The 41957-nt window shown below is 45.6% G+C and carries 34 protein-coding genes and 2 pseudogenes; 3 read left to right on the forward strand and 33 right to left on the reverse strand.

The window, feature by feature from the left end:
* Positions 1 to 185: 185 nt before the first annotated feature.
* The 5 genes from lepA to hrcA form a co-directional block, all read right to left on the reverse strand.
* Positions 186 to 2021, reverse strand: coding sequence for a translation elongation factor 4 (lepA, locus tag QOS07_RS05345; RefSeq protein ID WP_283587985.1), 1836 nt, complete (start codon positions 2019 to 2021; stop codon positions 186 to 188).
* Between the two features lie 141 nt (positions 2022 to 2162).
* Positions 2163 to 3329: a molecular chaperone DnaJ gene (gene dnaJ / locus QOS07_RS05350; protein ID WP_283587952.1), complete on the reverse strand. Its 1167-nt coding sequence runs from the start codon at positions 3327 to 3329 to the stop codon at positions 2163 to 2165.
* A gap of 114 nt (positions 3330 to 3443) precedes the next feature.
* A complete protein-coding gene (gene dnaK / locus QOS07_RS05355) occupies positions 3444 to 5309 on the reverse strand; it encodes a molecular chaperone DnaK (protein ID WP_283587953.1) in 1866 nt (621 codons plus the stop codon).
* 23 nt (positions 5310 to 5332) lie between these two features.
* A complete protein-coding gene (gene grpE / locus QOS07_RS05360; protein ID WP_283587954.1) occupies positions 5333 to 5902 on the reverse strand; it encodes a nucleotide exchange factor GrpE in 570 nt (189 codons plus the stop codon).
* 12 nt (positions 5903 to 5914) lie between these two features.
* Positions 5915 to 6967, reverse strand: coding sequence for a heat-inducible transcriptional repressor HrcA (gene hrcA / locus QOS07_RS05365; RefSeq protein ID WP_283587955.1), 1053 nt, complete (start codon positions 6965 to 6967; stop codon positions 5915 to 5917).
* Between the two features lie 118 nt (positions 6968 to 7085).
* Here hrcA and QOS07_RS05370 point away from each other — a divergent pair, with 118 nt between their 5' ends.
* Entirely contained in the window at positions 7086 to 7454 is a 369-nt protein-coding gene (locus QOS07_RS05370) for a hypothetical protein (protein ID WP_408613327.1), read from the forward strand.
* 58 nt (positions 7455 to 7512) lie between these two features.
* Here QOS07_RS05370 and ribF read toward each other — a convergent pair whose 3' ends face one another.
* The 23 genes and pseudogenes from ribF to QOS07_RS05480 all read right to left on the reverse strand — a co-directional run bounded on the left by ribF (position 7513) and on the right by QOS07_RS05480 (position 33725).
* The gene (ribF, locus tag QOS07_RS05375) at positions 7513 to 8469 is read right to left on the reverse strand and encodes a riboflavin biosynthesis protein RibF (protein ID WP_283587956.1); all 957 of its coding nucleotides are present in this window, start codon (positions 8467 to 8469) and stop codon (positions 7513 to 7515) included.
* A gap of 11 nt (positions 8470 to 8480) precedes the next feature.
* On the reverse strand, positions 8481 to 9383 hold the full coding sequence (truB, locus tag QOS07_RS05380; RefSeq protein ID WP_283587957.1) for a tRNA pseudouridine(55) synthase TruB: 903 nt from the start codon (positions 9381 to 9383) through the stop codon (positions 8481 to 8483).
* A 64-nt stretch (positions 9384 to 9447) separates the two neighbouring features.
* Entirely contained in the window at positions 9448 to 9807 is a 360-nt protein-coding gene (rbfA, locus tag QOS07_RS05385) for a 30S ribosome-binding factor RbfA (RefSeq protein WP_283587958.1), read from the reverse strand.
* Positions 9808 to 9821: 14 nt separating this feature from the next.
* A pseudogene (gene infB / locus QOS07_RS05390) lies at positions 9822 to 11744 on the reverse strand (translation initiation factor IF-2); the annotation flags it as partial.
* 203 nt (positions 11745 to 11947) lie between these two features.
* A pseudogene (locus QOS07_RS09610) lies at positions 11948 to 12116 on the reverse strand (translation initiation factor IF-2 N-terminal domain-containing protein); the annotation flags it as partial.
* A 13-nt stretch (positions 12117 to 12129) separates the two neighbouring features.
* The gene (locus QOS07_RS05395) at positions 12130 to 12444 is read right to left on the reverse strand and encodes a L7Ae/L30e/S12e/Gadd45 family ribosomal protein (protein WP_283587960.1); all 315 of its coding nucleotides are present in this window, start codon (positions 12442 to 12444) and stop codon (positions 12130 to 12132) included.
* Positions 12434 to 12736: an RNase P modulator RnpM gene (rnpM, locus tag QOS07_RS05400; protein WP_283587961.1), complete on the reverse strand. Its 303-nt coding sequence runs from the start codon at positions 12734 to 12736 to the stop codon at positions 12434 to 12436. The genes QOS07_RS05395 and rnpM overlap by 11 nt, the downstream gene beginning before the upstream one ends.
* A 21-nt stretch (positions 12737 to 12757) precedes the next feature.
* Positions 12758 to 13951, reverse strand: a complete 1194-nt coding sequence (gene nusA, locus QOS07_RS05405) for a transcription termination factor NusA (RefSeq protein ID WP_283587962.1) — start codon at positions 13949 to 13951, stop codon at positions 12758 to 12760.
* Between the two features lie 17 nt (positions 13952 to 13968).
* The gene (rimP, locus tag QOS07_RS05410) at positions 13969 to 14442 is read right to left on the reverse strand and encodes a ribosome maturation factor RimP (RefSeq protein ID WP_283587963.1); all 474 of its coding nucleotides are present in this window, start codon (positions 14440 to 14442) and stop codon (positions 13969 to 13971) included.
* A 115-nt stretch (positions 14443 to 14557) separates the two neighbouring features.
* Positions 14558 to 17197, reverse strand: coding sequence for a serine hydrolase (locus tag QOS07_RS05415; protein WP_283587964.1), 2640 nt, complete (start codon positions 17195 to 17197; stop codon positions 14558 to 14560).
* 30 nt (positions 17198 to 17227) lie between these two features.
* On the reverse strand, positions 17228 to 19540 hold the full coding sequence (locus tag QOS07_RS05420) for a peptidoglycan amidohydrolase family protein (RefSeq protein ID WP_283587965.1): 2313 nt from the start codon (positions 19538 to 19540) through the stop codon (positions 17228 to 17230).
* A gap of 65 nt (positions 19541 to 19605) precedes the next feature.
* Positions 19606 to 19812: a hypothetical protein gene (locus tag QOS07_RS05425; RefSeq protein WP_283587966.1), complete on the reverse strand. Its 207-nt coding sequence runs from the start codon at positions 19810 to 19812 to the stop codon at positions 19606 to 19608.
* Between the two features lie 219 nt (positions 19813 to 20031).
* On the reverse strand, positions 20032 to 24357 hold the full coding sequence (locus tag QOS07_RS05430; RefSeq protein ID WP_283587967.1) for a PolC-type DNA polymerase III: 4326 nt from the start codon (positions 24355 to 24357) through the stop codon (positions 20032 to 20034).
* 70 nt (positions 24358 to 24427) lie between these two features.
* Positions 24428 to 26167, reverse strand: coding sequence for a proline--tRNA ligase (locus QOS07_RS05435; protein WP_283587968.1), 1740 nt, complete (start codon positions 26165 to 26167; stop codon positions 24428 to 24430).
* A 23-nt stretch (positions 26168 to 26190) separates the two neighbouring features.
* Complete coding sequence (gene rseP / locus QOS07_RS05440) at positions 26191 to 27465, reverse strand: RIP metalloprotease RseP (protein ID WP_283587969.1); 1275 nt, start codon at positions 27463 to 27465, stop codon at positions 26191 to 26193.
* Between the two features lie 20 nt (positions 27466 to 27485).
* Complete coding sequence (locus tag QOS07_RS05445) at positions 27486 to 28271, reverse strand: phosphatidate cytidylyltransferase (protein ID WP_283587970.1); 786 nt, start codon at positions 28269 to 28271, stop codon at positions 27486 to 27488.
* A gap of 14 nt (positions 28272 to 28285) precedes the next feature.
* Positions 28286 to 29065, reverse strand: coding sequence for an isoprenyl transferase (locus tag QOS07_RS05450; RefSeq protein ID WP_283587971.1), 780 nt, complete (start codon positions 29063 to 29065; stop codon positions 28286 to 28288).
* A 299-nt stretch (positions 29066 to 29364) separates the two neighbouring features.
* The gene (gene frr / locus QOS07_RS05455; RefSeq protein WP_283587972.1) at positions 29365 to 29925 is read right to left on the reverse strand and encodes a ribosome recycling factor; all 561 of its coding nucleotides are present in this window, start codon (positions 29923 to 29925) and stop codon (positions 29365 to 29367) included.
* A 3-nt stretch (positions 29926 to 29928) separates the two neighbouring features.
* Positions 29929 to 30651: a UMP kinase gene (gene pyrH / locus QOS07_RS05460; protein WP_283587973.1), complete on the reverse strand. Its 723-nt coding sequence runs from the start codon at positions 30649 to 30651 to the stop codon at positions 29929 to 29931.
* A 72-nt stretch (positions 30652 to 30723) separates the two neighbouring features.
* The gene (tsf, locus tag QOS07_RS05465; RefSeq protein WP_283587974.1) at positions 30724 to 31599 is read right to left on the reverse strand and encodes a translation elongation factor Ts; all 876 of its coding nucleotides are present in this window, start codon (positions 31597 to 31599) and stop codon (positions 30724 to 30726) included.
* A 115-nt stretch (positions 31600 to 31714) separates the two neighbouring features.
* On the reverse strand, positions 31715 to 32503 hold the full coding sequence (gene rpsB / locus QOS07_RS05470; RefSeq protein ID WP_283587975.1) for a 30S ribosomal protein S2: 789 nt from the start codon (positions 32501 to 32503) through the stop codon (positions 31715 to 31717).
* Between the two features lie 159 nt (positions 32504 to 32662).
* Positions 32663 to 32977 carry a GIY-YIG nuclease family protein gene (locus QOS07_RS05475; RefSeq protein ID WP_283587976.1) on the reverse strand — a complete coding sequence of 105 codons (315 nt, stop codon included), beginning with the start codon at positions 32975 to 32977 and terminating at the stop codon, positions 32663 to 32665.
* Positions 32958 to 33725 (reverse strand): tRNA1(Val) (adenine(37)-N6)-methyltransferase, encoded by a 768-nt coding sequence (locus tag QOS07_RS05480; RefSeq protein WP_283587977.1) that lies wholly within the window; start codon positions 33723 to 33725, stop codon positions 32958 to 32960. Before QOS07_RS05480 ends, QOS07_RS05475 begins: the two co-directional genes overlap by 20 nt.
* A gap of 87 nt (positions 33726 to 33812) precedes the next feature.
* Between QOS07_RS05480 and QOS07_RS05485 the strand changes: the two genes are divergently transcribed.
* The gene (locus QOS07_RS05485) at positions 33813 to 34451 is read left to right on the forward strand and encodes a lysophospholipid acyltransferase family protein (RefSeq protein WP_283587978.1); all 639 of its coding nucleotides are present in this window, start codon (positions 33813 to 33815) and stop codon (positions 34449 to 34451) included.
* A 79-nt stretch (positions 34452 to 34530) separates the two neighbouring features.
* Here QOS07_RS05485 and QOS07_RS05490 read toward each other — a convergent pair whose 3' ends face one another.
* Positions 34531 to 34755 carry a YneF family protein gene (locus QOS07_RS05490; protein ID WP_283587987.1) on the reverse strand — a complete coding sequence of 75 codons (225 nt, stop codon included), beginning with the start codon at positions 34753 to 34755 and terminating at the stop codon, positions 34531 to 34533.
* A gap of 80 nt (positions 34756 to 34835) precedes the next feature.
* A complete protein-coding gene (locus QOS07_RS05495) occupies positions 34836 to 35087 on the reverse strand; it encodes a DUF896 domain-containing protein (protein WP_283587979.1) in 252 nt (83 codons plus the stop codon).
* Between the two features lie 136 nt (positions 35088 to 35223).
* On the opposite strand from QOS07_RS05495, the gene lexA reads away from it, so the two are divergent.
* Complete coding sequence (lexA, locus tag QOS07_RS05500; protein ID WP_283587980.1) at positions 35224 to 35850, forward strand: transcriptional repressor LexA; 627 nt, start codon at positions 35224 to 35226, stop codon at positions 35848 to 35850.
* Positions 35851 to 35927: 77 nt separating this feature from the next.
* On the opposite strand, the gene QOS07_RS05505 is transcribed toward lexA, so the two are convergent.
* The 3 genes from QOS07_RS05505 to QOS07_RS05515 form a co-directional block, all read right to left on the reverse strand.
* Positions 35928 to 37091: a hydroxymethylglutaryl-CoA synthase gene (locus QOS07_RS05505; protein WP_283587981.1), complete on the reverse strand. Its 1164-nt coding sequence runs from the start codon at positions 37089 to 37091 to the stop codon at positions 35928 to 35930.
* A 4-nt stretch (positions 37092 to 37095) separates the two neighbouring features.
* Positions 37096 to 37815, reverse strand: a complete 720-nt coding sequence (locus tag QOS07_RS05510) for a ribonuclease H family protein (protein WP_283587982.1) — start codon at positions 37813 to 37815, stop codon at positions 37096 to 37098.
* Positions 37816 to 38069: 254 nt separating this feature from the next.
* Complete coding sequence (locus tag QOS07_RS05515; protein ID WP_283587983.1) at positions 38070 to 40988, reverse strand: Rib/alpha-like domain-containing protein; 2919 nt, start codon at positions 40986 to 40988, stop codon at positions 38070 to 38072.
* Positions 40989 to 41957: the final 969 nt, after the last annotated feature.

Here is a 41957-nt window from a genome sequence, read left to right on the forward strand (position 1 = left end):
AATTATCAAACACCTTTGGAAGTATTCATGAAGTATATTACAGATGACCAATTTCTAATTTAAATTGACATTCCGGGACATAAAAAAATGAGGCCAATGATTGGTCCCATTCTTTAATTTGTGGATAATTAAGATTTAAAATAGGTCTAATTATCGACCAACAGCAAAATAAAAACTGTTATTAATTACTTCCCATCAACTTCTTCATCGGTCTTCAAAACAGCCATGAAGGCTTCCTGAGGGATATCAACCTTACCAACGGCCTTCATCCGCTTCTTGCCTCGCTTCTGCTTTTCTAGCAGCTTAGCACGACGGTCAGGGTCACCGGTGTGAATCCGAGCAGTAACATCCTTCCGGTAAGCCTTAATGTTCGTCCGCGCAATGATCTTAGAACCAATTGCCGCCTGAATCGGAATTTCAAAGTTTTGCCGCGGGATAATCTTCTTCAGCTTCGACGTAATCTCACGCCCCCGCTCCGCAGCAAAGTCCTTGTGGGCAATAAAGCTCAGTGCATCGACCTTATCACCGTTTAACAGGATATCGATCTTCACCAGACTGCTTGGCTTGTACTCATCAATTTCATAATCCATTGATGCATAGCCACGGGTCGAACTCTTCAACTTATCAAAGAAGTCAAAGATAATTTCTGACAACGGAACATGATAAATCACGTTTACCCGGGTATCACTCAGGTATTCCATCGTCTCGAAAATTCCCCGCTTCCGTTGGCACAGCTCCATTACCGGGCCGACATAGTCATTTGGCACCATGATCGAAGCCTTTACATATGGTTCCTTAATCGCCTTAATCGATGAAGCATCCGGCATTTCAGCAGGGTTCTCCACCTCAACCGTACTACCATCAGCCAGGTCAACATGATAGGTAACAGAAGGGGCCGTCGTAATCAGGTCAAGGTTAAACTCCCGTTCTAGCCGTTCCTGAACCACGTCCATGTGTAGCAAGCCCAAAAAACCACACCGGAAACCAAAGCCAAGTGCTTGGGAACTTTCTGGTTCAAACACCAGCGCCGCATCATTTAATTGCAATTTTTCCAATGCTTCCCGCAAGTCATTGAACTTTGCATTATCAGTTGGGTACAAACCGGCGTACACCATCGGCGTCATTTGCCGGTAACCGGCCAGTGGCTTGTCCGTTGGATTATTAGCATCCGTAACAGTATCACCAACCCGGGTATCCTTGATGTCCTTAATTGCCGCGGTAATGTAACCAACATCCCCCGCCATCAAGACATCACGAGCGAGTGGCTTTGGTGAGTTAATCCCCACCTCAGCTACTTCATACTCGGTTCCGCTGTTCATCAGCCGAATCTTATCACCCTTCTTGACCGTTCCTTCAAATACCCGTACGGAGAGAACGACGCCGCGGTAATCATCGTATTTTGAATCAAAGATCAGTGCCTTTAGTGGCGCCGTTAAGTCTCCAGTTGGCGCAGGAACATCCTTAACAATCTTCTCAAGGACCTTGTCAACGTTTAATCCAGTTTTTGCACTAACATTTACAGCCTCATCAGTCTCCAAGCCAATTTCGTCCTCAATCTGCTTCTTCGTTCCCTCTGGGTCGGCAGATGGTAAGTCAACCTTATTAATCACTGGCAGGATTTCAAGGTCATTGTCAAGTGCCAGGTAAACATTGGCCAGGGTTTGTGCTTCCACCCCCTGGGTAGCGTCAACAACCAAGATTGCACCTTCACAAGCCGCCAGCGACCGTGAAACTTCGTAAGAGAAGTCGACGTGTCCTGGAGTGTCAATTAAGTGGAAAATATAGTCCTGCCCATCCTTTGCATGGTACGTTAAGGCCACGGCATTCAACTTGATTGTAATTCCCCGTTCACGCTCAAGGGGCATATCATCAAGTATTTGATCTTTCATTTCACGTTTGCTAATGGAATCCGTCATTTCCAAAATCCGGTCCGCAAGGGTAGACTTCCCATGGTCAATATGGGCCACAATTGAGAAGTTCCGGATATGCTTTTGACGCTCCTTCATTTCATCGAGACTCATCGTCATATTAATTCACTACTTTCTACGAAAATACTACTTAATAGTATAACAGAGAATTGGCAAAGACACGAAAAAGAGACTGGGAATTAAACTCAGTCTCTTTGCTGTCTTAAAGATAAATCCTAGCTTTAGATTTCAATTCTAACGATCTTCAAAGGCATCCTTAAGCTTATCTAAAACGGACTTTTTAACGCCCTTAACATCCTCACCACTAGCAGCAGCGAAGGCCAGCATTGCCTCCCGTTGCCGCTTATTCAGGTTCTTAGGCGTCTTTACATGGACAGTAACGTGTTCATCGCCAGTCCCCTTGCCATTCAAGTAAGGAACTCCCTTGCCACGAAGGCGGAAATTGGTTTCCGACTGAGTACCAGCAGGAACCTTTAAGTCAACGTCACCGTGGACGGTTTTAACCTTAATTTCATCACCAAGGGCTGCTTGAGCAAAGGTGATGTCGCGATCCACGTAAATGGTCGTACCGTCACGCCGGAACTCACGGCTCGGCGTTACCCGGAAGATAATGTACAAATCACCAGCGGGGCCACCATTTTCACCAGCATCCCCTTGGCCTTGTAACCGCATCTGTTGACCGTCATCAACCCCGGCAGGAACCTTAACTTCTAGTTCGTGTTTTTCGTGAACGTGACCCGAACCGTGGCAGGTTTCACAACGGTCCTCTGGCTTTAATACCTTACCGGAACCATTACATTCTGGACAGGTTGTCTGCGTCTGCATATTGCCCAGTGGCGTCTGACGGACAGTAACGATTACCCCGCTACCGCCACAACGTTTACAAGTTGTTGCCGACTTGCCAGGCTTAGCACCAGTCCCGTGACAGGTCTTACATTGGGCATCACGGTCATACTTAATGGTGGTCGTCTCACCAAAGATCGCATCCATAAACTTCAACGTCATGGCATACTGCAAATCACGTCCAGGACGTGGTGCACTTGGGTCCCGCCGTGCACGACCGCCGCCACCGAAGAATTGACTAAAGATGTCATCAAAGCCACCAGCACCGGCACCACCAAAGCCCTGGCCAAATCCTTGACCAAAGCCGCCAGCGCCACCACCGAAGCCTTGGCCAGCTTGTGGGCCGGCGGAACCGAACTGGTCGTATTGGGCCCGCTTCTGAGAATCGCTGAGGACATCATAAGCTTCGTTAATTTGCTTAAACTTTTCTTCCGCACCGGGTTCATGGTTAACATCCGGGTGGTACTTAGCGGCGAGGCGCCGGTAAGCATGCTTGATATCCGCTTCGGATGCATCCTTAGAAACACCCAAAATATCATAATAGTTCTTTTCTGCCATTTATATCCCTCACAACTTAATTGCTTGTTTAGTTATACCACAAGTGGGAAAGGAAAGTAAAAGCCAAAGTCCCCATTTTGGCCTTTAGCTTTTACATCTCTTAGCAATTATTGATTACTTCTTGTCGTCTGGGGTAACGTCCTTGAAGTCACCATCAACGGTGTTACCGTCATTACCATTAGCGTTACCATTACCACTGCCAGCATTGCCACCATTTGGTTGAGCACCGCCTTGTTGGCCTTGTGCCTTTTGGTAAAGCTTGACGGAAAGGTCTTGGATAACCTTGTTCAAGGCGTCCTTCTTAGCCTTCATGTCGTCAAGGTTGCCGCTTTCCTTTGCCTTCTTCAGGTCGTCACGGGCACTTTCAGCCTTCTTGATGTCATCTTCAGGAACCTTGCCCTTAACTTCCTTCAACGTCTTGTCAACTTGGAAGAGTTCTTGGTCAACTTCATTCTTTAAGTCAACTTCTTCCTTCTTCTTCTTGTCGGCTTCGGCGTGTTCCTCGGCATCCTTCTTCATCTTTTCAATTTCTTCATCGCTCAGGCCAGAGTTGGACTTAATAACAATCTTTTGTTCCTTACCAGTCCCCATGTCCTTAGCAGAAACATTAACAATCCCGTTCTTGTCAATGTCGAAGGTAACCTTGATTTGAGGAACACCACGTGGGGCAGCAGGAATGTCTGTCAGTTGGAAGTTCCCTAAGGTCTTGTTATCAGCGGCCATTGGACGTTCACCTTGAAGAACGTGGATATCAACGGCTGATTGGTTATCAGCAGCAGTAGAGAAGATTTGACTCTTAGAAGTTGGGATAGTAGTGTTCCGGTCAATCAACTTGGTGAAGACACCACCCATGGTTTCAATCCCCAGTGACAGTGGCGTAACATCAAGCAGAACAACGTCCTTAACATCACCAGTCAGGACCCCACCTTGGATAGCAGCACCAAGGGCAACGGCTTCATCAGGGTTGATGGAGTGGTTAGGTTCCTTACCAGTCAATTCCTTAACCATTTCTTGAACAGCTGGGATACGGGTTGAACCACCATTAAGAATAACTTCATCAATGTCATCAAATGACAGGTCGGCATCCTTTAAGGCGTTCAGAACTGGTTGCTTCGTCCGTTCAACTAAGTCGTTGGTCAGTTGGTTGAATTGGGCACGAGTCAAACTCTTTTCAAGGTGAAGTGGACCATTTTCACCAGATGAAATGAATGGCAGGCTAATTTGAGCTTCTTGAACACCAGAAAGGTCCTTCTTAGCCTTTTCAGCAGCATCCTTCAACCGTTGCAAAGCCATCTTGTCTTGAGAAAGGTCAACACCATGTTCTTCCTTGAAGCCATCGATTAACCAGTCCATGATCTTTTGGTCAAAGTCATCCCCACCAAGGTGTGTATCACCGTTAGTTGAGAGAACTTGGAAGACACCGTCACCTAATTCCAGGATGGAAACATCGAAGGTCCCACCACCAAGATCATAAACCAGGATCTTTTCATCCTTGTCCTTCTTGTCCAGGCCATAAGCCAGAGAAGAAGCAGTTGGTTCGTTGATGATCCGCTTTACATCCAGACCAGCAATCTTACCAGCATCCTTAGTTGCTTGACGTTGAGCATCGTTGAAGTATGCAGGAACAGTAATAACGGCCTTGTCAACCGTGTCACCAATGTAATCTTCGGCGTACTTCTTCAAGTATTGAAGAATCATTGCTGAAATTTCTTGTGGAGTGTACTTCTTACCGTCAACTTCAACGGTGTATCCTGCTTCACCCATGTGACTCTTAATTGATACAATCGTGTTTGGATTAGTAATTGCTTGCCGCTTAGCTACTTCACCAACTTGGGTTTCACCATTCTTAAATGAAACGACAGATGGAGTCGTCCGACTACCTTCTGGGTTTGTAATAATCTTTGGCTCGTTACCTTCCATAACGGCAACGGCGGAGTTAGTAGTACCTAAATCAATACCAATAATCTTGTTACTTGCCATTGTTTATTCCCTCTCTTAATTTATTATTGTGCTACAACAACCATTGCTGGGCGTAAAACACGGTCCTTTAACTGATAACCAGCTTGGAGAACTTTAACCACCGTGTCGGCCTTTTGACCATCTTCCACCGGAACAGTTTGTACTGCCTGGTGCATCGTTGGGTCAAAGGGTTTGCCCTCTGCCGGGATCTCGGTAATACCGTGATCCGTCAGTGCAGCCATTAAATGGTCGTGAACCATTTGGATCCCCTTCTTCAGTTGCTTACCATTTTCATCAGTAACTTCGATGGTCAGCGCCCGCTTCAGGTTATCCAAGACTGGCAAAACGCTCTTCGCAAGGTCTTGCCCGTCATATTTAAGTATTTGCGCCCGTTCTTTATTAAAGCGGTTAGTCATATTCTGAATTTCCGCTTCCGCACGCAGATATTTATCATCTTTATCCGCTAACTGCTTTTTAAGGTCCGCAACTTCCTTCTTCAATTCAGCTGTCGGATCCTTCTTCTCACTTGCAGTTTGCTTCGTTTGTTTAGCTGATTCTTTCTTATCAGCTGCCGCTTGCTTTGCGGTTTGTTGGTCTTTTTCCTTCTCTGCCAAATGACTCGCCTCCTATGAATCGTAGTAATGTCGGTAGAAATCAAGCAGCCGTTTTGCCAACTCCTGGCGAAAGGCGTTAACAATTCCAATCGTCCGGGAATATGGCATCCGCGTTGGTCCCAGTACCGCAATAATGCCTTTACCATACTGGTCGACATTGTACTTCGCGGTGATTAAACTATAATCATTTAAGACCTGGTCCTTTGAAATTTCGGAACCAATCTTAACGTTAATCGTATCATCATCGGAAGAACCAGTCTCAAGGAGGTTCGACAGTTCATCGTTTTGGTCAAGCAGGCTGTATAACGCTTGCAGTGTCCGGGGATCCTGGTTATTAGAGAAGCCCAGGATATTCAACCGTCCACCAACGAAGAACCGCTCCCGCGAGGCCCTTGATACCACGTTATCAAACAAGTCTAAGAAACCATCGGCGCCGTGCATGTAATGCATAATCCGCATCGGAATATCATCATTCAGGCGCTTGACAACCTCAACTAGTGGAAGGCCAACCAACTGGTCGTTAATCATCCGTACCACTGCCTCTAGTGCTTCCGTATCAAAGTTACGCGGTAACGTAAATGGCTGACTCTCAACATCGCCGCTGTCAGTAACCAGGATTGCAATTACCTTTTGGTTACCGAGTGGAACAACCCGGAAGCCACTTAGGTGAACATCGGACTGCTCTGGCTTTAACGTGAATGCAGTGTAAGAAGTCAGTTCTGATAAGATATCTGCCGAGTGCGACACAATCTCATCAATCTTCTGGAAGCTGGTCCCTAGCGAGTTCTGGATAACTACTAGGTCGTTATCGGTGACTGCTCCAGGATCAAGCAGGTGGTCAACGTAGAACCGGTAACCCTTCTTTGAAGGCACCCGTCCGGATGAGGAGTGCTCCTTAGCAACGAGGCCTTGGTCTTCAAGGACCGCCATCTCGTTTCTAATGGTGGCTGAACTAACCTTAAACGGTAACTGTTCAGCCAGGTGCTTTGACCCGACCGGTTGACCTGTCGACGTGTATTGACGTACAATCGCTTGCAGGATCTTCTTTTGACGTTGTGTTAGCATTTTGATCACATCCCTTTTTAGCACTCTTTAGGGCTAAGTGCTAAACACACTGTATAATATACCAATCACCCGTCTAAAAGTCAAGGAATGTCAAACTTTTTTCAAAGGAGTTTTGATTTTGAACAAACAAGAACGATATATCAAGCCAAAGAACGCACGAGAAGCAATGGAGTTGATCCAAAAGCTCTTTAATAGCTACCGCAGTGCTCCCCTCACCCAGGAACTGCTTAATTACCATAATAATCTTGTCTTTCGCCTCGGCAGCGACATCCACGATGCTGCAGTTCAAGAAGGCGACCAAGAATTATTAAAGGATCTAAGTACAATGAGTGACGCGATGCGGCGATGGACCGCCATTCGCCTCTCGGGACGGCCATTTAATTTTAAGCTCCGGCATTTCAAGCCCGTGAGCGAAAACGGAACTAAGTTTAAACGGCAAGTTCATAAGATTCACCAATCTGGTGGTTACCGCGCAAGTCGTCATTAGTACTAGATAGTTAAAGAGACTGGAAAGGAAGGTTCAACCTTTTCTTCCAGTCTCTTTTTTAATCTTTTATTCCCGCCAAAAAGTCTCGTGACCGTTGTTCATCCTTTTTCATCTGGGTGACTAACTCATCGGCACCGGCAAACTTAACTTCGCCGCGAAGATACTGGTGCCAGCGAACCTTGACTTCTTCACCGTAAATCATCCGGTTGAAATCAAAGAGATAAATTTCAACTGTCCGCTTCGGGGCCTTGCCAAAGGTTATGTTATAACCAACACTGGCCATCCCACCATACCACTGACCATTAACTTCTACTTCAGTGGTATAGACCCCAACTCCGGGAATCAGTTCTGGCGTTGGTGCCTCAATATTAGCAGTTGGGAAGCCCAGTGTCCGGCCACGTGCTAGTCCGTGCACCACAATTCCCGTCGTGGTATAGACATAGCCTAGTTCCTTGTTTGCTTCTGCCAGTTCCTGACCACCCGCAATCTGTTGTCGGATTGCTCGTGAACCGACTTTAGCCGCTGGATCTCCTGCTAGCGTAAATTTGGGTACCGTCACAACCTCAAACCGTCCCTGTGCATATCCTGGTAACCGGTCCATGGTGGCAACCTCTTTCTGACCATACGTATGGTCAAAACCGGCTACCACAACCTGGCTATGAAAGCCCAGCAGGTACTGTTCAACAAATTCTTCCGGAGTTTGACTCGCGTATGCTGATGTAAAGCTGACCAGGTAAACAATGTTGACACCCAATTTTTCTAACAGTTCCAACTTCCGCTCAGTTATTGACAGGTATTTAAACCCGTCCTTGTATTGGTGATAGACAATCCCTGGCGCATGACTGTAGGTCAAAACCGCTAATGGTAACTTTTTTTCATCCGCAATTTTTCGTGCAGTCTTGATTACGGCTTGGTGCCCACGGTGAACACCATCAAAGAAGCCCATTGCTAAAACAACCGGTCCTGCAGGAATTAAACGGTGGTCAAGCGGGTGCTGAATCTTGATTACTTGCAAACTAAAGCCTCCTACTTTACAGAAAACATTTTGGTTGGCTTGAAGTGGTGGTCTGGTGTCCGGTGGTAAAGTGCTTTAACCGCTCCATCGTATTTCAGCACCACCGCCTCATCAGCTGGCTTAACTTCATCCTCACGTAGCCAACCGCCATTTTGGACCGCCTTCCACTGCTTATCTGACAGCTCGAATGTTGGATAATCCTTTAGCGCGTAGTCAAGTGGGTAAAGGTAGCGGTTGATTGTTTGACTAGCAACCGCGTCTTGCACATCAGTAAGGCTTAATGTCTGGTCAATCGAAAAGCCACCACTTTCCAATCGCGTCAACCATTTCATTGCCCCAGGATAACCGAGCAGGCGGGCTAAGTCAACAACCAGTGTCCGGACATATGTCCCCTTCGTACAAGCAACCTTGAAGAAAACATGTTGTTCTTTATTTTCGGCATCATACTGGTTACGGAGCAGGTCAAATTGCTTGATCGTTACCTGGCGCCGTGGCCGTTCTACCTTTTCACCGGCGCGGGCATATTCATATAGACGCTTTCCTTTCACCTTTACCGCTGAATACATCGGTGGGATCTGCGTGATTTCCCCGGTCAATTTCGCCATGGCAGCTTTAACCTGGTCATCAGTAACCGCTTGATCAACTGCCGCCCGCTCGATAACCTCGCCATCAAAATCTTCCGTTTCGGTAGCCCGGCCAATTACCAGTTCTCCTTGGTATACTTTTCCCGACTGCATCAGGTATTCAACCACCTTAGTAGCACTGCCGACACAGATTGGTAAAACACCATCCACTGATGGGTCAAGAGTCCCCGAATGACCTATTTTCTTGGTCTTTAAAATTCGACGTAAGCGGCTAACACAGTCAAAACTGGTCATTCCCCGCTCTTTATATAAAGGAATTATTCCATCCATTTTTCTTGATCCTCCGTATATAAAAAAGGGAGCGGTTAGCTATGCCATCCCGCTCCCTTTGTAATTACTTTTCTTGTTGGTGAAGCTTATTGATCAGTTGGTCAATCCGACTACCGTAAGCTACGGATGGGTCCCGTTCAAACTTAATTTCTGGTGTCTTGAAAATATTCAAGCGAGCACCAAGTTCGGACCGGATAAGGCCAGTTGCCTTATCGAGCCCTTCCTGGGTCTTTTCACCTGCTGATGCCTTGTCAGACAAGATACTGTAATAGATTGTTGCCTGCTGTAAGTCACCAGTTACATCAACGCCAGTAATGGTTACCCCTTGAACCCGTGGGTCACGGACCCGCTTCAAGAGGATATCATCAACTTCTCGTTGAATTTGCTGTGCCAGTCGATCAACACGAAATTGTCTATTTGGCATGTTGAGCGTCCTCCTTACTTAACCGGAACTTCCTTCATTTGGTAAGCTTCGATTACATCGTTTTCCTTAATGTCGTTGTAGTTTTCAATGGTCAAACCACATTCAAAGCCAGCCTTAACTTCCTTAACGTCATCCTTAAACCGCTTTAAGGAACCAAGTTCACCTTCGTAAACAACCACTCCGTCACGGACTAAGCGAACCTTCGAGTCACGGGTAATCTTACCAGAAGTGACCATTCCACCGGCGATCGTACCGACCTTTGAAGCCTTGTACAATTGACGAACTTCAACTTCACCAATTGTTTCTTCCTTGTAGACTGGTTCCAGCATCCCCTTCATGGCATCTTCAACTTCTTCGATTGCGTTGTAGATAACCCGGTGAAGACGAATATCAATGTTGCTTGAGTCAGCTAGCGACTTTGCAACTGGTGTTGGGCGAACATTGAACCCAATGATAACGGCATTAGAAGCTTCCGCCAGGGTAACATCGGATTGGCTAATTGCCCCTACGGCCTGGTGAATAATGTCGACCCGGACCCCATCAACCTTAATCTTTTGCAGACTTTGGCTCAGGGCCTCAACGGACCCTTGAACATCGGCCTTAATGATGATTGGCAGGGTCTTCATTTCACCCTTCTTCATCGTTGCAAAGAGGTTATCAAGGGTAACATGGGAGGTCTTCTGCCGTTCCTTATCTTGTGCCCGCTTTGCACGTTCTTCACCAGCAGCACGTGCCGTCTTTTCATCATCAAAGACAACGAACCGGTCCCCGGCTTCTGGTACCTCGTTTAAACCAGTAATTTCTACTGGGGTGGAAGGGGTTGCCGACTTAATCCGCCGACCATTTTCATTTGTCATCGTCCGAACACGGCCAAAGGTATTACCAACAACAATTGGGTCCCCCACGTGAAGGGTACCTTGTTGAACGAGGACGGTTGCAACAGACCCTTTACCTTGGTCCAGCCGAGCTTCGACAACGGAACCAGCGGCGTTCTGGTCTGGGTTGGCCTTTAATTCCATCATTTCTGCTTGGAGCAAGATCATGTCCAGCAATTCATCAAGGTTCTTGCCAAACTTAGCAGAAATCTTAACGAAGATGGTGTCACCACCCCAGTCTTCTGGGATCAGGTTGTACTTGGCCAATTCTTCTGTGACCCGGTCAGGGTTGGCACCTGGCTTATCAATCTTGTTAACAGCAACAATGATTGGGGTCTTAGCAGCCTGTGCGTGGTGAATAGCTTCAACAGTCTGTGGCATAACACCATCGTCAGCGGCAACCACTAGGACCGTAATATCAGTAATGTTAGCACCACGAGCCCGCATTTCAGTAAAGGCCGCGTGTCCTGGAGTATCCAAGAAGGTAATCAGATTGTCATTGTAGTGAACTTGGTAGGCACCAATTTCCTGGGTAATCCCACCAGCTTCATGTTCAGTAATGTGGGAATGACGCAATTTATCAAGCAAGGTCGTCTTACCGTGGTCAACGTGACCCATAACGGTAACAACTGGTGGACGCTTAACAAGGTGTTCGGTGTTGTTTTGTTCATCCTCAAACATCTTGTCGATATCAGAAACATCAACTTCCACTTTTTCCTTGGCATCGATTCCATAATCAGTGGCGAGGAGTTCAATCGTATCCTTGTCCAAGGACTGGTTTTGGTTGATCATAACCCCCAACATAAAGAGCTTCTTGATAATTTCCGCTGGCGAACGGTGAAGTAACTTACCTAATTCTTGGGCATTCATTCCTTCAGTATATTCCAGTACTTCTGGTAATGGCTTGTCCTTCCGCTGGGTTGGTTGCTTATGCGCAACCTCACGCAGCCGGTTATTACCCTTATTACGCTTGTTACGTTTCTTGTTCTTCTTGTTAAAACGCTTGCCGTGACGGTCATTATTTAAGCTACCGCCAAACCGGCCACCATTATTTTGGTTCCGGCGGTTGTTGTCATTGTGCTTCTTTTCATGCTGACGGTTTTGGTGTTCTTCCCGTGGCCGTTCTTCTTCATGCTTACGTCGTGGTTGTTCGCTAGCAACCCGTTTATCATCATGGTGGTGCTTATTTTGACCATTCTTTTGGTGGTCATTGTGCTTCTTCTGCTGGTTAGCATTGTTAGCCGGTTTAGCACTAGTAGCCTTCTTAGTATTGTTGCCGCCCTTTACGACATCGCGTAACTCACTTGCTTGTTCAGGGGTCACCGAAGACATGTGGCTTTTAACGCCCATCCCTTGTTGGTTTGCGACTTCAACAAGCTTCTTACTTGGCATTTTGAGCTCTTTAGCTAGTTCATAAATACGTTCCTTGGCCATACGCTCACTCTCCTTAATCCATTGTCAATAATTCCTCAAACTTTCTTGCAAAACCTGGTTGTACCACACCAATAATGGTCCGTGATTGACCCGTGGCCTGGCTGAGTTGGCTTTTAGTAAATGCCCGTGAACAAGGGATACCGTACGAATTGCACTTATCAGTGAACTTCTTCGTGGTCGCCTGCCCCGCATCACTTGCTAAAAACACAAACTTTGCCTTCTTAGTTTGAATAATTTTTAATACGATTGCTTCTCCACTTACCAGTTGCCGCGCTGCTCGCGCCAGCCCTAGTAGGTTAAGCACTTGCTGATCTTGATTATTTGCCATCGTTACCAAATAATTCTTGCCGTGCTTGCAAGTGATCAGTATATTTGATTAGTTCATCATAAAACGAATCGTCCAACTTAACGTGAAAGGCCTTTTCAAAGGTTTTTTCTGCCTTTGCCCGCTTGGCGATGTCAACATCAACCGCGATGTAGGCACCACGACCGGCCTTCTTCCCGGTCGGGTCAAGTGAAACTTCATCCTGCTTGTTTTTTACAACCCGGATTAGTTGCCGCTTGGGCATCATTTCACCAGTGACGATGTCTTTGCGCATTGGTACTTTTCTCTTTTTCATTATTTTCACCCCATTGCTCAATTAATCTTCATCAGTTGGTTGGTCATTATCGACTGTTGTTGCGTCATCAGTTGCTGGCGTTTCATCGTCATCAGCTTCTTGAGCTTGAATCTCTTCCATTTCAGAAGCAGACTTGATATCAATCTTGTACTTCGTTAACCGGGCAGCTAACCGAGCATTTTGACCCCGCTTACCAATGGCCAGTGATAATTGGTCATCGGGAACAACAACGGTGCAGGAACGTTCTTGTTCTTCTTCGCCGTCCTCACGTTCAATGGTAATTGGGTCATTGAAGATTACATCCAGGACTTCTGCCGGGTTGAGGGCGTTAGCAATAAATTTGGCCGGGTCCTTAACGTATTCAACAATGTCCATGTTTTCACCATCAAGCTCGTTTACAATTGCTTGAACCCGTGAACCCCGTGGGCCGACACAGGTACCAACCGGATCAATATTGTCATCGTTTGAGTATACCGCAACCTTCGCCCGGTCACCGGCTTCACGTGCGATGTTTTCAATCAGGACCGTGCCATCCTTAATTTCAGGGACTTCACGTTCAAAGAGCCGCTTCAACAATTCTGGTGCCGTCCGGCTAACGTAAATTTGTGGGCCACGACGGTCATCATTAACTTTTGAAACATAAACTTGGATCCGGTCGTGAACGTGGTAGTGTTCATTTGGCATCTTGTCCCGGTAACCCATGGCACCTTCAACACCGTCGCCCAAGTCAACATAGGTAAAGCGCTTGTCTTCACGTGAAACTTCACCAGTGATAATTTCGTTTTCGTAGGTCTTATACTTATCGTAAATGATCTTCCGCTCTTCTTCACGGAGACGTTGCATTACCACTTGTTTTGCAGTTTGTGCAGCAATCCGCCCGAAGTTCCGTGGTGTAACCTCTTCTCTGATTTGGTCACCAACATCGTAACCCTGCCCATGAGGGAGCTTCCGCGCATCAGCTAAGCTCATGTATTCATTGCTGTCATCTGCAACTAACTCGTCATCATCAGTAATTGTCTTAACGGCATATACCGTAATGTTACCAGTAGTAGCATTGAACTCAACTTCAACGTTTTTATCACCGTAGTTTTGCTTGTAAGCAGACTCGAGTGCTTGTTCCAGCGCTTCGATAACCACTTCTTTTTTTATTCCCTTTTCTTTTTCTAGGTAGTCCAGGGCGCCAATCATTTCAGTATTGACTTTTGACTTGCTCACTATGAACACTCCTTTAATTAAAACTTAATTGCTAACCGTGCTTTGGCAACCTTGCTGCGGTCAATTACCACTTGCCGGTGACGGGTCTTATCCAAGTAATCCAGCGTTAATTCCTTATCAGTCAGCTTTGTTAACGTTCCTTCGTAAACCTTCCGTCCATCAATTTGTTGGTAAAGGGAAACATGGATGTAGTCGTTAACTGCCCGCTGATAGTCTGCTTCATTCTTTAATGGCCGTTCTGCACCAGGAGATGAAACTTCTAAGAAATATGCCTGTGGAATTGGGTCCGGTTCAACATTATCTAATGCTTCACTCAGCTGGTCGCTTACGGTTGCACAGTCTTCGAGGGTGATCCCCCCATCCTTGTCAATATATACCCGCAGGTACCAACTTTTCCCCTCCTTGACAAATTCAATGTCATATAGGTAGAAATTATGTTCGTCGAGAATTGGATTGACCAAATCTGTGACGGTCTCAGTAACAGTACTCACATTGTCACCTCCATTATTTGCAATAAAAAGAGCGAGCATCTCTGCTCACTCCCACGAGTTATTTACCATTAGTAATTGTAGCATGTTAGCTGGCGAAACACAAGCTCGATCGCTCTTAACCGACGATTTGGCGCGTCGCTAATGCTAGTTGCTGGATTAAGTTCCTGCAAGTATCAAACGAAGGATTCTTCGTATAAACTGCAATTGTGTACTTACCCGGAATGTAGCCAATACTGCTTACATTCCATGCATCGGTTTCGTTCCAACCATCCTTAATATAAAATTTATTGCTACCAGCAGAGATTCCCCAGTTTTGGCTTGGCGTGACACGAGCCATTAAGTACTGAACCGTCTGCTGTCCCTGCTTATTAAGATAAGTTGAAGCTGGATTTAAGAAAACTTCATGCAAAATTCTAAGTTGGTCAGCAGCCGTCGTCGTAGTAAGGCCCCACCGTCCTGAACAGTAAGTTGAGGTCAAACCCAGTTCGTTATACAGCTGGTTTAGGCCATTCATTCCACCAATCTCATTGAAAAGTTCAGCTGCCGCATTGTTATCACTAACTTCAATCATCCTTGTTGCAGTTGCCATCTGGGCAGGGTTTAAATTGCCACCTTGATTGTGAAGAAGCTTTGTTAGTGTCCCCACTTTAGCTGTTGATGCCATAACAAAGGTTTGTCCCGGAACATTAGTAAAGTTAACAACCTCACCAGTATTAGCCATTTGGACTGCGATAGAAACCGGCGTAGCGTAACTATTAGCGATTTGTTGCCAACGGTTGATCAATCGTTGTGAATAGGCATTGATATCAACAGGATTCGACCAGAAATCAACGTAGTTACCATTGCCATCCTGCCCATCAGTAATCCGATGAATAATCCGGACTACCTGGTGCTGAAGCTGATTTGGGATATTAAAGCCAAGTTTAAAACCTGCTTGGCCAGCATTTAAAATATATGCACGATTATTTGCCAGGTCTGGCCGGGAATTATTGATATCAAGCACCTGCTGACGGTATAGCTCATGGCCATCCTGGCCGATAAAAATCAGCCACTGGTATGGCTTATTAGCTGATTGATCGCTGGCGTGCCAACCACTAACGTAAATCGAATTAGAACTAACATTAATTTGGTCAAAAGCCCCATCATTTGAACCGTATTGCTCGTTGAGGAGGTCAACATAATTAGTATTGCCATCTTGACTAGCGGCAAAGCGAAGAATTACGCTCATCGTTCCGTTAATCGCACTCGGATTAAATTTAACTAGCTGTGAAAAGCCACTATTTTGACTGTTGTAAATTTGTGCAGATTGTTTAGCAACATCTGGCCGCGCAAACAGGCTCAGTTTAGACCGCCTAATTTCCCGACCATTATTAAGCACAATCACAAACGCATTGGGTTTATTGATTGCCTGGTCGCTTGCCATCCAGCCGGCCACCTGAAGTCCGTTAGCCGTCATCTTAACTGAATCAAGCCAAGTTCCCTGTTGGTTAAACGTAAATGGCCGCATCCAGTAATCGACACACTGACCGTTTGAACCATTTCCCTGACTACTGGTGGAATAACGACTGACAACTGCATAAGTATGACCAGCCACCAACTGTACTTTGCTCAAGTCAAAGTGGCCAGTAAAACCGGATTGGCCAGCAGTTTTAATTGCCGGAAAGGCTTTGGCAACATCAGGACGATTAACCTTACTTGCCAGAATTTGACCAACTTGGCGGTTGCTAGTCTGGTCATAGAGAATTAAGAAGTGATGATTTGCTAACTGGGAAAGGTCAGTTGCATGCCAGCCATTAACTATTAATTCTTGACCACCAGCTAGATTATAGCTGTCAAGGTTCCCCTGGTTAGCCTCGTTACCACTAGTAATGGGATTAAACCAGTAATCAATGTAATTGCTATTACCATCCGCCGCGGCAGAATAACGGCTAATGACTTGAAGTTGGTGTGACAAGTTAAGGTTGGCAAGTGAGAAATTAGCCTTAAATCCCGTTTCACCAGCACCATCAATACCAGGAAAAGTCCTTGCAACATCGGGGCGCGAAACTTGATTTTGAATTAGGTAGCGACCAACTTCACGACCATTTGCCGTCCGGTCAATTACGATTACGTAGTGGTAAGGCTTATTTGCCGCCAGGTTAGTTGCGTGCCAGCCAGAAATCACCAATTGGTTATTTGCAACCGTTACATCGTCAATGTTTGCCCGGTTACTGCGGTCAACCGTAATTGGTGCAAACCAGTAATCAATAGCATTCCCGTTACCATGTGCATCATCAGTATAGCGACTAATAATTTGTACTTGGTTAAGGTTAGCAATTTGCTGGCCTAAGTTAAATTTGGTTTTAAAGCCGGATTGGTCAGCACCGTAAACGTTGTGGGCCCTTTGAACATCCGGCCGGCTTACTGGAGTTGCGGTAACATCAGCACGACTAATTTCCCGGCTATTTGTTTTATCATAAGCAATGATGTAGTGGTACCGCCGAGCTTGTGAAGCATTGGTTGCGTGCCAACCGCTAACACTCAGGTTTCCTTTGCCATCAACCTGTGCACTATCAAGATTAGCATAGTTCCCCTGGTCGTTTTGATTATAAGTAGGAGCCTGCTGTAGTCGGTCGCTAGACTGAACTAATGCAACTGGTGCATTAGTCGTGGCGGCCTGACCATTAACCTGGCTTAACCATAGCACAAAACCACAGCTGGTCATTGCTAAACAACTCGCAGCGACTCTCTTCGCCTTATCAAAATTAATAACCATTTTATTTCCCCCAAAAGTTAACTTTACTGACTAGTTTCGTGCCTGGTCCGCGAGCCGGTAGACTACCGTATGATCGCGACCATGAATTTGCCAGTATTGACCATAGTTAAGTTCTTGAATAGCCGTCCCCGGTTGTCCCTTCGTGAGGTAGCTAGTTGAAATAACCATTGGATTATCAGAAGTCCCGCTGGCAACCACTACATGGTTATAATCACGACCATACCAAAAAATAATATCCCCATATTGTGGCGTAATTAGATCATACCCATTGTAAACTTGCCGGTAGCCATTCGCTAAAAGGTAGCCCGGCAAGGTATTGGTGTTATAAACTGCCTGCGGGTATGAACCACCAGCACTATAGACTGCTGCCGTCATTGAACCAGAGCAATCAGCAGTACCAGCACTACCATTTCGTGAACCACTTTGCGAATAAGTTAATTTTCCTTCTCGACTGACAAACCAGTTGATAATCCGGGTTGAGAAGTTGCCATTTACCAAGCGACCATTACCATCAAAGTAGACCCCATCAACGGATGCATTCTTGGTCATTTGATGTGAATGAGCGTCAAAATGGTAGGTATTTCCGTTAAGGCGAACAACCCCCACTGCCAGTTGACCATTAGGTTGTAAATAATAGGTACTTGAATAGTCAGAATACTGGCCATTTCCGTTCGGATCATTACTGAAGCGGTGAATTAATGTAAACATATGCCCATTCATCCCACTTGGAATCGTCAAAGTAGCAGAAAAGCCGGCCTTCCCGCTATTGTAAATATAAGATCGATTTTGAGCCAAGTCGGACCGTGACTGATTGCCAGTTACCTTCCAGCGACCAAGTTCATGCCTATTTTGATCAACCACAATTAAGTATTGGTAAGGCATCGTAAGACTCTGGTCGCTAGCGTGCCAACCACTAACCGTTAATTGCCGGCCATTCGACTGAACGGTGTCAAAGAATCCGTCGTTAGTTGCGTAATTACTACTTATTTGATCAATTGTGTTCTGGTTTCCAGCATCATCACTAGCGAGCCGGAGCAGTACCTGAACATTACCCGTTAACCGTGTTGGATCTAGCCGGACTAACGTGCTAAAGCCACTATTTGCACTGTTATATATTTGTGGGTAAACCCGTGCAACATCTGGCCGATTAACCCACTTAATTGGGCAGCGACTTACCTCTTTGCCGTTATCCAAAATAATCACAAACGGGTGTTGGTGGTTAAGTAAGTAGTCACTGGCAAGCCAGCCAGTAACCTGAACACCATCTTTAGTCGTTGTAACACTATCAATGTTATTGGCCTGCTGGTTAAGAGTGAACGGTGCCAGCCAGCAATCAGTTAACTGTCCTTGGCTACCATTTCCATTACTACTGGTCGAATAACGACTTACAACAGCCAGCCGATGACCAGGAACCAGGTTTAGTGTAGCTAGATCAAATTGACCACTAAAGCCCGCGTTCTGGGAGCCATTCACGTTTGGAAGGGCTTTAGCAACATCTGGCCTGATCACTGGTGTCGCCATTGTGACACCCACTTGTCTCCCCGCAGTTTCATCATAAAGAATCAAAAAGTGGTTATTTTCAAAATTACTTATGTTAGTCGCGTGCCAACCAGTAACCGTCAAATAATGACCATCAGCAATACTATAGCCATCAAAGTTCCCCTGGTTAACAGTACTGCCACTGGTAAGCGGATTGAACCAGTAGTCTACATAGTTGCTATTGCCATCTGCAGAGGCTGAATAACGACTAAGAACCTGGAGCTGGTGACTAAAGTTTAGCCCGGCAATCGGTAAGTCGACGTTAAAACCGGATTGGCCAGCACCATCAATTCCATCAAAGGCTCTCGCAACATCTGGACGGGCAACCTCATTTTTAACAAGTACCCGGCAAACCTCGTGACCATTAGCAGTCCGGTCAACAACAATAATGTAGTGGTATGGTTTATTAGCAGCTAAATTAGTGGCATGCCAGCCCGTAAGTTCCAGCTGGTTGTCTTTAACCACTGCTCCGTCTAAATTAGCACGATTGGACCGGTTAACCGTAAACGGTGCGAACCAGTAATCAATGCTATTTCCGTTACCAGCCTGGTCATCTGTGTAGCGGCTAATAATCCGTACTTGGTTGAGGTTGGCTAGTTGTTTTTCTAAATGAAAACTAGTCTTAAAGCCCGAGTTTGCTGCCCCATAAACAGGGTGAACTTTAGCAACATCGGGTCGACTAACTTCATTATTAGTAATATCTTTGCGAGCGATTTCACAGTTATTACTTACATCGTAGGCAATAATGTAATGGTATTGACGTCCCTGAGAAGCGTTAGTGGCGTGCCAGCCAGCGACATTCAAATTTCCATTATCATCTACCTGCTCTTGGTCAAGGCAGGCATAGTTACCATGATCTTGTGAATCAACTAGGGATTGGTCCGTACCCCCCCCCCTATAGGATTTTTAACAGCTTGACTAGCTACAAACTGCGTGGTAGTTGAGCTTTCAGGCTGTCTTGCATTTAATTGGTCAGCTTGAATTCCGGATTGGTTTACCCACAAGAAAAAGGCACAGCTACTCATTGCCAAGCAACCCGCAGCGATCATTTTAGCGTGATTAAAATCAATAATCATCGTTACACTCCCCCAGAAAAAATTTATACATTACAATTTTAATACCTTTTCCGCTATCAAAACGGTATTTTCTGCCAACGAACTTTTTTTCATTTAAGAGAACGACATAACGAACGTTTCCAGGAAGATAGTTAACACTATTCCCTATTTTATTTAAAAAGGAAAAGGCTGAGCCTGTTGCTCAGCCTTTTTAGTATTGATATAAAGATTAGTTAGTTATTAAAACAAACTCAACTGGTTCTCGTCAGGCAGCTGATCGATCACATGATTTTCGGTCATGAAGTCAATCAGTGTCTGTGAAACCTTGCCCCGTTCAGCTAAGTCTTCCTTGGAAAGGAATGGCCGTTCTTCACGAGCTGCCACGATCTGCTTGGCCACACTCAAGCCAAGTCCAGGGATCGCCCGGAATGGTGCAATTAATGAATCGCCATCAATCAGCCAGTTAGAGGCATCGGACCGTTCAAGGTCAACCATCTTAAACTTAAAGCCCCGCTCCAGCATTTCATTTGCCAACTCAAGGATCGTTAACAAGCTCTTTTCCTTCGCACTGGCGTCGTTACCCTTATCGTTGATTTCCTTCATCCGCGCCTTCACGGCTTCCTTCCCGTGTGCCATGGCAACAACATCGAAATCGTCTGCCCGCACGGAGAAGAATGCACAGTAGTAAACCAATGGGAAGTAAACCTTAAAGTAAGCAATCCGGAGAGCCATTAAAACATAGGCCGCCGCGTGTGCTCGTGGGAACATGTACTTGATCTTTAAACAGGAATCCATGTACCACTGCGGCACATTAGCCTCCCGCATCTTCTTTTGCCAGTCATCCGGAATTCCCCGGCCATGCCGGACAGATTCCATTACCTGGAAAGAGGTTTCCGAATCAAGCCCATAGTGGATCAAGTCGGTCATGATGTTATCACGACAACCGATCACATTGGCAATCGTCGCCGTTCCTTCCTTAATCAGCTCCTGGGCATTATCCAACCACACACCAGTCCCGTGGGAAAGTCCTGAAATTTGAAGCAGCTGTGAATAATTCTTCGGGTGGGTATCATTTAACATCCCCCGCACAAAACGGGTACCGAACTCCGGCAAGCCAAGAGTACCAGTCTTACTCTGGATCTGCTCCTCTGTTACGCCTAATACCTTAGGACTTGAGAAGAGCGCCATCACACCTGGATCATTCATTGGGATCGTCTTTGGGTTGATCCCAGAAAGGTCCTGAAGGGCACGAATCATCGTTGGGTCATCATGTCCCAGAATATCCATCTTCAGGATATTATCGTGGATGGAGTGGAAATCAAAGTGGGTGGTTTCCCAGGCAGCATTTTGGTCATCTGCCGGATACTGAACCGGTGTAAAGTCATAAATGTCCATGTCATCCGGCACAATGATAATTCCGGCCGGGTGCTGACCAGTCGTCCGCTTAACTCCAGTCGCTCCTTTCGATAAGCGGTCTTCCTCGGCACCACGGAACTGGACGTCATTATCTCGTTCATAGGCTTTCACGTAACCATAAGCAGTCTTATCGGCAACCGTACCAATCGTGCCGGCACGGAATACGTTCTTTTCACCGAACAAAACCTTCATGTAGTTATGAGCAATCGGCTGGTAGTCACCAGAGAAGTTCAAATCAATATCTGGAACCTTGTTCCCCTTAAACCCTAAGAAGGTTTGGAACGGGATATCGTGACCATCTTTAACCAAGAGGGTTCCGCACTTTGGACACTTCTTTTCTGGCAAATCAAAGCCCGAACTGTATTCACCCTTAGTATAGAAGTGAGTGTATTGACACTTTGGACACCGGTAATGTGGTGGTAAGGGGTTAACTTCCGTAATCCCTGAAAGGGTAGCTACCACACTTGAGCCAACCGAACCACGGGACCCAACCAGGTACCCATCCTTGTTTGACTTTGCTACCAGTCGTTGGGCAATCAGGTAGATAACTGAGAACCCGTTCTTAACGATACTGTTAAGCTCCAGTTCAACCCGGTCCTTAACCAGCTTCGGCAATGGGTCACCGTACCAGGCCTTGGCAGTATGCCATGTCCGGTCCTGGATTTCCTGCTCTGCTCCCTTCATGTGGGGAGTATACAACTTATCCTTAACTGGCCGGATGCCATCATCGACCATGTCCGCAATCTGGTGAGTATTATCAACCACAATCTTTTTGGCAACATCTTCGCCAAGCAAGTCGGTAAACTCCGCCATCATCTCATCAGTCGTCCGGAAATGAACGTCAGGGCGCTTTGTCCGGTTCAGCGGGTTGGCTCCCCCCTGGGAATTAATCAGAATTTGCCGGTAAATCCCATCATGTGACTCCAAGTAGTGAACATCTCCCGTTGCCACAACGGGTTTCCTCAGCTCATCACCCAGCTTGACCATGTTCTTTAAAATATCATCAAGGTGAGCCCGATCCGCAATCACGTGAGTCTCCAATAACGGTGCATAATTGGCCCGTGGTTGAACCTCAATAAAGTCATAATAGCGTGCCTTCCGCAGAGCTTCGGGGTAACCCTTTTCCATCATTGCGGTAAAGACTTCGCCAGATGAGCAGGCAGTTCCCAGCAGTATTCCTTCTCGATACTTCGTCAAAACCGTCCGTGGGATCCGCGGTACCCGGTGGAAGTATTTAACATTGGAGAAAGAAACCAGCTTGAACAGGTTCTTTAACCCCGCCTGAGTTTGCGCAATCAACGTGACGTGGAACGGCCGGGCATGCTTATACGCATCATTTTCGGCCATGTGCTTATTTAGGTCATCAACATAGCGCACATCATACCGCTTTTCGGCGTCCTTCAAAAACTTATAAAGGAGGTGGCCGGTTGCTTCAGCATCATAATTTGCCCGGTGGTGGTGTTCAAGGGCCACCTTGAACTTCTTACTCAGCGTATTAAGCCGGTAACCACGCATGTCAGGATAAAGGAAACGAGCCAATGGTAAGTTATCAATCACTGGTTCAGTAATTTCTTCCATGTGGTGACGACGGTAACCAGTATTCATGAACCCCATATCAAAGGAAACGTTGTGCCCCGCAATGATTGTCCCCTGGCAGAATTCCTTAAACATCTTAAATACTTCTTCCTCGGTCTTTGAACCTCGGACCATGTCATCAGTAATCGACGTCAGGTTCGTCGTCTGCTCCGACAGCGGGAAGCCAGGATCAATAAACTCATCAAACCGTTCTAAGACGTTACCGTCTTTCATCTTTACCGCTGACAGCTCGATCACCTTATCATAAATGGCTGACAACCCGGTTGTTTCCACGTCAAAGACCACGTATGTATTGTCCATTAATACATCGTGGTTTTCGTTGTAAACCAGTGGGATTCCGTCATCAACCACGTTTGCTTCCATTCCGTAGAGCATCTTAATGCCAAACTTCTTGCTAGCCTTAAATGCTTCCGGGAAGGCCTGCACATTGCCATGGTCTGTGACCGCAATCGCCGGTTGACCCCACTTGCTGGCCTGGCCAGCTAATTCGGTAATTGAGTTAGTGGCATCCATCTGGCTCATCTCTGTATGGGTGTGTAGTTCAATCCGCTTTTCGCCTTCTGGAGCCTTATCCTGGCGTTCCTGGTGAGAAACCTGGTTAATATCGTAGGCGTTGATTACCAGGTCGTGCATCCACGTATCTTCTTGGACCGGGCCACGAACCTTCAGCCAAATTCCCGGCTTGATATTAGCAAATTGAGCTTCATCATCGGTGTTGCGGGAAAACTTCTTAACAGCAAATGACGAAGTATAATCAGTGATTTCAAACGTAAGTAGTTGCCGACCAGACCGCAGTTCACGGACTTCCGCATTAAATACGTAGCCTTCAACCACTACGTTCCGTTCTTCGCCTTGAATATCCTTCATTTGGGTAACTTCTTGTTTTTCGTTAATTACTCGTCCTAATTGAGCTGGTCCATCTGCTGCCGCAACTGGTGCCGACTTTTTCTTTGTTGAATTTTTCTTCTTAATCTGTGCCATTGCTTTAGCTGCTAGCGCTGCATCAGCGGCCTCATGCTTCTCCCGTAATTCCTTGATCTTAGCCTGCGAGGCAGACTGGTCAACAAAAGGATGGATTTTGAACCGCGGAAAGCCCAGCAATTGATATTCATTTTCAATCACTGCTAGTGCCTTTTTCGTGAGCAGGTCCTTCAAGATATCATTTTCAACCACTACCGTTACCCGGCCGTCATGGACCTCCGGAGTGGTATTTAAGCATGCCTGCTGTAACATCGGTGAATCGACCGCACTCCGCTTAATAATGTATTCCCAGTAGTCGGCTACCAGGTCCGGATCAACTTCCGTCGTCGGGCTGCTAATCTGCACACTGACACCAGCAATATCCTTAAACCCTACCTGGATTGCCTGGTAAAATTCCTTAAACAATTGAAGCGGGAGTGGCCGCCGTAGTATTAAGTGAAACTCCCACTGGCGGCTTTCCTTATGGACAACCACCGACTGGATAGCTGCCCCCTTAAAGGCCGGGTTGCCCTTTTCTGGGAAATGAACTTGTTCAAGCAATTTCTCAAATAGCTCTTGTCGATTTAAAGCCACTTTTAATCGGTCCTCCTACTTAAAAAATGTGACGCCCCGATTTTAAATGTTCTTCGCGTCACATTTTATATTATTCATTATCGTCAGTTGAATTACTTAATTGCTTCAGCAAGATACCAACCGTGTTAACAAGTTCTTCTTGCTTAACTTCGATGGTTTCACCGGTCTTCCGGATCTTAACTTCAACAATTCCGTCAGCGGCCTTCTTACCAATCGTTACCCGCAGTGGAATCCCAATCAGGTCAGAATCCGCAAACTTGACACCAGCCCGCTCTTTCCGGTCATCAACCAGAACTTCGTAGCCAGCATCGGTCAACTTTTGTTCAAGCTCATCGGCCATCTTCATCTGGTCTTCCTTCTTGGCATTAACCGGAATGACGTGGACATCAAACGGTGCAATACTATCTGGCCAAACCAGACCATTTTCATCAGCGTTTTGTTCCGCAACCGCTGACAGCAGCCGGGTAACACCGATACCGTAGCATCCCATAATCATGTCTACCAGACGGCCATTCTTATCAAGTACCTTTGCACCCAGCTTTTCTGAGTAACCAGTACCCAGCTTAAAGATGTGACCGATTTCGATTCCGTTAGTAAACTTGATTGGGTTACCATCAGGCGCAATTTCGCCTTCTTGGACATTCCGGAAGTCGCCAAACTGGTCAACCCGGAAGTCACGGTCAATATTAGCGTTGATGTAGTGGTAACCATCATCATTGGCACCACATGCCATGTTAACCAGAACCTTAACGTAGTTATCAGCTAAGATCTTAACATCTTCACCGACACCAACTGGTCCTAGTGAACCAGGGTGGGCACCAAGGTACTTCATCGTATCTTCTTCAGATGCTAATTCGAGTTCTTCACAGTCGATTGCGTTAGTAACCTTTGTTTCATTAACTTCGTCATTACCACGCATCAGAACCATTACTGGTTGATAATTGTCCTCGCCCATCTTGGCCATGAAGAACATCGACTTGATCACTTGGCTCGGGTCCATCTTAAGGCATTCAGCTGCTTCATCAACCGTATGTTTACCAGCAGTAGAAACCTTTTCCAGCTTTGCAGGTTCGGCGGTTTGTTGAACACCAGTAAACTTAGATGAAGCCTTTTCGATGTTGGCTGCGTAACCACCATCGGTATAAACAATTACGTCTTCACCAACTTCAGCCGGTGCTGAGAATTCCTGTGAATTATCACCACCAATGGTACCGGAGTCTGCCAGGATAATCTTGTAGTCTAATCCAATCCGGTCAAAGATATTCCGGTAAGCCTTTGCTTGATCGTTATATGCCTCGTCAAGACCTTCTTGGTCAGCCGAGAAGGAATAGCCGTCATACATTGAAAATTCCTTACCACGAAGAACACCGTAACGTGGACGACCCTCATCACGGAACTTATCAGTTATTTGGTAAACAACCAATGGCAACTTCTTGTAAGACTTAATGCTGTCCCGCAGGATTGCCGTAATTGGTTCTTCATCAGTTGGCCCTAATACAAACCCACGATCATTGCGGTCACTAAACTTGTACAGGTTGTCACCATAGGCCTCATACCGACCAGTTTGTTGCCACAATTCAGCTGGCAGCATAGCTGGAATTTCCATCTCGTAAGCATTAACCTTATCCATCTCTTCACGGATAATGTTTTCAACCTTCCGGATAACCCGGTAAGCCATTGGCAAGTAGGACCAAACACCGGCCGAAAGCTGGTAAATGTAACCGGCCCGTGCCATCATAATATGACTGAGTGCTTCCGCATCGCTTGGCGCTTCCTTTTTAGTAGGAATTAACATCTTTGACTGCTTCATAATATTTCTCCTTTACTACCCCGTTACCGGATGAAATAACGTTGAATATCATTCCAGGTAACCAAAATCATCAGTACCAATAGTATCATAAACCCGATCATTGTCACAATTCCTTCCGCCTTTTCTGGAATTGGCCGGCGGATAATCGCCTCAATGATGTTTAAGAGGAGCTTTCCCCCATCTAGTGCCGGAATTGGCAACAAGTTAACAATCCCCAGGTTAATCGACAACAATGCCAAAAAGTTCAATACCCCGTTAAAGCCTAGTGCCGTTGCCTGCGAAGTACCAGCATAAATTGCTACTGGACCACCGAGGTCGTTCAAACTAAAGCCATGGGTAAACATATGACCGAGAACCGCAAATATCAGCGTTCCTGCTTGGACAAACTGCTGCCAGCCAAACAATAAGCGGTCCCTGATCCCCGTTCGTTGCTGTTCAAGGATCCCGATTTGGCCAACTTTTTGTTTCCCCTGTTTAACCGTCTTCGGTGTAAGGGCAACCGTCCGCGAATGCCCATCACGGGAATAAGTAACCTTGACCTTTTGTCCCGGCTTATCAGAAAGGTTCATTGAGAGGTCAGTCCAATTACTAATCTTGGTATTGTTTACCTTGGTAATCCGGTCCCCAGCTTTTAAACCTGCTTGAGCAGCAACTGAGCCAGAATTAACCTTTCCAATTTGGTTACTGTTTGTCGGTACACCTGCTAGTGTAAAACCAAGGATAATGAAAACAACTAGTGAAAGAATGAAGTTATTCATCGGCCCAGCAAAGTTAGTCATCATCCGTGCGGGGAGACTAGCCGACCGGAACTGCACATCCCGCGGTGCAATCTGAACCTGCGTCCCATCGCGTTCAATTACTACCGCATCATGGTTAACCGAGTACACCTTTACTTCACTCTCATCACCATTTACGTACCCTTTAATCCACAAGTCATCAGTTAAATCTGTGTCGACCAACTGCATTGGGATCCCCTGAAAAAGGGTTGATTTTGAACTAGTATTAATCGTTACTACTTCATCATCGTCATTTAATTGAAGTGTGACGGGTGTCCCTGGCCGCAATTCTTCCTCATCTTCGTCATCATTGCCTGCCAGACGGACATAGCCCCCTACTGGTAAAATACGAACCGTATAAGTCGTCCCATTTTTTCTTTTCCACCAGATTTTGGGACCCATCCCGATTGAAAATTCACGGACCAGAATACCAGCCCGTTTAGCAAAGAAATAATGCCCGTATTCATGGACCAGGACCAAAATCCCAAAGACCAGAATAAAGGTAATAATTGTTACTATCACAGAATCCCTTCCTTATGGTGCTAGATAATGCCAAGCATGTGCAACATTGGCATTACAATTAGCATACTGTCAAAACGGTCTAAGATACCACCATGTCCAGGAAGGATCTTTCCAGAATCCTTAACGCCATAGTAGCGCTTAAGTGACGATTCAATTAAGTCACCAAGTTGACCCATAATTGAAAGAATCAACGTTAAGATAATCATCGTTACAAAGCCATCACCAACTGGGAAGAAGTATAGGTAAACTGCTAAGATAATTGTTGCGGCAACTGTTCCACCGACAGAACCTTCCCAGGTCTTGTTTGGACTAATCCGTGGTGCAAGCTTATTTCGACCAAACTTACGACCGATCATATAGGCACCACTATCAGTTAGCCACACAATCAGCATCCCATAAAGCAGCGTTTGGAAGTTGATTGACCGTGCCACAACGAAGAAGTGGAAGCCCATCCCGATATACAGCATTGCTAACGTCAAAACACCTGCATCATCAAAGGTGAACCGCTGCTTGCGAAGAACCGTGTGTAAAAGCAGCAATGCAACCAGCAGGTAAAAGCCAAACCAACGGGTCGCAACACTTGGCAGGAAGTCAAGCCAGTTATCAGGCAAGATCAGTAACGCCACCCCGAGATAACTCACAATCGCCTCAAAGGAGATTACAAACATCTTCTTCATTACCAGTACTTCTGACATGGCGATAATCCCGAGTACGACGGCCGCAATGGTCAACGGTACGCCACCATAAACAATGAGTGGGATAAAAATTGCTAGTGCAACAACTGCCGTAATAATTCGTGTCTTCATTTTTCCACCTTCTCCTACTTATTCTTCAAACCGCCAAAGCGACGATGTCGGCCTTGAAATTCAATAATCGCTTTTTTCAATGAGTCGGCATCAAAATCTGGCCAGTGTTCAGGGACAAATACCAGCTCACTATAAGCAAGCTGCCACAATAAGAAATTACTAATCCGTTCTTCACCACTCGTCCGAATCAACAAGTCTGGATCAGCCAATTTACCAAGTGGTGCCGTCATCAAGTGACTACCAATCAATTGGTCAGTAATTTCATCCGGCTGAATCTCACCAGCACTAACTTCTGCAGCAATTGACTTTACTGCCCGGGTAATTTCATCGCGACCACCATAATTCAACGCGAAGTTGAGGATCATACCATCACAGTCAGCAGTATCCTTTATTGCATCGCTGACTGCTTTTTGCGTTGGCTCTGGCAACTGCGATGTATCCCCCATTACCATGACCCGAACATTATTCTTAATTAGGTCCGGAACAAAGGTCGAGAAGAACCGAATTGGCAGTTGCATTAGGTAGTTTACTTCGCTAGATGGACGCTTCCAATTCTCAGTTGAAAAAGCATAAAGGGTTAAAACTTTAACACCTAATTTACTGGCTGCAATGGTGACCGTCTTAACAGTCTGCATTCCCTGCTTATGGCCAGCGACCCGCGGCAAGTGACGCTTTTGGGCCCAGCGACCATTACCATCCATGATAATTGCGATGTGTTGCGGAATCCGCTCCATATCAATCGTTGGCGTCTCATTAGCGACCTCTTTTTTCGAGAACAATCTTTTCCCCTCCATTAACTAGTGCTTTCGCCGTTTTAAAAACAAATTCGCTAGTTAATTATAAAGCTCTTAGGGGGAAAATACAATTTTACCCCGTAGCATTTTACGGAAAAGATCATAAAAAGGAGGGTAAAAAATCGTGCACACTAGTTGGTCAATTGGTGTACGTAACAGAACGGATGTCGGTTGTCCTAGTTACTGCATATTCAGTAAAAACAGCAAGGCCGGAGGAAAATTTTCTCCCGGCCTTGCCGTACAAATGTTCTGCAACAACTCACCCATTAAGGTTATGCTACAGCATGTTATTAATTACTTTAAGCAAGTAATTCTTTTTCCTTTGCGTCCGCAATTTCTTCCAGGTTCTTAATCCCGGCGTCGGTTTCATCTTGAACCTTCTTTTCCAAGTTATGGTATTCGTCATCGTTAAAGTCGCCATTCTTGTTTCCCTTCTTCAGGTCATCCATGGCTTCACGACGAACGTTCCGGACCGCTACCTTGGCCTTTTCCAATTCCGCCTTAACGTCCTTAACCAGTTCTTTCCGCCGGTCTTCAGTTAGTTGTGGAATAATCAACCGGATGGCGCTGCCGTCATTTTGGGGAGTTAATCCAAGGTTAGAGGCATAAATTGCCCGTTCGATTTCTTCTAAGATACTTTCATCATAAGGAGTAACCAGTAATTGCCGTGCTTCCGGAATAGTAATTGAAGCTACCTGGTTCAGCGGCGTTGGTGCGCCGTAGTATTCAACCTTAACTGAGTTCAGCAAGGCAGCATTAGCTTGTCCTGCCCGAATATCGGCGAGCTTGCGTTGGAGCGCGTCACCGGACTTCTTCATCTTGTCTTTTGCATCGTTTAAGATTTCTTTGCTTGATGCCATTGTTTAATCCCCCTCGATTGTTGTACCCACTTCTTCGCCAGTAACAACCTTCATGATATTGCCGGCCGTATTCAAGTTGAAGACGACGATCGGAATATGGTTGTCCATTGAAAGTGAGCTTGCAGTAGTGTCCATTACGTGAAGGCCCTTTTCAATCAGGTCCATGTGGGTCAGGTGGTCAAACTTAACGGCATTGCTGTCCTTATTTGGATCAGCAGAGTAAACACCGTCAACACCATTCTTCCCCATTAAAATTGCATCCGCGTTAATTTCAGCAGCCCGCAATGCCGCAGTAGTATCAGTTGAGAAGTATGGACTCCCGGTACCACCAGCGAAAATTACGATCCGGTCCTTTTCCAAGTGACGGATAGCCTTCCGCCGAATGTATGGTTCAGCAATTTGCCGCATTTCGATTGAAGTTTGAACCCGGGTTGGAACATCAATCGATTCCAGGGCATCTTGTAAGGATAAGGCATTCATGATTGTTGCTAGCATCCCGATATAATCTGCCTGAGCACGTTCCATCCCCAGTTGTTCACCGGTAACACCACGCCACATGTTTCCGCCACCGACAACAATGGCAATTTGAACACCTTTGTCATGGACAGCCTTCAATTCTTTGGCAACTGTCTTTAAAACAGGTGGGTTAATACCGAAGCCTTTTTCACCAGCAAGTGCTTCACCACTTAATTTTAAGATAACTCGATTATATTTAATATCAGCCATCGTTTTCCTCCTTAACAGACCTTGTAAAAAAGGACGCACTGAATAGTACGTCCCTTTAGCCAACCCGAACGCTTAGTTCATTTGGTCCTTAACTTCTTGGGCAAAGTCGTCTTGCTTCTTTTCGATTCCTTCACCAACTTCGTAACGGATGAATGACTTCAGCTTACCACCGTTGTCCTTAACGTATTGGGCAACAGTCTTGTCGGAATCCTTAACAAAGTCTTGGTCGGCCAAACAAATTTGTGATAAGAACTTGTTCAAACGACCTTCAACGATCTTGTCAACGATCTTAGCAGGCTTACCTTCATTCAAGGTTTCTTCCTTGAAGACTTCACGTTCATGGTCCAGACGGTCTGAAGGAACATCGTCACGGGTCATGAATTCAGGGTTGATGGCAGCAACGTGCATTGCAACGTCCTTAGCAGTAGCTTCATCAGCACCTTCAAGAACAACTAATGCAGCGATTTGACCACCTTGGTGCAGGTAAGCACCGAAGGAGTCGCCGTCATCCTTTTCAACAACAGTGAACCGACGAAGGCTAACCTTTTCACCAGTCTTTTGGGTGGTGGAAATGATGTCATCCTTCAGGGTACCGTTGTCAGTCTTGATAGCCAGGGCTTCGTCAACAGTAGCTGGCTTGTTTTCACTGATTAACTTAGTAACCTTCTTCAGCAAGTCCTTGAATGGGTCACTAGCAGCAACGAAGTCGGTTTCTGAGTTTAATTCAACAATGGCAGCAGTGTTACCGTTAACGGCGATTTCTGCTAAACCTTCGGCAGCAACGCGGTCGCTCTTCTTAGCAGCCTTTGCGATCCCCTTTTCACGAAGGTAATCCATTGCCTTGTCCATGTCACCATCACTAGCAACTAATGCCTTCTTGGCATCCATGATACCGGCACCGGACTTCTTACGTAATTGCATAACTTGAGCAGCTTTAATTTCAGCCATGACTAACTATCTCCTTTGGTCTTAATTAGTTTTTACAAAAAAATGAGCCGTTTGTACTTAGGGCCACAATGGTCCATAACACAAAACAGCCCAAGTATTGTATTAATCAGTTAAATTACTTACCTTCAACACTGTTCTTCAGGTTCTTTAATGAATCTTCGCTAACAGTAGTGTCTTCGGCAGCTTCTTCAGCGTCTGCGTTTGCTTGTTGAGCATCGTCTTGACCTTGCTTACCTTCAACGATTGCATCAGCCATCTTTGAAGTGATCAAACGAACGGCACGGATAGCGTCATCGTTTGAAGGAATTACGTAGTCAATGTCGTCTGGGTCGGTGTTAGTATCAACCATGGCAACGATTGGAATGTGCAGCTTTTGAGCTTCCTTAACAGCGATTTGTTCCTTGTGTGGGTCCACGATGAACATAACGTCAGGAATCTTTGGCATGTCTTCAATACCGCCAAGGAACCGTTCCAACTTTTCACGTTGCTTAGTCAAAACAGCAACTTCCTTCTTAGGAAGGACATCGAAAGTACCGTCTTCAGCCATCTTCTTGAGTTCCTTCAGACGAGCAATCCGTGATTGGATGGTCTTCCAGTTAGTCAAGGTCCCACCTAACCAACGGTGGTTAACGTAGTATTGGCCGGCACGAGTAGCTTCTTCTTCGATTGAGTCTTGTGCTTGCTTCTTGGTACCAACAAAGAGAACAACGCCACCATCAGCAGCAACATCCTTCATGTAGTTGTAAGCAGTATCGATCAACTTAACAGTCTTTTGTAAGTCAATAATGTAGATACCGTTACGTTCAGTAAAGATGTATTCTTCCATCTTTGGGTTCCAACGACGAGTTTGGTGACCGAAGTGGACACCAGCTTCAAGCAATTGCTTCATAGTAACAACAGACATGTGTTATACCTCCAAAATGTTTTTCCTCCCCGTGAGTCACTTAGGCTGGGAACCTGTTGCAGGCACATCCCATCCTATCGACACGGGTGTGTTATATGTTATTAAACACCGCTTAATAGTATACAAAAAAGCTTGTCCATTGACAAGCTTTTTACCATTTTATTTGGTCCGGTGATTCTGCAAATAATACCGCTGAACACTAATGCCGTGTGTTTGCAGGTAAGCAACCTTCTTTTGGCGGCTTTGGTGTTTAAAATGATATTCAGCGCTTAATGCATCATGCTTGGTCGCAAACTTCTCACTATAAATCAACCGCAACGGGTGGCGACTCTTGACCCGCGTATACTTTGCTCCCTGGTACGCTTGGTGCGTCTTAAAACGCCGCTTTACATTATCCGTAAAGCCACAATAAAGGGAATCATCTGCACAATACAGGACATAAATGTAATAAGCCTTACTGCTGTTTACTGCCATATAATAGCTTCCTTACTTCTGGTAGATAGTTTCCCTGATCGTCGTTAACAATCAACGGTGGTACGATCTTTTGCCCACCGGCCTTACCATCTTTAATTACCTCCACTAGCATCATATTTGCATCTCGATCCGGTTTGGGATAAATGAAACGAATCCGTTTAGGAACAAGGCGGTTACGTTCCAGCGTTGCTAAAATTTCACTGACCCGGTCCGGCCGGTGCACAAGGTAACCATGACCATTCATCTTTAAGAGGCCACTCATCTGCTGTGCGACCATCCCCAGGTTCGTTTTAATTTCATGACGAGCAATTGCTAGGTACTGGTTAGGATTTTTTTGACTAGTCGGTGTTACCGGAAAATACGGTGGATTACATAAAACCACGTCGGCCGAGTCCTTGGGAATCTCATTAAAGATATCCGCAATGTCACAGTTAAGTACCCGGTAACGGTCACCAAGGTCATTAAGTTCAATGCTCCGCCGTGCCATGTCAGCAATCCGTGATTGAAGCTCAACCTCGGCAAAAGTACCGCCCAGTTTATCATGGAGGAAAAGTCCCACTGCCCCGTTGCCAGCGCAAAGGTCAACTGTCTTTAATTTATGACGGTGGTTGGCACGGACAAAGTCAGCCAGCAAGACAGCATCAAGTGAAAATGCAAAGCAGGATGGACTTTGGATAATTTGAACATCTTGACTGTATAACTGGTCAATCCGTTCGTCTCCCTTTAGTTCTATCGTTTGTTTATTCATTGTTTTTTTGCGCCTCCCGCTTGCATCTTGTTAATTTTTTAGTCATACTTTACACAGTTAAAACATAAATAGATTGGAAGAATAGATATGCTCTACAACTTCTTAGTAAAAATTGTGAACCCGTTTTTGACGTTAATCAATGGTCGGGCAAAAATTTATAACCGGGAGAACCTCCCAGAAGGTAACTATATTATTGTAGCACCTCACCGCACGTGGATGGACCCCGTTTTGATTGCATTGGCAGTTTGGCCCAAAAAGTTTAGTTTCATGGCTAAAAAGGAGTTATTCACAAACCCCTTGGCTGGTAAGTTCCTGCGGGCGTTAAATGCTTACCCCGTTGACCGGAAAAATCCTGGACCGTCAGCAATTAAGACCCCGGTCAAGTTTTTGCGGAATGGTAACCTCTCAACAATTATCTTTCCTAGTGGGTCACGGTACTCGGCAAAGTTAAAGGGTGGTGCAACTTTAATTGCCAAGCTAGCCAATGTGCCGCTTGTCCCGACTGTCTACCAGGGGCCACTCTCATTTGGCAAGCTCTTCAGTCGGAAGCCACGGCAGATTGCCTTTGGTAAGCCAATCATGATTGACCGTAAAAAGCGGCTAAATGAGGAATACCAAGCTGAACTGGAAAAACAGATGCAAGATGCATTTGACGAACTAGATAAGCAAATTGACCCGAACTTTAAATACGTGATGCCACCCAAGCCAAAGGATGACGATTTCTAAGTATCGAAGAACATCGAGTCTAACCGATAAAAAAACAGTAGAGATGCGAAAATAAATTCGCCGTCTCCACTGTTTTTTATTACTTATTAGCCCGTTTAGCTTGAGCCTTCATCGTTTGCATCATTTGATGTAACTTCCGACTCGAAGGCTTTTGACCCATTTGGAGCATCATTGTCCGCAACATTTCCTCAGAAATTGGTGGGTTGTTGCGGAGGTAGTTTTCCATGTACTTACGAGCACCGAAAAAGCCGATTGCAAGACCGACCAGCAGTGCCAGAATGACAAGTAAGATCGTCATACCCATACTCAAGGTTACTTCCTCCTTTGTTTAGTTACCTTTTCATCTTACACGAATGTTTAACGCTTGAAAAGATAAATCTGAAATTAATCGTCACGCAAGCCCTTCTTGCGTTGCGCTTGACGTACCTTTTCGGGGGTAACTTCCTTACCTTCCTTATCATAAATCCGCATCATCTCAATATTTGACCGCATTGTTTCACGGAAGTTTTTAATGTATTCCCGGCGGAGACGCTCCCGTTCACGGGTTTCCGCTTCCGTCAAGCCTTCCTTCTTATTCTTGTGGGCAAGTTCATTAATCCGTTTAATAAGCTTTTCTTGCTCTTTCGATTCAACCATTCAGCTGACCTCCAGTCAATTTATTCATAACTAATATTTTAGAATAATGTCCCTTTTTGTCAATTACGAACGTGTGTTTGAAATTGCTTACCAGCTATGATATTCTAACATTAGTAAACATTAATGAGGTGTTAGGATGGCAAAGCCGGTTAAAAACAAACAAATGGCGGTCCTCAGCTACATCCACAAGCAAGTCGCGGATCATGGTTATCCACCGACCGTGCGGGAAATTTGTAGTGCTGTTGGTCTTTCGTCAACGTCCACTGTACATGGACATATCAACCGTTTAATCGAAGGAGGTTTCCTCGAGAAGGATCCTGCTAAACCACGGGCGCTAGAAATTACTCCAAAGGGGTTGGACCTACTAGGGATTAAGCCACGACAGACTAAGATCCCGCTACTCGGGGTCGTCACTGCTGGTCAACCAATTTTGGCGGTCGAAGATGCCACTGACTTCTTCCCCATTCCACCGACAATCCAGGACAACAATGACTTGTTCATGCTAACCATCCGCGGTTCAAGTATGATCAAGGCCGGGATCCTAAATGGTGACCAAGTAATCGTCCGGAAACAGTCGACTGCAAAGAATGGTGACATTGTAATTGCAATGAATGATGACAATGAGGCCACTTGCAAGCGGTTCTTCAAGGAAAAGACACGTTTCCGGCTTCAACCGGAAAATGACACGATGGACCCAATTTTCCTACAGAACGTCAAGATTCTTGGCAAGGTAGTTGGCCTTTTCCGTGATAATATTTTCTAAAAATAAAGAGACTGGAAAGAATTTTTCCGGTCTCTTTATTTTTATCCAAATATTACGACTCAATACTAACACCAGGATTATTTATCATTCCGCTGATAAATCCGCTGGTGATTCTTTTGACCTGCCAGGACGAACTTGGCAGGATCATTACTGAGGTCAAACTGGATATCTGCCGAATTCATTCCTAACTGGTCGTTAAATGCAATTTCGTAATCTTCAATTGAAACTTGCTGGCGTTTCTTAAGGTCAGATTGAACATTAGATAAGTTAGCAGCAAAAGCAGGTTGAACAACTCCAGTATAGAATTCCCCTTCTGCACCAGAGCCATAACTAAATAATCCTAAACGGTCGCCAGCCTTTACTGCACCATTTTGCAAGTAAGACATCAGTCCTAAATATAGTGAGCCCGTGTAAAGGTTGCCGACTTGCCGACTGTACACCTGACTAGCGGTTAATGCTTGGCGAAGCCGCTGGGCGGTTGCATCATTACGTTCACCAAGTACTGCCTCAAGCGCCTTCTTACCCATCTTGGTAAATGGTAAGTGGAAAAGAATCGCAGTAAAGTCATCTAGCCGTCGTCCAGTCAGTTGCTGGTACCGGGTTAACGTTTGCTTAAAGAAGTCAATATACACGTTCGTCGAGTACTTACCATCAACCATCGCTTCAGTAGCATAGAGTGGCCGCCAAAAGTCCATAATGTCTTTGGTCAAGCTGACCGAAGTCTGACCAAGCGCCAATACATGCGGATCCTGGCTGATTAACATTGCGACTGCCCCCGCACCTTGGGTAACCTCACCAGGGGTAGATAGACCGTACCGGGCAATATCAGCCGCAATTACTAATACTGTCTCTTGGGGGTTAAGTGCAACAATTCCGCGGGCAAATTGAATTCCAGCAGTTGCTGAGTAGCAAGCCTCTTTCAGTTCAACCGTTCGAACAAAGTCGCTTAAGCCGAGAAGATGTTTAACGTAGATTGCACTAGCCTTTGAGTTGTCAATTCCGGACTCAGTGGCCAAAATTACCGTTGAGATTCGCTGGCGGTCCTCACTGGTAAGGAGCTTGTCCGCCGCTGCTGCCCCTAAGGTTACGATATCTTGTGTTGGCGGAACTACTGCCTGCTGGTCCTGACCAATTCCGATCGTGTACTTATCTGGTTCATCCCCGCGAACTTTTGCCAACTCACGTAGATCAATATAGTTATTTGTGGTCGCAAAGGCCATCTTGTCAATTCCGATCTTCATTTTCTTATTCACCCATCTTATCCATCGTTTTATTTAGTAATTCATCAACAATATTATTTCCAGTATTATCAGCATGACCCTTCGTCCACTGGAACTGAAGGTTACGAAATTTAAGTAGCAGGCCCAAGAGTTCCTGCCATAATTCCTGGTTAGCAACCGCCTTTCCTGTCGAAGTAGTCCAGCCACGGCGCCGCCAACCAAATAGCCATCCCTTGGTAATCGGGTCTAAGACATAGTGAGAGTCCAGCGTTGCGATAATCGTTTTTTCCTGCCAGTGATAATTAATTAATTTCTTTAGGGCATTGATAAGAGCCATAATCTCCATTCGGTTATTCGTGGCACCCCATTCACCACCAGTTCCAGTAACCTGTTTATCACCTGCTAGGATTAGGTAAGCCCATGCCGCTTTATCATCTTTGCGCACATGTTGTCCACGTTTATTGCCATGATTACGTGAACCGCCGTCGGTAAATAAGCGGATTGCATCGTGTAAATGCTGGCTGGACCGTGGCCGTTGATCACCAAAGTTTAGACTTAACTGTTCAGGTTCTTTATACGTGTTAGGCTGATGGCTGGTTTTAAGCCACATTCTAGCCTCGTTTTCATCAGTAAAGGAACGATAAACAGCACCAGAAAAGCCGGCAACTTCGCGTTGACAATCGGGCCAGGTTAAATAGATTCCGGGATGGCGCCCCTTTTTTACCACGTAGTATTTTTTTGTCATTATTACTCAACCCTATTTTTATTAGTAATTATATTATAAGACAGGCAGTAAAAAATGGAAGACAAAACGACCGAGGAAAAAGTCTCTCCGGCTCTCGGTTAGGTTAGACTGGCTCTTCTTTTTCATTTTGCAAGAATAGCTATGACAAGGCGTTATCCTCGTATAGGGTAAATATATTTAAAACAGCAAAGAGACTGAGTTAATTCCCAGTCTCTTACTAGTAAAGCTCGAACCAAATCCAGCTCTACATTAACTTAATCTTTCTTTTTCAACCAGCCAAGGCCAAACATTGCAGCTAAGCTAACCATGCCTAGTCCTACTACAGCAGCCGAGTTATCATTCCCGGTTTGTGGTAAAGTGCTTGTCTTTGCCTGATTATTTGTACCAGTAGTAACAGTCGTTTTGCTTCCAGTTGAAACGTTAGCGTTATTATTGTTGCTATCAGTACCAGCATTACCAGTTTGGTTACCCGAATCAGCTGGTTCAGTAACTGTTACCCGAACAACAATCACATCTTGCGAACCATCGGGATAAGTTACAATTACCGTTTCATCATAAGTACCCGGCGTGTTTACATCCTGGTTAACCTTATCAGGATCGGCCCAAGTATAATCAGTCCCATCCGGAAGGTCACCCTTGTTAGCCACCCCATCACCTGGATTTGGTACAACACCCTTAGGAGTATCAATTGGTTGTGGTTCTGGAGTATTCTTATCCGCATCGGTTTCCGTCGGTGTTGGTGCAGTTACCGTTACATTAACTGTCACTTCATCCTTGGAACCGTCAGGGTAAGTTACGATGATCGTTCCTGGTTTCGTGCCCGGCGTACTTACATCCGGAGTATCCTTCCACGTGTACTCAGTCCCTGCAGGCAAGTCATCCTTGTTAGTAATTCCATCACTAGCACTTGGTTCCTGTCCTTGTTCTGTTGTCAAGTCCTGACCAGTTGGCGTGTACTTGTCCGCGTCAGTAGCACTTTCCTCGTACTGTGCCGTGTAAGTACCGGTGGCATCAACTGTTGTTGGCAATGCTGGGCTCCATGCATCAGTGCCACTCTTTTGTTGGTAGCCACTATTTGCTACAACCGTTGGCAATGTCATGTCACTGAAGGCAGTCCCTTCACGTACATCGAAAATCGTACTTGCGCCATCGGAAAAACTACCGTGGTCACCTGCTTCAAACGTTACCCGTACATAGCCTTCTGGAGTTGGCGCATCAGGATTCTTCGTCTGGTCAATTATCTGATCAAGAACGGTCACCGTAACGGTTGTCTTATCAGTTGTACCGTCCGGATAAGTTACCGTTACTGGAACTTCATAAGTACCAGCGGTTTTTCCATCAGGCAGTGTAGAAGGATCAGCAACCGCAATCGTTGGCTGGTCGTCAGTCGTTGGGTAGTCAGTCGTCACCTTGCTAATTACATCGTCAGCTGTCGTTGCTTCACCATAAGGCTTAGTGAGTTCTCCACCAGTTGCGGTGTACTCATCAGATTCGTTGCTTACAGTTACCTGTGCATTTACAACTTCACTAGTGCCATCAGGGTAGGTTACCGTTACTGGAATGTAGTAATCACCCGCTGCTTGAGCTGCGTCTGGACTATAAGTGATCTCACCAGTTGCCGGGTCAAGAGTTGACCATCCAGCAGCAGCCGCAGAACTAGAAGAATCAACAGCGAAAGTTGTCCCCTCTGGCATTGCAACTGTTTCACCGTTAGCATCGGTAAAGGTTGGCGTTACCGTTGCCTTTTGCCCAGCAGATACTGTTTCCTTTTCATAAGCTGGTTCATAGAGATCCTTATCCTGGGCCTTAACCACAAAGGAGTCCTTGGCAACCGGATTAGAATCATTACCTTCGTACAGTGTTGCCGTAAATACATCACCAGTCTTAACTTGGTTCTTTAAGTCGTAAGTAACTCCATTAATTGTAACGGTCTTACCGTCTTCACCAATTGTCAGGTTGGCTTTGGTACCGTCGCTCAAGAGAGTAACTGGTACCGGATCACCCACGTTATTACCATTAGTATCCGTCCATTGAATGTAGTTACTCAGTGGTGAAATTTCTGACCCCTTAGCATCAAGTTTAATCGTTGCTGTATCACCGTAGTAAGCTGGTTTGTCAGTGCTATTGAAGTTTGTAATGTCTAACGTAACCATCGTGTTGTTAACAATTGCAAAGTTAACATTGTACCAACTTGGTGAACCAGTTGCGATCGCATTATATGCGGGCGAAGTCTGTGGCAGCCAGCTGTTGTTAGCATTTGGGCTCCGGAAGACAGGCATTGTGTATGCAGAATAAGTAGTTGCTAACTGGTCGTTTGAATCGAGGACAGTCATGTAGACATAAGTATTCTCCCAGGTAATGTCCTTAGGGAAACGAAGAGTGTATTGCCCATTTTCATTGGTCTTGCCGTAAACAGTGGCAGCAATGTATTCAGGGTGAGCGGTTAACAATTCTTTAGCCGCAGCTGCTTGCTCAGATACACTTAGGCTTTCAATCTGGTCCTTGTAGGCTTTAACGCCCTCCGGAGTCAGCATCGATGCAATTACGGTATAACCATTTGCTGCTGTGTCCCCCATTAATGAGTTATAGTTTGGCCCGGTAGCAGAATTGGCAATATCACCACCAGTTTCAAGCCAAACACGGTCGGAAATTGTCCCGGAGGCATCCTTGTCACCACTAACTGCGGGGGCAGATAACGGACCCGCTGCATCTTCAATCCACTGATCCTTGGCGGTCGTCATGTATGAAGCGCCACCATCAACTGCCCCAGCGGGAATTTCGTACATAAAGATCCCAGTCCGTTGCGTGTTCGTCCCAATCAGTGGGAATTGACCCAGGTTCTTACTCGTAACGCTATTAACCCAGGAGCCAGGGTAGTAACCACTGACCTGCCGCATCATGGTGATTGTGTTACCATCAGCAGCCTGAATATCAGGGATCCAGAGTTTGTAGTACTGCCCGGCAACTGCATTGTACTTGTGCAGTTTACCGTTTGCATCAGTCCAGCCATCGCGAAGGTCGAATGCATATGCACCTGGACCAACCTGAGAACCATCTGAACTGTCAATTGCCTTAATGCTGGCAACGTAAGTAGGTGACACTGAACCATCGGTGTCCATCCACTTCAGGTATACCTGAGTACCGTCAGGTAAGGCTTGCAAGCCGTTTGACATGGTTGATGGTGTACCAGTTGTGACAATCCATGCCCGACCGGATAACGTGTTCTTAGCATTGGTTGCATCAGTAGTACTCTTAATGTAACCATCAGCAATCGCATCGGCAGTAATTGTATTAGCAGTGCTTTGGTCTGAGCTGGTTGATGAGCTTGTTGAAGAATCACTATTACCGGCTGCAGGGCTGGTTGACGTGCTAGGCGTACCAGCAATTGGGGTTACTGAAACCGCGGCTGTGTTTGAGCTAGCAGGTGTCGCTGAATCAGTACTTTCTGACGTTGTACTAGTCGATGATGTTGGCGTGGTCGTTGTACTTGAATCACTAGTTGACGTTGAACTATCCGCATTGGCGGTTGTTACCCCACTAACGCCGAGAAATGTGAAACCAATTAAGACCGATGCAACACCAACCGTTAATTTCTTAATCGCGAACCGTTGTTTTTTTGCTTCCTGCTTTTTTCAACTGTTCCTTGGTGTTCTTCTTTGAAAGCATTTTTATTCCTCCTCAATTAGACAGTAATCGAATACTATCTTGGTAATTAAGAATTTTATTTACACAAAAGCGGCCACTAGGGGCCGTTTGCACTCAAGATACAAGGATAGCTTTAATTGCTTTCACTCATTTATACTTACTTATATTCCTAATCAATACTCATAATTATGCGGTTGCTAGCGCCAATGCCGATTGACTTACATAGGTACTAACTAGCCAAATTAATAGTTATTTGTATATTAAATTTCCATTTGTCGGGGAGAAAACAACGCATTACTTCTGGGGAGTAACAGTGATTCAATCATATCAACTGGACAAATAATGCGCTGCAAACTATTCAAGAAAGATTCAGTAGCTTCAATTAGAATTCCTGCTTAGTTTGTAGAAAGTAATACAAGAGGCAGATTGTAAAATATAAGTTGAACATTTAAGTGGACAAGAAAACCCATAAAGGTCTTTAATGGTGTTACCACAAC

It is taken from the genome of Limosilactobacillus viscerum, from assembly GCF_947387525.1.
GTDB lineage: Bacteria > Bacillota > Bacilli > Lactobacillales > Lactobacillaceae > Limosilactobacillus > Limosilactobacillus viscerum.

Bases quoted from the DNA above. Each gene is read 5' to 3' on its own strand.
- QOS07_RS05425 (WP_283587966.1), bottom strand. From the start codon at position 19,812: ATGATTATTGATTTTAATCACGCTAAAATGATCGCTGCGGGTTGCTTG.
- frr (WP_283587972.1), bottom strand. From the start codon at position 29,925: ATGGCATCAAGCAAAGAAATCTTAAACGATGCAAAAGACAAGATGAAG.
- QOS07_RS05480 (WP_283587977.1), bottom strand. From the start codon at position 33,725: ATGAATAAACAAACGATAGAACTAAAGGGAGACGAACGGATTGACCAG.
- rbfA (WP_283587958.1), bottom strand. From the start codon at position 9,807: ATGCCAAATAGACAATTTCGTGTTGATCGACTGGCACAGCAAATTCAA.
- dnaK (WP_283587953.1), bottom strand. From the start codon at position 5,309: ATGGCAAGTAACAAGATTATTGGTATTGATTTAGGTACTACTAACTCC.
- QOS07_RS05510 (WP_283587982.1), bottom strand. From the start codon at position 37,815: ATGACAAAAAAATACTACGTGGTAAAAAAGGGGCGCCATCCCGGAATC.
- QOS07_RS05415 (WP_283587964.1), bottom strand. From the start codon at position 17,197: ATGGTTATTAATTTTGATAAGGCGAAGAGAGTCGCTGCGAGTTGTTTA.
- hrcA (WP_283587955.1), bottom strand. From the start codon at position 6,967: ATGCTAACACAACGTCAAAAGAAGATCCTGCAAGCGATTGTACGTCAA.
- rpsB (WP_283587975.1), bottom strand. From the start codon at position 32,503: ATGTCTGTTGTTACTATGAAGCAATTGCTTGAAGCTGGTGTCCACTTC.
- QOS07_RS05490 (WP_283587987.1), bottom strand. From the start codon at position 34,755: ATGGGTATGACGATCTTACTTGTCATTCTGGCACTGCTGGTCGGTCTT.
- dnaJ (WP_283587952.1), bottom strand. From the start codon at position 3,329: ATGGCAGAAAAGAACTATTATGATATTTTGGGTGTTTCTAAGGATGCA.
- rnpM (WP_283587961.1), bottom strand. From the start codon at position 12,736: ATGAAAAAGAGAAAAGTACCAATGCGCAAAGACATCGTCACTGGTGAA.
- pyrH (WP_283587973.1), bottom strand. From the start codon at position 30,651: ATGGCTGATATTAAATATAATCGAGTTATCTTAAAATTAAGTGGTGAA.
- lexA (WP_283587980.1), top strand. From the start codon at position 35,224: ATGGCAAAGCCGGTTAAAAACAAACAAATGGCGGTCCTCAGCTACATC.
- QOS07_RS05395 (WP_283587960.1), bottom strand. From the start codon at position 12,444: ATGGCAAATAATCAAGATCAGCAAGTGCTTAACCTACTAGGGCTGGCG.
- QOS07_RS05475 (WP_283587976.1), bottom strand. From the start codon at position 32,977: ATGGCAGTAAACAGCAGTAAGGCTTATTACATTTATGTCCTGTATTGT.
- QOS07_RS05485 (WP_283587978.1), top strand. From the start codon at position 33,813: ATGCTCTACAACTTCTTAGTAAAAATTGTGAACCCGTTTTTGACGTTA.
- QOS07_RS05515 (WP_283587983.1), bottom strand. From the start codon at position 40,988: ATGTCAAACGGCTTGCAAGCCTTACCTGACGGTACTCAGGTATACCTG.
- truB (WP_283587957.1), bottom strand. From the start codon at position 9,383: ATGGATGGAATAATTCCTTTATATAAAGAGCGGGGAATGACCAGTTTT.
- lepA (WP_283587985.1), bottom strand. From the start codon at position 2,021: ATGAGTCTCGATGAAATGAAGGAGCGTCAAAAGCATATCCGGAACTTC.
- QOS07_RS05435 (WP_283587968.1), bottom strand. From the start codon at position 26,167: ATGAAGCAGTCAAAGATGTTAATTCCTACTAAAAAGGAAGCGCCAAGC.
- QOS07_RS05495 (WP_283587979.1), bottom strand. From the start codon at position 35,087: ATGGTTGAATCGAAAGAGCAAGAAAAGCTTATTAAACGGATTAATGAA.
- QOS07_RS05445 (WP_283587970.1), bottom strand. From the start codon at position 28,271: ATGAAGACACGAATTATTACGGCAGTTGTTGCACTAGCAATTTTTATC.
- QOS07_RS05505 (WP_283587981.1), bottom strand. From the start codon at position 37,091: ATGAAGATCGGAATTGACAAGATGGCCTTTGCGACCACAAATAACTAT.
- QOS07_RS05450 (WP_283587971.1), bottom strand. From the start codon at position 29,065: ATGGAGGGGAAAAGATTGTTCTCGAAAAAAGAGGTCGCTAATGAGACG.
- tsf (WP_283587974.1), bottom strand. From the start codon at position 31,599: ATGGCTGAAATTAAAGCTGCTCAAGTTATGCAATTACGTAAGAAGTCC.